This window comes from Nocardia ninae NBRC 108245 (genome assembly GCF_007990755.1).
In the GTDB taxonomy this organism is placed as follows: Bacteria; Actinomycetota; Actinomycetes; order Mycobacteriales; family Mycobacteriaceae; genus Nocardia; species Nocardia ninae.
The window spans coordinates 1-56032 of record NZ_BJXA01000023.1 but is presented as its reverse complement, the minus strand read 5'-3'; the positions used below and the strand labels follow the sequence as shown (position 1 = coordinate 56032).

Here is a 56032-nt window from a genome sequence, read left to right as displayed (position 1 = left end):
TCACTGAACTTTCCGCAGCTGCCATCGGTGCGATCATCGAGGCGATCACCGCGCATTCCCGCGCGGGCGGCACCGGGTGGGTCCAGATCAACACACTCGACGGCGCCGTCCGCGACATCGGCCCCGACGAGACCGCCTTCCCGTGGCGCGAGCATGCCGCGCTGGTGGAATGGGGCAATTACCAACAGATCCCGCACGAGAAGGCCGCGGGGTGGATCGCCGAGGCGCACCAGCTCGTCGCTCCATTTTCCGTAGGGGGCTACGCCAACTACCTCGAACACGGCGATCCGATGGAGCGGTACTACGCGCACAACTATCCACGGCTCGCGGAGCTTCGCCGAAAGGTGGACCCGCAGAACCGGATACACACGGCACTGGTCAGCTGACATGCAGCTGTACTGGAGATACACTCCACGCCGATCGGTGTGGTTCCGCGGGTGAGCGACAAAAGGCCCCGCTCAGGCGCGTAGTCGACCGCTAGGCGGAAGGCGCGGGGCGGACCAGAATCGCTCGGGCGTAAAGGAGTTGGAAGCCGATCCGTTGGACGTTCTGTTGCGACTTCGAGCCGGGGAGGGTGCTGACCACGGCGAGGTCGCAGCCTGCCGCAGCGGCGGTGGCGAGGCGGGTCGACAGGAGCGTGGCTTGCACACCACGACGCCGGAAGGCGGGCAGCGTTGCCGCGCCACAGAGTTGGGCGACACCTTCGGCGAGGCGCAGACTGGCGCCACCGACGGGCACGCCGTCGATGCGCGCGAGCGAACCGGTGAAACCGTCGGCGGCGGACATGTCGCGCATGGCGTCGTCGAGGATCTCGCGCGGAAAGTCCTCGTTCGAAGCGACACCCTGGGTGTCGGGAGTGGCGAAGCCGTCGATCATGACATCCAGCCAAGTCTCGAAGTCTTCGGTGCCGACCGCCGAAACCTCCACTCCGTCAGCTGGATTCGACTGCCTGTCCGGCTCGAGGCGCAAGCCGAGCACGTTCTCGAAGCCGGTCAGCAGGTAACCGCGGCGGGTCAGGCGCTCCACGACGCTCGGATCGGCGAGAGTCGACACCTCGAACTGCACCGGTGCGTCCCGCTCGGCGTAGGCCTGCTCCACCGCGTCCAGCGTGCTGTCGTCGAAGTCGTCGCCCATGCCGACGCCGACGACCTTGTCGAGGGGCGAGGCCGCGCCTGCCCACACCGCGAGCCCGCTGCCGATCGGCAGCAGCAGCACGTTTTGCTGCGGGTTGCGCCGCGCGGCGGCACGGGCGCCCTCGGCCATCAAGGACCGATCGGCGCGCTCGACGCGTGCTGCCAGGTCCGTTCCCGCGAAGAGGCTCAGTTCAGTCGACATGGCTGCATTCCTACCAGGGGGAACGAGCCTGGCGACACTGCTTTTGCCTCAACCAGCGCCACTATGCGCAGGCGATGACGCTGCGGTTTTGTCCGCGATGCTGCCGAGCGGGAGCACCGACACGAGCATGCCGACGCCCGCCAGCGGGATGAGATCCAGGGTGATCATCGGCGACAAGGTGCTGATCGCCATCAGCACCGGGCTCCACCACCGCAGTCGCCCGGCCCGGACGAGCAGGATGGTCAGCACGATCAGGCCGACGAAGAACAGCGGCGGCCCCACGAGGTAGAACGCCGGACGCACACCGGGAATGTCCGAGAACGCATTGCTCAGCCGGGACATTTCCGCCTTGTCCGCAGCCTGAGCCGCGAACACGACGTCCGCGACGAACTGAACAATCGTCGTCGCCAAGCCGATCAAGGCGACGGCTATCGCACTGTTGCGCAAGGCATTAGACGCGAGAAGCCGCCCCATACCCAGCACCACCGGCACGAACAGCACCATGCCGATCAGCCCGACGATATGCGCGACCTGCCAATCGAGCCCCGGACCGTACCTGCCGTCCGCCCGGCCGAAGAGCCGGATCACGCCGTATCCGGAGAAGAACAGTGGTGCGGCAAACAGCAGCACGCCAGGGGATTTCACGATCCAAGCTTGGCAGGGCCGGGCCGTGCGGGGCCTCCGGGAAAACCCTGGTTCCCGAATCACGGTGTCGCCGCGAGCATTCCAGGCTACGGCTGCGGTATCGGGGCGGACTCCGGGAAGGTGGCCGGGAGAGCGGTCAGCGCTCGATGGAACGGACCCGGACGCCAGGTCAGGTCTGTGGCCGGTACCGCGAGACGGACTTCGGGTAGCGCGTCGAGCAGCTGGTCGATGGCGTCCTGGGCGATCAGGTAGGCCAGCGAGCTGGCGGGGCAGACGTGCGGCCCGGTGCCGAACGCGAGATGAGAGCGGTTGCCCGCGTACTGGTTCGCGCTGATCGCCGGGTCGGTGTTGCAGGCGGCCATGCTGATCACCACCGGCTGGTGCGCGGGCAACCAGACGTCGTCGATGAGGATCGGCTGCCTCGGGAAGCTGATGCAGAAGTTCGCCATCGGCGGATCGTTGAACAGCACCTCGTCGAGCGCGTCGCGGGTGGACAGACTGCCGCCTAGCACGCTGCCGCCGAAGCGCTCGTCGGTCAGGATCAACAGCAGAGTGTTGACGATCAGGTTCTGCTGTGGCTCGATGCCCGCGCCGTAGAGCGTGGCCAACTGATGCACCATTTCGGTGTCGGTGAGCCCGGCGGGGTGTTGCAGCATGCGGGTAGTGATGTCGTCGCCCGGCTCGGCCCGCTTGAGCTTGGTCAGTTCCAGCAGCGCGCCGATGAGCATCTTGTTGCCCTGTTCGGCCTCGACCCCCTCGAAGATCGCCGCCATGCCGGTCGCGGCCTGCTGGGCGATCTCGGCCGGACAACCGAGCATCGCGTTCAGCACGGCGAAGGCGAGCGGAAAAGCATACTGGCGGACCAGATCCGCCGACCCGTCCGCGCAGAACGCATTGATCAGCGGTATCGCGATCTCGGCCACCGTGTCGTGCAGGCGGTACTGATCGACCTTGTCGAGGCCCGCGATATTGGTTTGCCGATAGCGGGCGTGCTCGGCGCCCGCATTGCGTAATGCGTTGGGCCGCCACTGCATCATCGGCAGCACCGGGCAATCGGTCGGCACGCTGCGCTGCCAGGTACGCGGGTCAGCCGGAAAATGGTCGGGATCATTGAAGATCCGCACTGCCGTGTAATAACCGATCACCAGCGTCGCGGGCACCCCCGCCGCCAATTCCACCGGCACCAGTGACCCGTAATCCGCCCGCATCTTCCGATATGCGCCGTGCGGATCCGCCGCGAACTCCGGTGCGTACAACGACACCCGCGGCCCGTCGGTATCGGTCGGCGAACCGGGCGAGACGGGCACGGCCCGGTTGTGCGCGGTGGGTGGGGGCTGCGTCATCGCAAAAAACTCCAGGCGGTCGAACTACGAACTCCGTGAGCCTATGCAGCCGTGGGAGCGCATGTGCCGAAATCCGCCGGGTCGAACTCGAAAACGTTTTCGCGCCACTCCGCCAACATGTTTGCCACTCATTCGCCTCAATGGTTCCATGAAGCGGCGAGACCTGGTGACGGGATTGGCAGTCGATTTGCCGAGTAGCTCAATTGTGCTGGCGAAAGGAGCCGTCCCGCGATGCGTGCGCGCGATTCAGGTCGATACTGCCGAGGAATCGGTTTCACCGTGGCGCTCACGATCGCGGGAATGGTCGCCGCCACTCCCGCTTTCGCCGAGGTCATCGAGGACGGGAGTATCGCACCGACGGGGGCGAACGACTGGGCTTGCGTGCCGAAGGCGACCCACCCGGAGCCGGTGGTCCTCGTGCACGGCACATGGGGTAATCAGAACTCCTGGGACACGCTGGCCCCACAGTTGAAAGCCCTTGGCGTGTGCGTGTTTTCGCTCAATTACGGACATGCCCCGTTCAGCGTTCGCGGTGCCGCGCCCGGCGTTTTCGGCACCGCCGATATTCGCACTTCGGCCAAGGAACTCGGGGGATTCATCGATCGGGTGCGCGCGGTCACCGGTGCGGCGAAAGTCGATATCGTCGCGCATTCGCAAGGCGGTCCACTGACCCGGCAGTACCTACGGTTCGAAGGCGGGGCGTCTCGCGGTGACCCGGCGCGCAACAAGGTCGATGACCTGGTCACCATTGCCGCCACCCATCACGGCACCACGGCCGACGGGCTCGGCCACCTCCTACCCTCGGGCAGCGCAGCCGGTATCGCGGACGCGCTGATCGCCAGGGTGCTCGGTACCGCCGCGGCGCAACAGTTGACGGGCAGCGAATTCATCCGCACGCTCAATGCCGCGGGCGACACCGAACCCGGCGTGCAGTACACGGCCATCGCGAGCCGCGTGGATCGCGTGGTCACCCCGCCGGAAGCGACTTTCCTGCGCGCCGGCCGGAATGCGACCGTCGAGAATTTCTGGGTGCAGGACGTGTGCCCCACCGATACTTTCCATCACGGCATCCTCCCCGACTCCCCCGCCGTCGCGTTTCTCGTGCACCGAGCCCTCGGCCTGCCTTACGCCGACGACCCCTGTCCCGCGCCCGACACAGACGGGCCGAATCAGGCGGTTCGCCCTGTTGGAAATGGCGGCTCGATGCGATGAGCGGAGGGTGACGCACCCCACGAGAAACCAGGAAACGAAAGGCCCACGCCCACCCCGAGTGCGGGCCTTTTGTTGTTCTGCGAGAGCCGATTACACGCAGTACTCGCACGTGCCGTTGGCGGGAAGCTGGATGAAGCATTGCGCACACACCGCCGCGCGCGTCGGCTGCGGCTTGGTCTCCACCTGCGCGGTGCTGCTCGGCGCACGGCGGCCCGCCACCTTCGGCGTGAGCGGCGGGACTGCCATGTCGGCAGGCATCGCGGCGCCGTAGAACTGGTAGCACTGCCAGCGCGCGTAGGCGGCGTGCAGTTCCATATCATCCGGAATCGGCAGCCCGGCCAGCTCTAGTACGTACTTGTAGGTGTCGCCGACCGTGTGGTTCTGCCGCACGCAGAGCGCGGTGAGCGGCGGCTCCCCCGCGCCGTGGCAGCGGCGGGCGATCTTGCGCAGAATCGCGTCCATCCAGGTGCGGGTCGGCGCACCGGTATGCACGCCGGACACCTCCTGCACCCGCTCGGCCAACTCCGCGACGGTGATGAAATGCCCGTACCCGGTGGCGATCTCGGCCAGTTCCGCGTGTGCGGCCAGCGCCCAAGCCACTGTCGCCTCACGCAACGACACCGCGGCGCCGTCACCCGCCCGCCATGCTCCCGCCGTTGTGGGTACCGAATTCCTGATCACCCGATCAAGTTAACGCGTGGGGCCGGGAAAAGACGAATGCCCGAGCGGATCGGCGCCACTGAACCAGCGTGGTCGCCGAGTGCCGCGTGGGGCAGGCAGGCTCCCGCACTCTTGACTATAAATACGGCCGACCGTACTTTTGGTTTGTGACTACCGAGACCGGGGCGGAGCAGTACTCGTGGCTCAACGACATCGTCTGTGTCGGCTCGGGGTATCTGATCGAGGGTGGCGTTGCTTATCAAGTCTCCCAGGTGCTTTGACGCAAGAATGGCGAATGCGCAGCGTGCGCATTCGCCGTTCTCATTCGACTATCGGTGACTCAGTACACGGCGAAGGTTGTTTCGCTGGGGGTGTGCGGGAAATTGGTGTTGATCGTGAACGTCACCTGGCCGCGGCCCGTCACCAACCGAAGGTTGCCGTTTTGCGGGGCGATCCAGAAGAACGGCGTGCCATTACCGCCGCCGAGGAATACCGATCCCGAGCCACTCGCTCCGGTATCCAGGTTTCGCCAGTCGACCACCGCGGTGACCGAACACCACGGCGCCGGAATACCGAATACCTTCAGCCAGCCCTTCAATTGCAGGTCGACCGTTCCCGGCACATCGCCGTCCGGATATACATTTCCCGTGGCCCATACATCGCCCGCGCAGCCGATTCCGTCGGCGCCGGTGGATGTCATCGGCAAGTTGACTCCCACATAATTCGATGCGGAGGCGGGGGCACTCGCGCCGATGAGCGCCGCGACAGCGACGACGGCAACGGCCGATAGCTTGCCGAGTTGTTTGAATGGCATTCCTGCAACCTTCCAACGATGGTGGTGTGCTCGCGCATAGTGCACTGCGCGTTTCGCGAGATCGGCACGGGGAGCGTGCGTAACGCTACGTAAGCAACTACGTGGATATCGAAATTCGTCCTCGGCCGTTACTCGGCGCGGGCGGGACCGCGGCCCGAGCGGGAGCCCAGGGAGGTTCGGGCGAGGCCTTCGGGTCGGGGCCGGTGCGGGTTCGAGGGCTGTCGGCGCTGAGGGCTGAGGGTGTCGAGCCAACCGTGGGCCCCCACTCGAGACCGCCCCCGACGGACGCCGCGTGTTCGAACCGCTACCGGCATATGCACAGACGCACAAATCTCGATTATGCGCATAACTTATCAAAATACTGATGCCTGTTTACTAAATCCAGGCTTAAGTCTATTTATAGAATGGCTAACTCTTCCGTCTGTCGCCAATCGCTTAACCTACACTTTCGGCTGGGAAGTGGGAATGCGAGCAGGTAAGTGAGACCGATCCGTTATCGACACGGTCGAGCGCCTGCCGAGCACTGCTGAGCGCCGACCGGCGACTCAGAAGTCGCGTCGCCTTTTTCCGATACGTAGCTACGACACCTAGTTTCGCGTGTCGAAAATACGCGACCCCACATTCCCGGCCGGCCGTTTCGGCCTATCGATCGATGACACGACCGACGAAGAAAGTTGCCTTACATTGAGATCGATTGATCCACGCCTCCGCAGAGGTTGGATATTCCCCGGTGCAGTCGCCACACTCGTCATCGCCACCGTCGCCGGCCTGGCGATGACCATCGGTCCGGTCAGCGCGCAACCGGCCACCGATGGTCCGGACGGCCTGGACGACGCGATCAGCGACACCCTCGTCACTCAGCAGGTGGAAGACGCCACCGAGAAGCCACCCGTCGTCGACCGTATGCGCAGCGACGGTGAATGGGTCTTCGGCGCCGCGACCGTCCCTCAGGACAGCGAGAGCGAGGACCCGCCGAAATCGACGCTGTATGTGGCAAAACACGAGCACGGAGACTGGGAAGTCGCCCTGGAGGGCACCCCCGAATTCGGCCACATGGTCAGTGCCGCACCGGAATCCGTCGTGAGTGGCGGCGAGAAGGCAACCTTGACCGCCGCCGCCACCGCCCAACCACGTTCGGCGAATTCCGCACTCTCACTGCCGTGGAAGCAGGGCCAGAGCTGGTACATGGGCGGTGGGCCGCACGGCATCAGCGGCAGCAGCCGACCGTACAACTCGCTGGACTTCAACGGTGGCGACGGTCGCGTGACCGCTCCGGCGTCCGGTCGCATCTACAAAACGTGCGTCCGCAACGGCAGCGCCGAGGTGAAAATCGTTCATAACAACGGCTTTACCACCTCCTATTACCACATGACCGACATCATCGGCGCCGCCGACGGCACCGAGATCACCGCGGGCACCTACCTCGGTCGCACCGGCACCCAGCTGCCGTGCGGCGGTTTCGCCAGCGGTGCCCACGTGCACATGTCGCTGTACAAGGGTTCGCAACCGGTGCCCGTCAACGGAGTCACCCTCGGCGGCTGGACATTCCGGGAAGGTCCCGACGCCTACGGTGGGTACGCCGAGCACGAAGGTGAGCGGGTGCGCGCCGGCGGCAGGTTGGTCAACTACGGCGGCGGTGACAACTCGAATCCGCCGACCCCGCCGAAGCCGACCGATCCCAAACCGACCACACCGCCGAAGCCGACCGAACCCAAGCCACCGAAGCCGACCGATCCTAAGCCGACGACACCGCCCAAGCCCACGACACCGCCCAAGCCGAGCGAGCCCAAGCCACCGAAGCCCGACCCCACCCTGGCCAAGGGTGTGGTGCGCCCCCATCCCGATCGAAACCGCAAGGTCAACCTGCGTTCCGGCCCCGGCACCCAGCATTCGGTCGTCGGCGGGGTCCGCGACGGTGAGGTCCTGACCATCGCCTGCACCGCCCGCGGTGGCCGGCTCAACGGCAAATGGGGCAGCACCGACCTCTGGAACAAACTCGACAACGGCAAATGGATCAGTGACGGCTTCCTCGAAACCGGAAGCAATGGACCGGTAGCACCCGCCTGCCAAGAGTCCGGACCTCCCGCGCCCAGCTACCCGCATACCGGGACGGATGGCGAAGCGGAAGACAACGAAGCGCCGGAAGACAGTGCGCCCGAGGACGAATGGTCCGACAGTGATTGGCCGGAGGACGAATGGTCCGACGGCGGATGGTGGCTCGACGATTGGTGGTCCGACGGCGAATGATGCCGCTCCGCCGCGGTGGCGGCACTCCTCCACCGCGGCGGCCCCAACCATTGTGATCTACGACATCGCTTGCTAGGCTACGTTCCAGCAACTCTGGTAATCCAAATTTTAGGATGTGAGCCTTCATGCGAAACCTCGCCATCCGGGCCCTACCCGGCCTGGGAGCCCTGCTCGCCGTCACCGCCTTCGCAACCCCGGCCGAAGCCGCCCCGCCCGCCAATGCGCAGCAAGCGCGGGACGCCTGCGTCGAATACCTCCTGCAAACCATCCGTGCCATGCCAGAAGGCACCTACCTCGAAGCGCATTCCGACAGCCAGTCGGCACCGGGTCATGTATCGCCCACCGGAACCGGCAGTGCCTTCTTCCCCCACCCCGAGTACTACTCCCTCAGCTATCGATTGCCGAGCGACGCCCCATACACCACATTGGCCGACACCGAGTCCGCCTGGCAGGACCTCGGCTGGCCGCCGGCCCGCAAACCGCCATACCCGAACGGCGCCATCGCAACTCAGGCCCATCCGGCCGACGGATACACACTCGACACCATCGTCGGCGTCGGCCCCGCAGGCTCCGCCGTCACCATGTCATGTTTCACCACACAGACATTCCCCGGCGGCGGACCCAGCCCCGCGCCGGCTCCAGCGAGCCTGGTCCAATAGCTGCCGTCCGAGCCTGAACGAGGCAGGCGGCCAAGTGGACGTGGCTATTTCAGTCGGTGGACTGATCACCATTAATTCCCCGCTCGGTCCCCATTTGTCGAGGCCGGCGTAGACGCGCACCTTCGAGTCGAATCCGCAGCGGCGCCGCGTTGGACCGTCAGCGTGCTGCTGCGCTCTCGCGCCTATTCGCCTTCTTGATGGCTTCGACGAGTTCGTCCTTGGTCATGGTCGAACGTCCTGCGATGTCGAGCCTGCGCGCCACGTCCTGGAGATGCTTCTTACTCGCGTTCGCGTCGACGCCCTCTGCGGTCTCCCCGCTGGCGTTCGGCCCGCCGCTTTCGGCGCGCGCATCGGAGGGTCCCTTTTGGTCCTTGAGTTCCCAGTGATCACCTACCTTCTCGTAGCTGTGCTTGAGTGCGGCGTAGGCAACTCGATGAGCACGCTCTTCGTCGCCGTACTCCTTGATCGCGGAGTCGTAGGTCTCGGCAAAGGTGCGCTGCGCTTTGGCCTCGGACTTGACGAGAGTGCTCGGCAGCTCACTCTTGATCGGCTTACCCGACTTCGTGGTTTTCGGCATACTCACTCTCCTCCGGTAGCCCCTGGCATCGCGTACCCGCACCGATCGGGAACAAACTGAACACCGGCACCCTGCCGATCTGCGGACAACGAGTTCGAGGGCATGCGCACCGACCGCGACATCGTCGTGAAGGTAATCGCTCAGCGCAAGCATCCGACCGGGGTGAAGGCCGGCAAATCCCCGAGTCCATCGTCCACACGTCGAGCCCAGTGCATCTTCGCGAGCCGCCGCGTGGGACTGTCGGGATCCGGGGATAGCGGGCATGTGCCGGACTTCAGCGCTGCGAGTTAACACAGCTCCCAGTAACCCGGGCTGGTTTCCTTGATCGTGCTCTTGCTGTAGATAGTCCAGAGGCCGAGTTTCTGCTTCGAGCCGTTGGCATAGGCATAGCCACCCGATTGATAGGCACGGCCTGCGGTGGTGTGTGCGTAGTTGGTATCGGTCACGCAGGTGGGTGCGGGGGCGGTGGTGGTCGGGGGAATCGTCGTGGTCGTCACGGGCGGCGGCGTGGTCGGGGTCGATCCGCTCGAAAGCTTGCGGACCATGGCCGATATGGCGTCCAGCTGTTTACCGCCGTGCCAGGCATATGCCGCGTCACCGCCGTATCCCCACCAGTTCCAGCAACCGTTCGGATTGGTGGTCCCCGCAGTGCTGAGCGGAATCGCCTGCGGGTAAAGAACAATCATATTGTTGGTGTCGGCGTACTCGTTGAGATAGGCGTACTTCATGAAGGCGTCGCCGAACGACTGATAGCTGTAGCCCTGTTTACAGCCGTGCAAGGCAACCATCAGGCGACACGAAGCGCCTTGGGAACATGACGGAGGGACGTAAGTGAAACCCTTTGCGTCCATGCTTATCGCATTCGCATTGCCGCCGGGCGCGAACGCGTTCTGATCGAATTGGACAAGCTTTCCGCTGAGCGTCCCGGCCGGGCGGTGCACGGTCCCCAGCAGGGCGGCGAGCAGCTCACCCACCGGGTCGTCACCGCAGTCGTTGATGAACGGGGACGCCGTGCTGGCACAGGCGACCGGTCCCAGCGGGCTGACCCAGGCATGCCCGGCCGCACTGTCCTTCCGATAGGTGACGTTCGCGCCAAAACCCGAGTAATAGGTCGCGAGATCGTCATTCACGGCTTGGTGGACGGTCGTGTCGTTCGTGCCGTGGTAGAGATATACCGCGTCACCGGCCAGGTTGGCGACGGCGTCGAGCTTGCCGGACGCCGCCAGGGTTCTGGTCTCCTCCGCCAATTGCGCGGGCGACTTGCGTGTTCCATTCTGCATGCAACCGGTCTGGGCTCTGACCGCGTAGTCGAAATCCCCCGCGCATCGGTACGGGCCCGCAGTGAATATTCCCGCCCCGGAGAAGACATCGGAGTAGGCGACGTGTAGCTGATTCGCCAGGTACCCGCCGGACGAAACGCCCGAAACGTAAGTGGCGCTGATGTTATAACCGCGCAAGGTCTCCGGCGTGGGGCTGGGGACTGCGGCGGTCACCGAACTCATGGTGGCGGCCACCAGTCCGGCGGTGGCGGCCAGTGCCGCCGCCAATTCTTTGATTTCCATTGCGTTTCCTCATCATCGGGGAAATTGCGGCCTGCGACTCAGCCGCTCAGTTCGCACGTTTCCGCCGGATCACCGGAAACCGGACGCGGTATCGTCGCATTCGGTGGCGGCAATTGCCCTGTGCCGGCCCAGGTTTCGAGGGCGGTGAAGGCGCTCCGGAAGCACGGCAGCATGGGCCGCACCAGATCCGGATGCTGTTCGTACAGGCCATCGGCGTGATTGCCGCCCTCGATCCGGTAATACCGGTGCAGCGCAGCACGACCCTGACCACTGATCTGCTCGGCATAGAGGTCCGATTCCTTGCCGATCGGCAGCAGTGCGTCGAGGGTGCCGTGAATCGTGATGAGGGGTCGCTGAATTCGTCCGGTGAGTGATACTCGGCCCATGGAGTCCCGGGCCGCGGCCGGACGGTCGGCAAAGACGTAGTCGGCCTCGGCACCCGTATAGCCAGGATCGATTTCCTGCCGGTAGCCCCGTTGGATGGGCCCCCAGTACGACCTGTCGTGATACTCCCACAACGGCTCCGACTCGGCGGGGAACCCCGCGGCGACAATACCGTCGATGGCGGCCGGATTCGCACGGTAATCCTGGTAAGCGCGTGATACGGGCGGCAGATAACTCAGCGGGTTCGGACCATTCGCCTGCCAGGTGGGCCCCTCCCAGTCCACGCCACCGTCGTAGAGCCACGGCCGATTCTCCAACTGCCAGCGAACGAGGTAGCCACCGTTGGAGATTCCGGCCAGCAGGGTGCGGGTGGCCGGGCGGGCGTAGCGCTGGGCGACGACGGCCTGCGCCGCGACCGTCAACTGAGTGACCCGGTTGTGCCATTCGACCATCGCATCGCCGGGAGCGTCGCCGTCCCGATAGAACTCCGGCCCGGTGTTGCCTTTGTCGATCGCGGCATAGGCGTAGCCCTGGGCGAGCACCCAGTCGGAGATGATGAAGTCGTTGGCGTACTGGCGGCGATTTCCCGGCGTACCCGCGACCACCAGGCCACCGTTCCAGCGTTCCGGCAGGCGAATGACGAACTGGCTGTCGTGATTCCAGCCGTGGTTGGTGTTCGTGGCCGAGTTGTCGGGGAAGTATCCGTCGATCTGCATTCCCGGCACACCGGTCGGATTACGGGCGCCCGGAGGATGCAGGCCCGCCCAATCCGCAGCGACCGTGTGGCCCGAAGCGACGGTGCCTGCCGTGGTCAAGTCTGCGAGGCAGGCGGCGTCCTGCCGCTGCGCACCCACCACGAGCGGAGCCACACACGCCATGGACCGCACGACGGGATGCTCGGCATTCACCGCTTCGCGCGTGTGCACGCCAACGGCGACAAGGGATCCGGCGAGCGCAACGACAGCCGTTGCGGTGGCGGAGAGACGGCGAAACAGCGGCATGTTGTTCCTTTTCGAGCGGCGATGTCAGAAAGTCTGTTCGCCGGTCGGCCGCTTCGACAGGTGCGCGTCACCCACTTTTCCGCCGCTGAACATGGCGGAGGTCGCCACCCACGTGCGCGAGGACCATCCGAATACGGGCAGTGGTGTGCGGCGCAATGTATGGGCGACATAAACATTCGGCGCGGCAAACGTGTCGGCCGCCCACATCGTCAGGCCGCTGGACCACACATAGTGTTTTCGGCAGCACATCTCGAGGTGTGGAGGCACCATGGGTGGTCCACGGCGACCGGGGCGCCGGCCGTGACCTACCGACAGCCCCGACCGGCAGGCGATGGCGACCGGAAACCAACGCCCGGACAAGACTGCCGATGTCGCCCCGAGCGAAGGCGCTACACCATGACGGCCGTGACGTGCGAGATCTTCCTGGAAATGCTCGAGCGGGAAGCCCCTGCCGTCGAATTCGAAGCGCCACTGCTGGAAGCACGCGCCGCCGGTGCTTCCGCCGCTGAACTGGCCGAGCTGGACAGCGCTAAACGCGCCGCGCTACGAGTCCGCGCGCTGCTGGAGCGCCGGGCTCGCCGGGAGGCCGAATTGGCCGCACTGTTCGACACTGCCGGAGATCTCGCCGGACTACGCGACGTGGACGCGGTCCTGCAAGCCATCGTGCACCGCGCGCGGCGGCTGCTGCACGCCGATGTCGCCTATTTGACACTGCCAGATCCACAGCGCGGCGACACCTTCATGCGGGTGACCGACGGGTCCGGCTCACAGGCCTTCCGATCCACCAGGCTGGCGATGGGCGACGGCCTGGGCGGACTGGTCGCTCAGACCGGAATGCCGTACAGCACCGCGGATTACTTTGCCGACCAACGGTTCCGCCACACCGCGGCGATCGACAGTGCCGTGCGGGAGGAGGGGCTCGTCGCCATCCTCGGCGTGCCGATGAAGCTCGGCGACCAGGTCATCGGTGTCCTGTTCGCCTCGCATCGCGACTTCCGGCCCTACGCTCCCGAAGAGATAGCGCTGCTGGTCTCCCTCGCCGCGCACGCGACGATCGCCGTGGATTCGGCGCGGCTGCTCACCGAAACACGTACCGCCCTAGCCGAACTCAGTGCGGCCAGCGCGGCCATGCACGCGCACTACAACACCGTCGAACGCGCCGCACAGGCACACGACAGAATGACCGACCTGGTCGTTCGAGGCGGCGGCGTAGCGGACGTCGCGACCGTGGCCGCCGACATTCTCGGCGGCGCGCTGCTGGTACTCGACGCCGACGGACGCAGACTCACCGAGATCGGCGCACCGAGCGCCCATGAACAACTCGGCGACGAACAGGCCGTCGGCGAAATCGCCGCTACCGCAGCAGAACTCGGTCGAGCCGTAGTCGCGAAGGAGCTGTGGGCCGCACCGGGCGGCGCAGGCAGTAGGCCGTTGTGCACGCTCGTCCTGCATCATCCCGGCGAACTGTCGCCGGCCGATCAGCGCATCCTGGAGCGCGCCGCGCTCGTCACCGCACTGTTGTTGCTGTTCCAGCGCAGCATCGCCGAAGCCGAAGGACGAGTGCGCGGCGAACTCCTCGACGACCTGCTGGACGGTCGTGTCATCGACGACAAGGCATTGCACAGCCGGGCCACCCTGCTCGGCATAGATCTGACACAGCCCCAGATGCTCGTCGTCGCCGAACACGGCGGCCACCACCGTGCCGCGGCTTGGACAACCCACTACGTAATGTCCCGCCACGGTTTGGCGGTAACTCGCGGCCGGCACACCATCGTGCTCCTCCCCGGCAACGACGCCTCCGCAACAGCACACTGCGTCGCCAAGGAACTCCTTGCGGCACTGGGGATTTCAGCAACCGTCGCCGGCTCCGGACCAGTCGACCTACCGGACCGAGTGCCCACCGCCTACCGCGAGGCCCGCCAGTGCATCCAGCTGATGAACGCACTCGGCAAACACGGATCATCCGCCAGCGCAGCGGATCTCGGATTCATCGGCTTACTCATCAACAGCGGCGACAACGTACTGGCCTTCCTGAACACCACACTCGGCCCCGTCATCGATTACGACCTCCGCCGCGGCGCCCCCCTGATCGACACCCTGGAAACCTATTTCGCCACCAGCTGCAGCCTCAGCAACAGCGCCAAACTCCTCCACATCCACGTCAACACGGTCACCCAACGCCTCGACCGCATCACCGCCCTCCTCGGCGAAGGTTGGCAACACCCCGACCGCGCCCTCGAAATCCAACTCGCCCTGCGCCTACACCGCCTCCGCGAATCCGCCGCCTTCCCATCATGAGGACGGGATGAAGTGCGCATTCGAGTGCGGCTCGGCTGATGTGCGACCGGCCCGGTCGCCGAGGTCAGCGCGATAGAAACCCTGTGCGCTGCCCTTGTGCGGTGCACCGGCAGCCGCCGACAACGACACCGCACTGACACCTACCGGGCTCCGCCAGCGCCCAAGAGCTCATCCAGTTCACCGATGATCCGGTCGAAATCTTTTACCGCACGCTCACAGAATTCTCTATCTTGCCGCTCCAGGAAATCCGAGGCTTGCGCTTCGGTCGCGAAGCGGTGATGTTCTTTCTCGGCCATGACTCGCTCCGGAACCAACACCCAGTTCCGCCGCGTGGTGTCGAACAGCCAGTCGATATCACGATGATCAGAATCGATGATTTTACGCAGCTGTTCTGCGAACTCAACCGGCCGAGGTTCCGCAAAACGCCAGACCACCAGCGGCGGAACGGACGAGCCGTCATCGCGAGTACCGCCCGCGTGCCGGTACCATTCGAGATCCCCGTAGGGCTGGAGTCGGGCAATGAAATCACGCGAGTTCATTATCCCACCGGCCCGCACTCACGGGAGATCCAAGCTGGAGGCGTTCAGTGCGGAGGCCGTTGCTTTCATCGCGAGCCTGGTACGTCTCGGCAGTAACCCCCGGTTTTTCGGCCATACCTGCCAAGGCGGCGATGATCTGACCGCCGCCGTCTCGCACATCGGCCCAGCCATCACCGAACTCGTTCGGCGAAGTCACCTGTCCACGTGCCACCCGCCAATGTGGCGACGTCCTTTGCCGCGGAATCCAACACCGTGCGCAGCGCTTCGGCCAGCTCATAGACGAACTTGCTGACATCACGCACCTTTTCGGGAGCTACGGAAACGCTCTGTCCAGCTGCTGGAATCCCCCCATCGCTCATGTTCGGAGGCTACCGAACACGACCAACCACAGCAACGGCATCCTCACACCGTATCTACCTCCACGGACTGATGTTCTCAAGTGCACCACCGCCGACTCCCACGCTCTATCGCCGAACTCAGCACTTCGGGCTCGACGGCGTAGTCGACACGTCGAAAAGAGGCTGAGCTGCTGACCAATCGGGGTTGACGACTGACGATCGAACGGTACTGACGAGCCGCTTTACGATGGCGACGTGGGATTGGATGCGTTCGTGCGCTGTCGATGCTGGCAGGACGGCCGAACTACTATCGCGCCGGTCCCGGTAGACCTGATCGTAGAAGACGGCGCGGGATACCTGACGCTCTCGCTGCCCTACGAAGGGCATGAAGACCAGCACCACAGTGTCGATGGCTGGATCCGCAACGGCGCATGTCCGCACGAACATATGGAATTCGCATCCGAACGGATCTCGAACTGGTCCGGCTACAGGCTCTTTGAGTCAGCCTTGGAGGCAGCGGGAGTAGCCGACTTCCCGATCCTGTCCAACGAACTTCCCGACCGCAACGGTGGACAGCTGTCACCAATGTCAGCCTCAGCTGCGCTCGTCGAAATCACCGAATTCCGCGCCCAACCCACCGTCGGCACCGAAACCACCCTCATCGACGCATCAACTGGTGAAACGCTGATAACCGCGGTACCGGCATACAGAGGAGTTTTCAGCTGGGATGGCCGGACGAAACACAACTTCGCACTCGATGCCGCAGCCGGCCTCACAATCGTCGACACCGCCGCAGATCCCGAATCGGAGATCTTTCGGGCACGCAACTTCAGCCAGAAACAGTCGTGGCGGGGCGGATACTGGTTCACCGACCTCGACACCGGACAACGGACAAAGGTTCCGGTGCACGGTCCGATCAACCCGACGAACTCTCCGGGCTATCCGCGACGGATGCGCGTGCAGAGCACGCCGGTCGGCCCAGATCGGTTCGAGTACATACTCATTCCGTTGACACGAGTGCTCCAAGCCGCAGTCGACACCGGTAACCCAGTGGTGTGGTGCTGACCCGGAGCTCCGCACGATCTCGGGATTGGCGAAATACCGCGATTCACCCACCTCAGCGACCATTCGCTGATGCTGCTACGTGGTATGGGTCAGCCGAACGGTGAACTCCATCCTCGCCGCCACCTACGGCACCAGCGCACCTGCGGCCGACATCATCGCCGCCGCCCGGCACATGGCGAAGCGCCGACTGCCGAGGTCGATGAATAGTTCTGCGGCGCAATCGAATCCCGTCACATGGAGGTGTCGGTGACCGAAGCAGAATGGTCGGCTGGATCTACGCCTGCGATGCGCACTGGTGTGCCGGTGAGCGAAATCAACTGCGGGAGTTGAAGACCCAGTCAACTGCGGCGTGCAGGGTCTCGTTTTCGGTCTTCAGCAGAGAGTCCTCAGCGGGCAATGCCCGCTCCAGCGAGAGCCCATTGAGGACGGTCATCAGGAACCTTGCCCGCCTGGTGATATCGCCGTCGGCGAGCGCACCTTCGTTCACGAGGACCGTCAGCCAGTATTCGACGCGGCGCTGCCCCTCCCGGTCCATGGCGAGATATGCCGCGCGCAGCGTGTCGGTCGGTTCGGGAGCGATGAACGTGTTGAACAAGCTGCTGAACGCCTGTCGCGCTTGCTCGCCGACATCGGCAGGCGCGAGCACTTGCCGCAGACACTCGATCAGCCGATCCCGCGCCGGCACCGATTGATCGTGGATGATCCCGTGGTCGGAGACGGCGACGTCGTAGAGGATGGCGAGCACCGCGTCTTGCAGCGCGCGCTGCGTCGGGAAGTGATAGCGGAGCGAGCCGGCGCTCACCCCCGCCTTCGCCGCGACCGCGCGCACGCTCAGCGTCGCACCTGGATTCTCCCCGATCATCCCGAGAGCAGCCGCAAGGATCTTGTCCCGTGAGCTGGCGCCTCTCTGGTTCTGATTCACCACCGAACCACTTTCTCACACGCTACTGATACACCGTACTAACACACCGTGTTACCGTATTGGCGGCAAAAGTAACACAGTGTGTTAAAACGAGCTCGCCCGCCTGTCGGGGAGGGAGACGACGTGTACCAGGAGTGGCAGAGAAGCAGGGCCGCGAAGCGGCTGAAGGGCGGGAACGGACGGGCCATGCAGCCCTTCCGCTGGTGGCAGCTACCGGGCCGGGCGCTGTTCTATCTCCCGCTGTCCGGCGGTGGTTTGGACACCGTGTACGCCGTTGATGTCCGGCACTGGCAGAACCAGAGCTCCGGCGGTGTCAAGGCGGACCTGTTTCTCGATGGCCGCCATCATGCCGAATCCAAGCTGCCCGCTGCCTTCCCCGTCGCCGGCGGCCGGATCGAGGTGGCGATGAGCCGCTTCGGTCTCAAGCGCTGCCATTACGTCACCGTCGATGGTTCGGAGCATCAGCTCATCCCGGATCGCAAATCCGCCGAAGGGCGCCGTGCCCACCTCGACCGCAGGTACCCGCTGCTGAGTCGGTCGATCGGCTTGCTGTCGGTGGTCATGCTCCTTGTCGGTGTGGCACTGCTCGTCAATCAGCTCGCCGAACCGATCTCACGGATCCCGCCGATCGCCGAGCGCATCGGCGTGATCGAGACACCGATCGACTTGCCGGGCTGGGCCATCGTCGGGCTCGGGTTCGGGGCCGTGCTGGCCAGCGTCGAACGGAGCCTCCGGATGCGCTACCACTGGCTGCTCGACGCCGCCGGGAACTGAGATCGAGCGTCCGCACCGTTGTCGCGGACGCACACCATCGACATAACAACGACTTTCAGAATTCAGGAGAGTACGTGCGAACACTGGGCATGATCCGAGGCGCGGCGACGGCCGCGATGGCGGTCGCGGTGGTGCTGACCGCGGGTTGCACGACCGCGACGCCGGAGGGCGGCGCGGTCGCCGATGATCCGAAGCTGGACCGCTTCATGGCGCAGAAGCTCGAGTTCGGGCCCTGCGATGACCCGCGCATCGGACTGCCCGCGGCGGCGGTTGCCATGAGCGAGTGCGCGAAGCTCGAAGTTCCGCTCGATTACCAGGAACCCGAGGGCAAGACGATCGAGCTCGGTCTGCTGCGTGTGCGGTCGACCGGCACCGATCGGATCGGATCGCTGCTGGTGAACCCAGGCGGGCCGGGCTATCCGGCGATGAGCTACGCCGCCGCGTTCGCGGCGATCTGGACTGGAACCCCTGTCCGCGATCGGTTCGACATCGTCGGATTCGACCCCCGCGGCGTCGGCATCTCCGAACCCGTAATCGATTGCTACACCGACATACAGCGAGAGAACGACGCGCCCGTCTCGGCGATCGCCGCTGCCGGGATCCCCTGGACGGCCGAGGGCGCGCGCGAGCTGGTCGAGCAGTGCGCGCAGGGCTCGGGCGGCACGGAGATGCTCGCGCACCTCGGGACGCGGGATGTCGCACGCGACATGGACGTGCTGCGTGCCGCGCTCGGCGACAAGAAGCTGTCCTATGCGGGATCGAGCTACGGCACCCGGCTCGGTGCCGTCTACGCCGAGATTTTCCCGGAAAACGTACGTGCCCTCATCAACGACAGCGCGATGGACCCGACCAAGAACACCCGGGAGCGGAATCTGCAGCAAGCGGAAGGGATGCAGCGCACGTTCGAGAAGATCGCCGCGTTCTGCGCGACACAACCGGACTGCCCACTCGGCGACGATCCAGCGCAGGCCACGACCGTGGCACAGCATCTCCTCCGGCCACTCCTCGACAACCCCATCCGCATGGCCGATGGCCGCGAGCTGACCCACTACAAGGCTGTCGAGGGCTTCGTCAGCGCCCTCTACCTCGAAACCTCTTGGCCCCGCCTCATTTCCGGTTTCGCACAACTCGCGCAGGGCCGAGGCGACGAACTGCTCGCCCTGCGCGACGTATTCGCCGGCCGCACCGCGACCGGCGAATACCCGAACACCTTCGAAGCGACCTTGGCGATCAACTGCGACGACGAGGAGCGGCTCACCCCCGACCAGGCCACCGATCTCATCAAGGCCATGAACGCTACGACACCGGTCCTCGACCCGGGCATCGACATCCAGACACACCACGGCTGCGAGGCGTGGCCGGGAAAGTCGACCCTCGGCTTCCCCTACGCCACCAACATCAAAGGACTGCCACAAACCCTCGTCATAGCAGTCACCGGCGACCCCCTCACCCCCTACGACGGCAGCGCCAACCTCGCCAACGCGTTAGGTGCGCGACTGCTCACCGTGGACGGCGAACAACACGGCGCACTCCTTGCCCGCAACCCATGCATCAGTGGCCTGGCAGCCGACTACCTGATCGATCTCCATCTGCCAGCAGAAAACCCGCGCTGCTCACTCTGAACGAGCAACACGAATCATCCCGCGACGCACCACCTCTCAACCGCACTCGTAGTGTCGCGAGAACCGAATACACGGAATCGGCTACTCGGAGGAGTTGAGTGCGCCCCACAGGCCGGCAAATCGAACTCGCCTTCCGAGGGCGGGAGCGAACGTCCTCGGGCAGACGAACCCGAGAAGGGGGTCCAGGGGGCGAACGGCCTCGGGTAAGCGAACCCGAGGAGGGGGGTCCGGGGGGCGAAGCCCCGCCGGGCGGGGCGTGGGGGCTGCGCCCCCACAAGACAGACGAAATGAGCCCCACACGCGCATTCCGCGTGCAGGGCTCACCCAGCGAATGGAGTGGAGCTAAGGGGAATCGAACCCCTGACCTTCTCGATGCGAACGAGACGCGCTACCAACTGCGCTATAGCCCCGTGCGGCTCCGGGGAACCGCGCTCAGTCACTCTAGCAAAGGTTGTTGCGAGACTCCGAATCGGGCGGTTTACCTGGGATTATGCGGAGTCACGCTGGTGTCATTCGCCGGCGGCGCGGCGCATGTCGCCGCCGCCGGTGCGGTCGCGGAGGGCGCGGGCGGTGGCGGGGTCGAAGGGGTCGAGGTGGTCGAACATGGGGTCTTCGTCGTCGGTTTCGAGGAGTGCGGAGCGGCGGCGCAGGGCGCGGGCGGTGTCGCGGTCCATGGCGGCGCGGGCGGCTTGGGGTTTGCCGGGGGCCCGCGCGGTGTTCGCCGAGTTGTTCGGCGCGGCTGAGGCGGGCGGCGCGGCGGCGGCGGATGTCTTCTTCGATGCGTACCTGCTTGCGCAGGTAGGTGAGGTAGCCGATGAGGACGAAGGAGGATAGGCCGCTGCCCCACCAGAAGTGCGGGCTGACCGCGACGGCGAGTCCGCCGCATAGCAGTCCGGCCAGGACGAGGCCGAGGACGGCGCGCTGGCGGAAGGTGTAGCGGGCGGCGCGGGCGATGGCGTCGGCTTCGGGGTCGTAGCCGCCGCGGCCGCGCCGGGTGGGCACGTAATCGAGGTCGTCGGAGTCGGTTTCGTAGTCGCGGCGGGCGCGGTCGTCGGCTTCGTCGTCGAGGTAGTCGTCGTCATGGGTGACGCGGGCGGGCACGGTGGAGCGCGCGGGGGGTATCCGGGCCGCGGCCGGTTCGGTGCGCTCTTCGCCCACTACGTCATCATCGGCCGCGTCGTCGTGCGGCGCAGCCGGTTCGTCCAGGTCGGCGGATTCGGTGTCGGCAGTGACGGTTTCGATGTCGGCTGCCTCGGCGTCCGCGTCGGCCTGCTCGAGTTCGGCGTCGCTCAGCTCAGCGTCGTCCAGCTCAGGGTCGGCGAGTTCGGTGTCGTCCAGCTCGGTGTCGGCGAGCTCGGCGTCAGCGATGTCGGGGTCGGGGTGGGGCACCGCGCCTTCGGTGATCGCGGGCAGGTCACCTTCGGTGACGGGTTCGTCGGCCGGTGTTGTCATCCGGTCCTCCGCATCATCGCTGTGGGGATGCTTTCTCTGTACGCGGCGTGGCCGCCAATTGGGGTCGGTTTCGTGGCCTGCGGCGGGTCCACTCTTGGTGCGCCGCTTGGAATCTCCGCGGACGAGCACCCGGGTGGCGAGTGCGGCGTCGGTGGTCCGCCGAATCCTCGGGTGCCGGTCGGCGAGGATGGGGAAAAGGACGAAGACCCAGAGCACTACCAGGCCGATCCACAGAATCGAATTCGGCATTGCCGTCAGCACCTCCGTCCCGGCCTGGTGTGGTCCGTTCGGCCGGCGAGCGGTGCGCAGCACGCCCCGCGTCCGCCCGGCTTCCATCCGTCGCTGCGGCGTGGTCACCGGTCGCCTCGCAGGCTCCCTGCCGGGGGTGCAGGACGCACCTCCGACGTCCGTAGGTTAATTCCGTGACGCGTCGAGATCCGGCAGGCGCGCCGTGCACATACGCCACACCTGTCACAAAGCCACCAATTCTTCCGCGCGTCGGATGCGCCGGGCGTGTCCGTATTGCACGATTCTCAGGGCAGAACGGCCCGGCCCTCGCGGACGAGCCGGTCGACCACTGTGCCCATGACCTCTTCTACGGTGATGCCGACCAGCAGGTGATCGCGCCAGGCGCCGTCCACGTCGAGGTAGCGGCGCAGCAGCCCTTCCTCCCGGAAACCGACATTGCGCAGGACCGCTTGACTGGCCAGGTTTTCCGGCCGCACCGTCGCCTCGACCCGGTGCAGGCCGACCTGCCCGAAGCAGTGGTCGAGACCGAGCGCCAGCGCTGCTGTCGCCACACCCTGGCCGCTGAGATCCTTGGCCACCCAGTATCCAATCCAGCCGGAACGCAGCGCGCCGCGCACGATATTGCCGACGGTCAACTGCCCGCTGAACGCACCGTCCACCTCGATCACCAAGGGAATCATCGCCCCACGCCGCGCTTCGGCCTTCAGGCTCGACCACAGCGACGGCCAGTTGGACGCGTGGTTGCGCGCCTCCCAGGCGCCGCGACCGGTGGGCTCCCACGGCTCCAGATGGGCCCTGTCCCGCAATCGGATTCGGCTCCACGCGGCGGCGTCGCGCAGCCGCACCGGGCGCAGCGTCACCTGTCCGGCCCCGACGCGCACCGGACCGAGCCGCGCGGGCCAGCCCGGATGCTGCGTGACCCGGAACACGTTCATCGCCTCCACGCCTCAGCCGCGCTGGGCGAGGAAAGCGACCCTGACCTCGTCACCGGTGCGGATCTCGGTGTCGTCGGGGTCTATCACGATCAAACTGTTCGCCTCGGCGAGCGTGGCGAGCAGGTGTGACGAGGCGCCCGCGCCGCCGCCGAGCGGTTGCACGAGGTAGTCGCCGGTGGCCTCGTCGCGCATGAGTTGCGCGCGTAGATAACCCTTGCGACCGGCCATCGAACTGATCGGGGTGATGGTCCTGGCCATGATGATCCGCCGCATGGGATGCCTGCGCCCCAAGGCGATTCGGATCAGCGGCCGGACCATCACCTCGAAAACGACCAGCGCGCCGACCGGATTGGACGGCAGCAGGAAGGTGGGCACCTCGTCGCGGCCGAGCCTGCCGAAGCCCTGCACCGAACCGGGATGCATGGCGACCCGGGCTATTTCGAGTTCGCCGAGCCCTTCCAGCGCCTCGCGCACCTGATCCGAGGCCCAGCCGCCCACCGCGCCCGCGATGACGACGACCTCGGAGCGCACCAGCTGCCCCTCGACCACGTCGCGCAGCCGGCGCGGATCCGTGCTCACGATGCCGACCCGGTTGACGTCCGCGCCCGCGTCCCTCGCCGCGGCGGCGAGGGCATAGGAGTTCACGTCGTAGACCTGGCCGGGGCCGGGTGTGCGATCGATATCGATGAGCTCACCGCCGACCGAGATCACCGACAACCGCGGCCGCGGATGCACGAGCACCTTGTCCTGTCCGACGGCCGCTAGTAGTCCCACCTGGGCCGCGCCGATGATGGTGCCCGCGCGCACCGCGACATCGCCGGGCTGCACATCGTCGCCGATGCGCCGCACGTAGTCGCCGGAGCGAACCGGTTCGTAGATCTTGATCTTGGCGCGGCCGCCGTCGGTGAAGTCCAAGGGCAGCACGGCATCCGCGAGCGTCGGCAGCGGTGCACCGGTGTCGACGCGGACGGTTTGGCGCGGCTGCAGCCGGATCGGCTGACGCGATCCGGCGATCACCTCGCCGACCACCGGCAGCGTGAGATCGACCAGTTCGTCGTCCTCGTTGCGAATGTCGGTGCCCGCGGCGGCCACGTCGACGCTGCGCACCGCGTAGCCGTCGATCGCCGCCTGATCGAATCCGGGCAGCGGTCGTTCGGTGACGACGTCCTCGGCACACAGCAGGCCCTGGGCCTCGGAAATCGCGACCCGGACCGGCCGAGGCGCGACCGCCGCGGCGGTCACCTTGATCTGCTGATCCTCAACCGAGCGCATCCAGCCCTTCCTGATCTCTTCGCACACCACCGATCGCACCGCGCGAAATCGCTTCGGCACAACCAATCAGCGCACGCGACGGTGAACCATCATTCGTACCCGACGGTCCACTGTCGACGAAACCCACGCTCAGTCGTAGGTGGTCAGCTGCGGATCCCAGTCGGGACCGAGCCGATGCTCCAGCCACTCCCGAAGGGCGGGGCCGTATTCGTCACGTTCCAAAGCGAAATCGACCGCAGCACGAAGATAGCCGCCCGGGTTGCCCAAATCGTGGCGCGACCCACGGTGCACCACGACATGAACCGGATGATCCTCGGCGATGAGCAGCGCGATGGCGTCGGTGAGTTGCAATTCGCCGCCCGCGCCCGGCTCGATCCGGCGCAGCGCGTCGAAGATGGCGCGGTCCAACAGGTATCGACCGGCGGCGGCGAAGGTGGACGGCGCGTCGGCCAGCGCGGGCTTCTCCACCATGCCCTTGACGCGCAGCACATTCGGATTCACCGCGTCCGGCACGGTCGCCACATCGAACACGCCGTACGCGCTGACCTCGTCCTTGGGCACGTCGATGGCGCAGAGCACGGTGCCGCCACGCTTGCGGCGCACCCGGCACATCACGTCCAGCACGCCGGAGGGCAGCACCAGGTCGTCGGGGAGCAGCACGGCGATGGCGTCTTCGTCGTCGTCGAGGGCGGCCTCGGCCTGGGCGACCGCGTGGCCGAGGCCGAGCGGTTCCTCCTGCACCACCGAGGTCACATCGAGGAGTCCCGGTGCCTTGCGCACCTTTTCGAGAAGCTGGAATTTGCCGCGCTCGGCGAGGGTGCTCTCCAGCACCAGGTCTTCCACGAAGTGCGCGACCACACCGTCCTTGCCCGGCGAGGTGACGATCACCAAACGCTCGGCACCGGACTCGGCGGCCTCGGCGGCGACCAGTTCGATGCCGGGGGTGTCGACCACCGGGAGGAGTTCCTTCGGCACCGTTTTGGTCGCGGGCAGGAACCGCGTTCCCAGCCCGGCGGCGGGCACTACGGCCGTGCGGAAGCACGAAGCCAGCGTGGCATCGCCGGATTGTCCGGCCTTTGCTGTCATGCGCATACCCTATCCATCGTCACAGCCCCTGACTCGACGTCGAGCCGACCGGTATTCCGGTCAGCCTATGGTGATCGACATGGAGATGCCCGGTGAGCGCGAAAAACATGCATGGCGCACCGAAATTCTTGCTCGACGGGCGGCGATGCCTGCTGAGGAGCACGCTGCGGAGGTCGCGGCCCTGGTCACCGCGGTCGAGCGGCTCGACGTGGGCGAATGGGTCTGCGCGTACGTGCCGGTGCGTGGCGAACCGGGATCGACCGAGATGCTCGACACGTTGCGTGCGGCGGGAGCGCGGGTGCTGGTCCCGGTCACCGGCCCGCCGGGACCCTTGAACTGGGCGGAGTACACCGGCCTGGCCAGCCTGCGGCGAGCCAGGTTCGGCCTGCTCGAGCCGACCGGCGAGGTACTACCGACCGACGCGATCGGCCGTGCGGAACTGATCCTGGTCCCGGCGCTCGCGGTGGACCGGCGCGGTGCCCGGCTGGGGCGCGGGGCAGGTTACTACGACCGGACGCTGGCCGCGGCGGCACCGCAGGCGCGTCTGGTCGCGGTCGTTCGGGACGACGAGCTGGTCGACCGGCTCCCCGAGCAGCCACACGACGTGCGAATGGGCTGGGCGCTGACCCCGCGGGGCGGGCTGCACCGGCTTGTCGAAGATCACGCCGCGGAATGAAAGGTAGATTGGCAACGTTGGCACTGTCGGCTGTAGAGTGCCAGATGACGAAACCCGCGGAGGATGCTGTGCCAACTTACTCGTATGCGTGCACCCAGTGTGACAACCGCTTCGACATCGTTCAGTCCTTTTCCGACGATGCGCTGAGCGTGTGCCCGGAGTGCTCCGGAAAGCTGCGCAAGCTGTTCAATTCCGTCGGCATCGTGTTCAAGGGCAGCGGCTTCTACCGCACCGACAGCCGCAGCGGCGCGTCCACCGCGAGCGAGCCGGCCAAGTCCGACAGCGGTTCCAACGGCTCGAAGGACTCGAGCTCGTCGAGTTCCACCAGCTCGGATTCCAGCTCGTCCAACGGCAGCAGCGCGACCACCAGCACCGCTGTGGCCAGCTGATTCGTCGAGTTATCCCCAGCCACTCAGTTATCCACAGCTAGCCCTTTTCCCGGCCTGGCGGGTGCGCGCACAGTCATAGGCTTTCGCCATGACTCGATCACCCGCCGAGCTCGGTCGTCAGCGCTTCGGAGTGTGGCGTCGACCGCCCTGGGCCGACAGCTTGCTCGCCCGCCGGCTCGGCGCCGCAGTCCTGATAGTGCTGGCGATAGCCTTGTTCCTGCGCGGTGATCCCGGCGCGGAACGAACTTCCGTCGTGGTCGCCGGACGCGATCTCGCACCAGGCCATGTGCTCGCCGCGAGCGATCTCCAGTCGAGTCCCCGCGAAGCCGCCGCCCTGCCCGCCGGTGTCGTGCGCAATCCCTCCGACGTAATCGGCGCCACCTTGACCGGGGCGATGCGCGCCGGCGAGATATTCACCGACATCCGCGTCGTCGGCCCGCGCCTGGCCGCCGCCGCGACCGGCGCGCGGGACGCGCGGATCGTGCCGATCCGGTTGGCCGACAACGCCGTCGCCGAAATCCTGCGCGCCGGTGACCGAGTCGACGTGGTCGGCGGCGAAGAGCAAGGCGCGCGCCCGGCCCGCACCCTGGCGACCGATGCCGCAGTCGTGCTGGTGTCCAGCCCCGGTGACGGACGGGCCGCGAAGGAACGCGTGGTGTTGGTCGCGATGGACTCCGAACACGCGACGGTGGTCGCGGCGGCGTCCTTGCATACCGCGCTCACCGTTGTCTTCCATTGAGTTGTCCACACATTTGCCATCAAGGTCAACTAGCATCGGCGATACCACAGGCGTCGACCGCCGAGCACGACTTTGTCAGCTCCACACGTAGAGGAGATATCGGCAATGCTCAAGGGTTTCAAGGATTTTCTGTTCCGCGGAAACGTTGTCGACCTGGCGGTGGCGGTGGTCATCGGCACCGCGTTCGTCGCGATCGTCACCGCGTTCACCAATGGCATCGTCAACCCGATCCTGGCCGTCTTCGGCGGCAGCGACGAACTGGGGCTCGGTTTCCAGCTCGTTGCCGACAAACCCGCGACCTTCGTCCAGGTCGGTCCGATCATCACCGCTGCAATCAATTTCGCGATCATCGCCGCGGTGCTGTATTTCGTGCTCGTGCTGCCCGCCATGCACGTGAAAAGGAAGTTCAGCCCGGAAGCCGTCGAACTCAGCGACGCGGAGGTGCTCATCCAGATCCGCGATCTGCTCGCCGAAGGCCAACGCAGCGCGGGCGGTAAACACGAATCCTGAATTGCTTGCGCGGCAACGAGAAACGGGCCCGTCGCGCAACGACAGACCCGTTTATCTTGTGCGAGTAGCTATTCGACGTCAGCCGAGGATGAACGGCTTACCCCACAACGTCATCCAGGTGACGACGGAGTCGGTTTCCACGCTGAGACTGACGAACGCCCGCGCCTGCGCATAGCCGTCACAACCGGACAGGTCGATAACCTCGTCGGACCAGCTCACCGCTCCGATGCTGCCTTCGAACTGATTACGGGTCGGGTACGCCACACTGCCGAAGTACTCGTCCTGCTCCAGATCCAGCACATAGAACGACTTCGCCTGACCGCGCTCGAGCACCAGCTTGGCACCGGTGGCCACCCCGGCGTCGGAATCGATGGCGTCCCCGGCCCACTCCAGATCACCGGTGACACCACCGCCGGCGATATCCACCTCGCAGCCGACGGTGTACCCCGGAAAAATGGAACCGGCTGTGCCACCCGGCGTTCCGGCCAACTCGACCTGCGCCTTCCCCGCCACCCGCGCGGTGCGGTGCCCCGGCACGGCGCCCATGGTCGGCGTGATCGCGACCGACTCGTCGACCAGCGCGAGCCGCACCTCGGTGCCGTCGGCCAGCGTCTTGGTGGTCTCGCCACCGGGCAGCGGAATGAAGATCTCCGCGGTGGCCGCGCCGGTCGAGAACAGGCCCAACGCGACAGTGGCGGCGACCCCGAGCCCGACGCGGGACGTCAGTTTCTTACGGTTGATCATGGTTGTCGACCCCTAGCGGAACGAATTCTCAGGCAGCGAGCAGAGCTGTGCCGACGCGGCCGCCTTCGGGGTGGGCAGTGCGGTCGGCGGCAGACAGCAACAGCAAGCGGACCCGTCGCGGTAGCGACGGGTCCGCTCGAGTTGTGCGAGTTGAGTGTTCGGCGTCAGCCGAGGCTGAAGGGCTGGCCCCACAGCGTCACGTACGACATGACGTTGTCGGTCTCGACCTTGACCTTGACGAACGCGCGAGCCTGCGCGTAGCCGCCGCAGCCGGACAGGCCGATGGTGGAGTCGGCCCAGGTGACCGAGCCGTTGGTGCCCTTGAACGTGATCTGGCTGGAGTGATCTTCGTTGCCGAAGTCGTCGGCCACTTCACGATCGAGCAGGTAGAAGGCCTTCGCCTGGCCGGGGCCGAGGCTCAGGTTGCCGCCACCGTTGACGCCGACGTCACCGTCGCTACCGTCCCACTTGCCACTGGCCTCGACGCCGGCCGAAGCGCCGCCGCCGTCGATGTTGACCTGGCAGCCGACCACGTAGCCCGGACGGATCTTGCCGCCCGTGGCGCCGTCACCGGACACCTCGACCCGCGCCGAACCGGACACCCACGCGTTGCGGTGCACCGGGGTCGAGCCCAGGGACGGGTTGATGTTGGCGGATTCGTTGACCAGACGGACCGTCACCACGGTGCCGTCGGACAGCGTCTTGGTGATCTCGCCACCCGGCAGCGGCACGAAGGTGTCCGCGTTCGCGGCACCGGTGGAGAACAGGCCCACGGCGATGGTTGCGGCGGCACAGACACCGGCTGCCCGCGCCACGTTCTTACGGTTGATCATGTGTAATTCCCTCAGGGGTTGAGTTCGTTTCAGCGAGAAGAGTTTTCGACAGTCGACAGTCGTCAGCCAATGCTGAACGGCATCCCGTAGAGGGTGGTCTTCGAGTAGTGGTCACCGATGATCTCGACCACGGTGTAGGAGCGGGCCTGGGCGTAGCCCGCGCAGCCCTGGATCTCCATCTCGACGTCCTGGTACTCCACGGAGTAGGAACCCGGCTTGGTGATGTCCTTCAGTTCGATCTGCACGAACTTCACGTCGCCCGGACCGAGGTTGATGCCGAACGAACCACCGAGGCCACCGCTGGTGAGATTGGCGTTGGCCGAAAGGCCGAGGCTGATCGCGTCATCGGCGATGCTGACCTGACATCCGATGATGTAGCCGGTGTTCAGCTGCGACGTACCGTGCGTCGAGGAGTTGTTGGTGCCGGGGTTGTTGGTCGCGCCGTTCCAGGGGCCGACCTTGCCTTCCGGGGTTTCGGTGACATCCGCCGACGCGTTGCCGGAAACCCAGACAACGCGGCCCGCGCCGTTGGCCGCGAGCGACGGCGACACGACGGCATGCTCTCCGGTCCGGGTAATGGTCACACCCGGGCCACTCTTCTGGCCGTCCGGCAACGGCACAAAAACATCGGCGCTGGCGGCGCCGGTCGAAAGCAGGCCCATGGCCACGGCAGCGGCAGCGCCGACGCCCGCTACGCGGGCTCCGCGGCGCAGACCGTTGGTGCGGTTCTCGCTCATACTTCCCCTCATCAGGTTAAAACAGTCAACCTCGACCATCGAGGTTGGACAGGTGGTCCTCGCAGGCCCAGCTCAGTTTGTCGCGCCTTTGTTGCCAGTGTGTAACCGACAATTTAGTTCGGCGCGACGCTCCGGCTGGCGACCGGAACCGAGCCAGGTTCCGCCGGGTCGACACGTACGTGCCGCACCCGGGCCCAGGAAGTCCAGTGTGGGTGGCTCGTGCGAACATTAAACGCTAGGTAACGGCGCTGCAACGCAAGCTTTCGTAAAGATCAATGTGATGTAAATCACATTCGTTAACATGCAAACATCGTTTGGCGTGCATTTATTAGTGGCGGAGACAGTCGAGACCGACCGGCCGGTGCTGATGAAGTCACTAAAGCGCCAAGCGCTGAATACGGGACAGAGCCGTACATATATCGGCCGAATAACGGCGATGTGAAACAATCACAAGTAAATTACGGCGAGCCAACTTCTCGATACGTAGCTACTACGTAGATTTGGGCAATCAACCGTGGTGCGGCGGCTTCTGCGCACGCAGCCAATCATCGGACGAGGACTCGTTGCCGGAGTCGTCTCCGCGTTCGTCGCTCGTGGTGTCTGGGAGGGTGTCGCCGAAAATTTCGGCGAGACGCGCCGCATCCCTCGCCCGGCGAGCGGCCGGGCGAGGGATGTCGTCGGAAGAACCGGAGCCCGAAATTATTCGACCAATCCGGACAGTTCGCCGATCACCTTGCTGGCAAGCGGGCCGAGCGTCGCCATTCCGTCGCGCACGGCGGCCCGGGTGCCGGGCAGGTTGACCACCAGGGTGCTGCCGGAAATGCCGGCCACACCGCGCGAGAGGCCCGCGTCGAGCGAACCGGCCACCCGGCCGGACGCACGCAGCGCCTCGCTGATGCCGGTCAACTCGCGATCGAGCACCTGCGAGGTGGCCTCGGGCGTCACGTCACGCGGGGACATGCCGGTGCCGCCGACCGAGATGACCAGGTCGACACCGCCGATCACCGCGGTGTTCAGCGCGTTGCGGATCTCGACCTCGTCGGCCTGCACCGACACCGACGCGTCGACGAGGAAGCCTGCCTCGGTGAGCAGCTCAGTGACCAGCGGGCCGAGCGAGTCAACACCTCCATGCGCCGTTCGATCATCGACGACCACCACCAGAGCACGCCCCGCCACCGGAGCATCGATTTCCATGGTGCTCACCGTAGCGCTTGTGCGGATAACCTCTGCGGCCGTGTCGAGCAGCGGTGTCCAGCCACCCTGCAGCACCCGCATCATCGCCCGCCGTCCGCGGGCGCACCGGTGAGGGTCACCTCGACGGTCTTGGAGTTGCTGCCTCGTTCATCGGTATAGGTGACTTTCACCTTGTCTCCTGGTTGGTGCGAGCGAACCGCGGCGACGAGCGCGTCGCCGGTGTTGATGCTGCGATCGTTGAGTTTGGTGATGATCACGCCTGCGGGGATGCCCGCCTTCGCGGCCGGGCCGTCCGGGGTGGACTCCAGCACCCGTGCGCCGTTGATCGAGTCCTGCGCCTGGATCTTGACGCCGATCTGCGCGTAGGTGGCGTGGCCGGTCTTGATGAGCTCGTCGGCCACCCGGCGGGCCTGGTCGACCGGGATGGCGAACCCGAGTCCGATCGAGCCGCTCTGCTGCCCGACGCCGGGCTCGCCTGCGCCGAGGCTGGCGATCGCGGTGTTGATGCCGATGAGCTTGCCGTTGCCGTCGACCAGCGCACCGCCGGAGTTACCGGGGTTGATCGCGGCATCGGTCTGGATGGCGTCGATCACCGGGTTCACCCCGGCCGGATTCTGCGGGCCCTCGCCTTGCGTCGACACCGGGCGGTTCAGCGCGGAGACGATGCCGGTGGTCACGGTGCCCGCCAGGCCGAGCGGCGAGCCGATCGCCACGACCGACTGGCCGACCTGAAGGTTCTCCGAGGTGCCGAGCTCGATCGGGGTCAAGCCGGTCTTGCCCTGGACCTTGATGACGGCGAGGTCGGAGACCGGATCGGCGCCGACGATGGTTGCGGGCGCGGAGCTGCCGTCGGAGAACAGCACCTCCATCTTGGCGTTGGGTCCGCCGCCCGCGGCCACGTGGTTGTTGGTCAGGATCAGGCCGTCGGAGGACAGCACCACACCGGAGCCCTCGCCCTCGGCGCGGCTGCTGGCCACCTTGATCATCACCACGCTGGGCAGCACCTTCTGCGCGACCGCCTGGGTCGAGCCCGCCGGGGCGTTGGAGACGTTGTTGACATTGGGTTTCGGCTGATCGAGCGCGTTGCTGATCGTCGAGCGGCCGTCGTCGGAGTGGGTGGCCAGCGCACCGACCGCGCCGCCGACGCCACCGCTGACCAAGGCCAGGGCGACCGCGCCAAGCACCAGGCCGGTCCGGAACGGACGCTTGGCGGGCTGCGCATGCGCCCCGAACGGCGCGCCCTGCTGATCGAACGGCGCGCCCTGCGCCGTCTGCTGATCGAACGGCTGCCCGCCGTACTCCGGGCCGGGAAACGGCTGAGTGTGCTGATGCGGTGGATACTGGCCCATCGACTGCTGCGCCTGGTACGGCGACGGCGGTGCCTCGTACGGCCCGTACCCGGACCCGTGCGGCGAGTAGGCGGCGTCTGGCCCGTACGGCGCGCCGCCGGGGCTTGCCGGTGCGGCCGGGATCTGATCGGTCGGGTTGGGCTGATCCGGTGCGGTGTGCGCCGGCTCGTCCCGCCGGTCCTTCGAATCCTCGGTCATGGACTCCTCGTTTCTCCTCAGCGTCTGCCGACCAGCTTGACGGCGACTACTGAGAGCGGACTGAGACCGTGCTTTCAATTGTCCGAGACTGTGTACCCTCTTCGCGGCCGCGCAGGCCGCTTCCCCCGCCACACAATACGGGTCCGGCGCACGCTTCGCGCGCCGTCGAATTCACCGGATCCCAGTACCTGGAACACCTGTTATACGGATCTCGTACTCCTCCGAGCCCGGCTTTGCCGAGCGCGCGTTTTCAGGCCTCCACCGGCCGACCGGCTTCACCGGGCAGGACGATCCGGATTCGCGCGCCGCCCCGGCTGGAGGTCTCGATGCCGATCGTGCCGCCGTGTTTCGTCACGACCTGCTTGACGATCGCCAGGCCGAGCCCCGAACCGGGCATGGAGCGCGAGGCGGTGGTCCGGTAGAAGCGCTCGAACACCAGCTCACGTTCGCCCGGCGGAATACCGGGGCCTGCATCGTCCACGGTCAATTCGAGCAAGCCGCGCCCGGTTTCGCGCATCTCGACGTAGACCTGCGCGCCCGCCGGACTCCACTTCGCGGCGTTGTCGAGCACGTTGAGAATCGCGCGTTCGAGGCCTGCCTCGTGGCCGTAGACGAACCAGGGCTGGAACGCCGAGACGAACTCCACCGAGCCACGGCGCCGCCGGGCCCGTTCCAGCGCCCGCTCGGCTACCTCGCCGAGATCGACTCGCTCGTACACGGTTTCGGGTGCGTCCTCGCGCGCCAGATCGACCAGGTCGCCGACCAGGTTCGACAACTCCTCGATCTGCGCCATCACATCCGAGCGCAGCTCGGCCATGTCCTCGTCCGGAATGCGCGGGGCGCCGGGGCGACTCGACGCCATCAGCAGCTCGGTGTTCGTGCGCAGCGACGTGAGCGGGGTGCGCAGTTCGTGCCCGGCGTCGGCGACCAACCGCCGCTGCCGATCCCGTGATTCGGCCAGCGCGCGCAGCATGGCGTTGAAACTCTCGGTGAGCCTGGCGAGTTCGTCGTCGCCGGTCACCGGGATGGGCGTCAGGTCGTCGGTGCGGGCGATCCGCTCGGTGGCGGCGGTCAGCCGTCCGATCGGGCGCAGGCCGGTGCGGCCGACGGCCGTTCCCGCCGCGGCGGCCAGCACGACGCCGCAGCCACCGACGACGAACAGCAACCACGCGAGACGATCGAGCACGTTGCGGGTCGGCTCCAGCCGCTGCGAAATCACCAGGGTCGCGCCCTCGTTCGTGCGTACCGCGAGCACGCGCTGATTGGCGACGGTGCGCAACGACGAGCTCGCCTGGCCGTGGAACACCGCCCACTCCGGCGGGCCGACCGGTGGAATAGTCGCCTGCGGTACCGAATACGGGCCGATGTCGGGATAGATCAGCACGATGCCGGTGTCGGGGTAGAACGCGGTCGCCAGCGCCAGATTCTGCAGGTTGAAGCCGTACGGATCGATGGCGGTCACCGCGTTCGCTCGGCTGCGCAACTCGGTATCCACGTTCGCGTACAGGGCGCGCGCGACCAGCGCGTACGCCGCGATCGAGGTCACCGCGACCGCGATCGCCACCACCGAGGCGGCGAGCAGCGTCACCCGCCAGCGCAGCGAGACGGAGCGGGTGAGCGGGATCGGCGGACGCATCTCCGCCGGATCGGGCGGACGCTGTCCGAGCCCGGCGACCACCGGCCGCTTGGGAACAGTTCGTGCCATGACCTTCCCCCTACGGGGGCGTCTCCCGCAGCACGTAACCGACACCGCGCACGGTGTGGATGAGGCGCGTCTCGCCCTCGGCCTCGGTCTTGCGGCGCAAATAGCCGATGTAGACCTCGAGCGCGTTGCCGGAGGTCGGGAAGTCGTAACCCCAGACCTCCTCCAGGATGCGACTGCGGGTCAGCACCCGGCGCGGATTGGCCATCAGCATTTCCAGGAGGGAGAACTCGGTGCGGGTGAGGCTGATCCCGCGCTCGCCGCGGGAAACCTCGCGGGTCACCGGATCCAGCGACAAATCCGCGAAGGTCATTGCCTCGGAAACCTCGCCGGGATCGGCGGTCGTGCGGCGCAGCAGCGCGCGCAAACGCGCGAGCAATTCTTCCAACGCGAACGGTTTCGGCAAATAATCGTCGGCGCCGGCATCGAGTCCGGCAACTCGCTCGGAGACCGAATCCCGTGCCGTCAAAACCAAAATCGGAAGATCGTCACCGGTGCTGCGCAAGCGCCTACAGACCTCGAGGCCGTCCATCCGGGGCATCATCACGTCGAGCACCAAGGCGTCGGGCCGCTGGCTCGTCGCCTTGTCGAGCGCGTCGACACCGTCCACGGCCAGGTCGACGGAGTAGCCGTTGAAGGTCAGTGACCGGCGCAGCGACTCCCGAACGGCGCGATCGTCGTCGACTACCAGAATGCGCATGCGACCAGTTTGACCGTATCGACTGAGAGGCGACTGAGAGGGGAGGCTCGACACGCCGCGCCGGGCTCGGCCCGGCACACGGACACCAGCAGCCGGTCAGCTATCAGCGATCGCACGCCGTATAGATCAATCGTCCAGGAAGTATGTAGACTCACTAACTCAAACAGCGCGAAACCTGTTCCGCGTAGCCATATTCGGCCATCGGCAGACCCAGTCCCTACGGATTGCCGACGGCCAGTCAGCACGGTATGTTCCGTGCGGTAAAAAGAAGACCTTGAGTTGGTTCTCGGCGGGTTGATCCAGACTGCTCCTAGACAGCCACCATTCGGGGACCATGCGCGGAGTGGAGGCGACGGAAGCGGAATGGAAGCTGCACCGCGTTCCTGGCAATTCAGCCTGTCCAACATGTCGGTCACGCGCAAGGTCGGCATCGTCCTGCTGCTGCCGGTGCTGCTCGCCTCCGCCTTCGCCGGACTGCGCATCAAGGACGAGCTCGGGGTGATCTCGAAGCTCGACGCGGCTACCGAGCAGGCCCGCATCCTGCGCCCGATGCTCGAATTCGGCGAAGCCACCGAACAACTCGCGATCGCCGCGGTCAACGCCAGGCCCGAGGACCCGATCGACTCGGTCGCCGCCAAGTTCGATCAGGCGGCCATCGATCTGGAAACCGCGCTGCGGACGAAGAAATCCGACGACGGCACCACCAAGGAACTACCCGCGGCCATCGCGGTGGCCCGCACCATGCGCAACGGCCTGCGCACCTCCTCCCCCGCGACCATCGGCGGACAGGTCGACGAGGTCGGCACCCGGATCATCACGGCGATCTCGGTGTCCTCGTCGATCGAGGAGATCGTCATCCAGCGCTACTTCCTGCAGCTGGGCTTGATCGCCAACGCCTCCCGCCTGCTCACCCAGGAACAGATCATGTCGGCGACCGCGGGCGGCGGTAACCCGGCCGCGCTCGCGGGCATGCTGACCACGCTCGGCGCCGAGATGATGCTGACGTACTCCTATCCGCAGATGAGTCCGTCGTCCGCGACCAACGCGCAGGTGCTCACCGACGCGGTGCAGACCCGCATCGGCGCGCTCAGCCAGAACCCGAACAGCCTCGGCAACAACCCGGTGATCACCGATTCGTTGCGCACCAGCTCCGACGCCTATCGCCAGGCCACCACGGCGCTGCTCGGCACCATCGACTCGAAGCTGGCCGACCGAACCATCGAGCTGCGCAGCGCGGTGCTGCGCGACGTCGCGATCGTGATCACCACGCTGCTCGCCGGTCTGGCCCTGGCCCTCGCGGTGGCCCGCTCGCTGGTCGTGCCGATTCGCCGCCTGCGCCACGACGCGTTGCAGGTCGCGCACGTCGATCTGCCGAACGAGATCGAGGTGGTGCGCACCGGCGGCGCGACGCCGAAGATCACGCCGGTCGACATCCGCACCACCGAGGAGATCGGCCAACTGGCCCGCGCGGTCGACGATATCCACCAAGCCTCGCTGCACCTGGCCGCCGAGCAGGCGCGCCTGCGGGTGCAGATCGGCAGCATGTTCGAAACCCTGTCGCGGCGTAGCCAATCGCTGGTCGAGCAGCAGCTGGCGCTGATCGAGGACCTCGAGCACGACGAGGACAACACCGAACGGCTGCAGAGCCTGTTCCGCCTCGACCACCTGGCCACCCGGATGCGCCGCAACGGCGACAACCTGCTCGTGCTGGCCGGTACCGCGCTGCGCCGTGGTCAGCTGCACCCGGTCCAGCTCTCCGACATGCTGTGGAGCGCGGTCTCCCAGGTCGAGGACTATCAGCGCGTCGAGATCGGCGCCGTTCCCGACGGCATCGTGGCCGGCGAACCCGCCATCGACATCGAGCATCTGCTCGCCGAACTGATCGACAACGCGCTGCGCTACTCGCCGCCGACCACACCGGTCACGCTGTCGGTCTCGCGCGCCGTCGACGGTGGCTATCTGATCGAGATCATCGACCGCGGCCTCGGCATGTCTACCGAGGATCTGCGCGCCATCAACGACCGGCTGAGCTCCGGTGGTGAGGTCACCGTCGAAACCGCCCGCCGAATGGGACTTTTCGTGGTGGGCAGGCTGGCGAAGCGGCACACCATTACCGCGAGCCTGCGGCGCACCTCCACCACAGCGCAGCAGCCCGGCGTCACCGCGAGCGTGCACCTGCCCGGTGCGCTGGTCGCGCCGCCGCTGGACGCCACCGACCCGACCGGCAAGCCGCTGGAGCTGACCGGCGACTACGACCTGCCCGCGCAGCCGCGCACCCTGGTGCCGGTGCCGAGCCTGCCGCAGCACACCTCGCCGCGGTTCGAGGTGAGCAGCTCCGGTCTGCCGCAGCGCAGGCCTGCCATTCGGGTCGCCGAGCCGCCCGGCCAGCCCGCCGTCTCGGTGTCGACGCGGACCAATACCCCCGACACCGATTCCGACGCACAACCGCCGACGCAGCCGTGGTCGATCAACACCCCGACCGATGATCGCTCCCCCTTCGGCCCGCCGACGGTGGGCGTGAGCGCGCCGATCCGGGCGGCCGACGCCGAACCGGAGCGGCCGGCCGGTCTGTGGGCCGAGCCGGAACCCGAGTCGCCCCAGCGCGAATCGTCCGAGCGCGAATCGTCCCAGCGCGAGCCGGAACCGGAACTGACGGTGCCGCAGCAGCGGGTGCCGCGGGAGCCGCAGCAGCGCGAGTCCGAACAGCACAAGGCGGGGCCGAGCGCCGAGCGGGAGCCGACCCGCACCGCACGCTCGGGCCTGCCCATGCGACGCCCGGCCGCGGTACCGGAACCCGCGCCCAAGCCGACGCCTGCCCCCGCACCCGAGCGCACCCCCGAGCCCGCGACGGTCACTTCCTCGCGGTTGCAGCCGGTGGCAGGCGCCTCGCCGACCCCGATCTACCAGCGCATGGTGTCGGAGTGGCTGGTCGAGCCCGCGACGTCGCAGGCCGCCGAGAGCACCTGGACCTCGCCCGCCGACGTCGGCTGGACCGCGGCCGAAGAGGCGACACACCCGACACCTACCGGCCGCACCAGCGGTGGACTTCCTATCCGAACGCCGGGCGCGCAGCTCGTCCCCGGCGGTCTGGCCCAGGCAGACGAATCGGGAGCCCGTGATCCCGAGGAGATTCGGAACAACCTGACCAGGCATCTCAGTGGGGTCCGCAGTGGGCGGGCCAATGCGCAGTACGACGACGGAGGGCTTGCATGACCAACGCGAACAGCACCACGGATGAGAACCTGAACTGGCTGGTCGCCAGATTCACCCGGGACGTACCCGGCGTGTCCCACGCGGTGCTGGTGTCGGCCGATGGCCTGCTGCAGGCGACCAGCCCACACCTGCCGTCGGACCGGGCCGAGCAGCTCGCGGCCGTCACCGCGGGTCTGGCCAGCTTGTCGATGGGCGCGGCGTCGCTGTTCGACGGCGGCAAGGTGATGCAGTCGATCGTCGAGATGCAGCGCGGTTACCTGCTGGTGATGAGCGTGGGCAACGGCTCGCACCTGGCCGTGCTCGCCAACAAGTCGCACGATATCGGGCGGATCGGCTACGAGATGGCGCTGCTGGTCGACCGCGTCGGCACGGTGGTCACCGCCACCGCGCGTACCGCGGTTTGAGCAGGAGATGTCCAATCCCTACGGACCTGGACCCCGACCGACCACGCGCGTCCGACCCTATGCCCTGACCTCCGGGCGAACCGAGCCCGCGGTCGACCTGCCGCTGGAAGCGGTCATCGAGACCCTGTCCTACACTGCGCATCTCGACTGGCCCACCGGTGATGTCCGCACGGATATCCTTCGGCTCGGGACACACCGGCTTTCCGTCGCCGAGATCGCCGCTCACTTGGATCGTCCGCTCGGCATGATCCGGGTGATGATCGGTGACCTCGTGGTAGACGGCATTGTGCGTCTGCATTCGACACTGACTGACGAGGCGAGTTTCGACGAGCGCCGTTCTTTGATGGAGAGGACTTTGCGTGGACTCCGTGCCCTATAAGAAGATCGGGCCCGACACCAACCCCGGCCAGGCCGACGGGGACAATCGGACCGCGTCCACGAAGATCGTGGTGGCGGGTGGTTTCGGGGTAGGTAAGACAACATTTGTCGGCGCGGTGTCCGAGATCGTTCCGTTGCGCACCGAGGCCATGGTGACCCGGTTCTCCGACGGCATCGACGACCTCGCCGATACGCCGGAGAAGGAAACCACCACGGTGGCCATGGATTTCGGCCGGATCATCCTGCCGGGCAACCTGGCGCTGTACCTGTTCGGCACGCCCGGCCAGCGGCGCTTCTGGTTCATGTGGGACGACCTGATCCGCGGTGCGATCGGCGCCGTGGTGCTGATCGATACCCGCAGGCTGGAGGACAGCTTCGCGGCGGTCGACTTCTTCGAGGCGCGTCAGCTGCCGTTCCTGGTCGCGGTCAACCGTTTTCCGAACGCACCCCGCTTCCCGATCGCCGAACTGCGCGAGGCGCTCGCGGTGCGCGAGAGTGTGCCGATCGTGGATATCGACGCGCGCAACGCCAACGAGGTGCGCCAGTCGCTGGCTGCGGTGACCGAGTACGCCATCCAACGCCTCGCCGCGCAGGAGCGGGAGCAGGAACAGGCGGTGCTGTGAGCGAGGCGGAGTCGTGAGGGAGCGTCAGCGAGCGAACCAGAGGCACAGGCCCTTGGGCACGACGGAGCCGAGCGTCAGCGAGGTGCAGTCGTGACCTACTTCAGCATGGGTTACTGGATCATCGGTCTGTCCGTTGCGGTTTCCGTGGTCGGTGCGCTGGTCGGCTTCAGCTGCATCCAGCATTCGACCCGCTCGGTGACCTCGAAGTTCCGGGTGGTGTGGCAGGCGTCCGCGGCGATCTCGATCGGCGGGGTCGGGGTCTGGCTACCGGTGTTCGTCTCGATGCTCGGTGTCACGGTGCCGGGCAGCCTGGTCCGCTACGACGTGTGGAGTGTCGCCGCGGGAGCGGTGATCTCGGTGCTCGCGGTGTGGGCCGCGCTGGCCATCATGGGCCGGACGTTGAACGTCGCGCGCCTGATCGGCGCCGCGGCGATCATGGGCGGTGGTTTCGGCCTGACGCACTTCCTGGCCTTGGACTCCATGCACATTCAGGGTTCGACCACGCTGGCTCCGCTGCTGTTCGCCGGCGCGGTGGCGATCGCGGTCGCGGTGTCGGCAGCCACCCTGTGGTTCACCCAGCCGAGGCGGCCGTTGTCGCTGCTGATCGGCGCGGCGGTGGTGTTCGCGGCCGGGATCACCGGCATGCACTACACCGATCTGCTCGGGCTGGAGGTCGATCTCGCGACGACCAGCGCGACGCCGCCCGGTGAGGATCTGTTCGGTTTCTTCGTGCCCGCGTTCGTGGTCGGCATGCTGTCGCTGGCCGTCCCGATCAGTGCGATCCTGATCGCGCCGGACCGGCGTACGTCGATTCCCGTGCGGGCGCCCGCGCCGAGTTCCGCGTTCTGAGCTGATTCGGGTGGCCAGGGTTCGGCAATGCCGCCGAATTCCCTGTCGACCCGATTTACAGTGAGAGATATGCGTTTCGGTCTCGACTACGCCGGGGGTCGGCCGGGGGGTGCGGCGATCCGCGCGGCGGGTTTCGACTTCGTGGTCCGGTATCTGTCCGACGGTGGTCCCACTCTGCCAGGCAAGTTGCTGACCCCGGCCGAGGCGGATGATCTACGCGCACACGGTGTGTCGATCGCGTCGAACTGGGAGACCACCGCGGCCAGGATGCTGGACGGCTACGGTGCCGGGGTCGTCGATGCGCGGGCGGGCTTGGCGCAGGTGCTGCGCTGCGGTGGCAGGCAGGATCGCCCCATCTACTTTTCCGCCGATTTCGACGCGACGCCGCAGGATCAGCAGCGGATCAATGCCTATCTCGACGGCGCCGCGACCGTGCTCGGTCGCGCGAATGTCGGTATCTACGGCGGGTATTGGTCGGTGAGCCGCGCGCTGGATTCGGGCAGCGCCACCTGGGCTTGGCAGACCGATGCCTGGTCTGGCGGCAATGTGGAGACACGGCGCAATATTCATCAGACATTGCGCCAGCCGGTCGTCGGTGGCGTGGTCTGCGACCTGAACGTAGCCGAGACAACCGATTTCGGTCAGTGGGATTTTGCCGAGGAGGCGGACGTGACGCCGGAGCAAGAAGCAGTGCTGCGCGATATCCAGATCCAGTTGCGCGGGCCGGGCCTGTCGGGCTGGCCGCAGCTGGGCACCGACGAGCAGGGCCGTAATCGCACGCTGGTGGACGGCGTGGCGGCCGCGTTGGCCCGGATCAGCGAGCTGGAGGACGAGGTCGGTGAATTGCGCACCGAGATCAGCGAATTGGAGGCGACCACCGCCGATCTGACCGAGCAGGTGGAACGATCGTGCGGCCGGCGGTGGCCGTGGCCGCTGTCGTTGGTCGAGGGGCCCGCGAACTTGGTGGGTGAGCAGTTGGCGCGATTGGAGTCGATGTTGCCCGATCTGCCCGGTTTGCCGGGGCAGGGTGGGGGTACGCAGCACACATCCAGTAGTGATGAGCTGGATTCGCGGGCGAAGCGATGAGTCGGCTCGTGCGGGCTGTTGTTCCGCAGGGGCGGAGCGGCGGTGCCGCGGCCGGAATGTTGGCGATGAGCGGGTTCTCTCGGAAACCGGGAGAACCCGCCCTCGTGCACGAGGGTACCGGGGCCAGGACACGACCGCATCACTTCCGGGAGACTTTTCCGCTGCCCAAAAACCAACCATCAGTACGTATTTCGCCTGGTAGCTACCGGGTCGCAATCTGATCGTGCACGAGGTTGCAACGTAGCTCCGAACAGGCCGTTAGCTGTCGGATTGCCATTTGTTCAGGGTACCTAACGAAAGTCGGCCATCAACCCGGCGCGACGGCCGGATCGGCCGTTCGACCCCGGCCCGGCGCGTTCGTCACCCGCAACAGCACCGTCCGAGTTATCGTCGGCTGGCACATGGCGTTCACTGAGCGCCGCACATCCAGGTTCGTTCGAAGGAGTTCGCATGGCCGTCAACGTGGTGCTCGACAAGGCTCTCGACAAGGCGTACGAGAACAAGTCGCTGAACGAAATCCTCTCCGCTCCGCCCTCGGCCCTCGCCGGTCTCACCGAAGCGCACGACAAGCAGCTGCTGGAGGCGCTCAAGATCAAGACGATCGCCGACCTGGCCAACAACAAGTACTTCCGGCTCGCCGCGACCCTCGCGGACCTCGCCGACAAGGAAGGCTGAATTATCGGCCACGCCTTCGGCGCGGCGTGTTCGCGGCCCCTTTGTGGCTCGCGTCTCAGCGACCGCTGCTCGCGACTACGTCGCATGCGCATCGGCCACTGAGACACGAGCCGGGCCGCGAACGGCACTCGAAAGCCTCGCGCGTGGTGGTCATCTGGAGCCGAATCTCTGGCGCTTGATGACCACCACGGCAGCGGGCCTCAGATCCGGTCTAGATCGATGAGCCCGCGTCGCACCGCCGCGACCAGTCGGCGCGGCACCCTGTGCACCACGCCGGCGACGGTCACCGGCACCAGATCCGGCGGCGTCGCCTTCCACTGCGCGCGCCTGCTGCGGGTATTGGACCGCGACATCTTCCGCTTCGGAACCGCCATCTCAGCCCTCCCCGCGTCGCGCGCGCTTGCCGTACTTGCGCTCGAACTTCTCCACCCGGCCCTGGCTGTCCAGCACGCGGTGCGCGCCGGTCCAGAATGGGTGCGAGTCCGAGGTCACGTCGACCATCAGCAGCGGATAGGTGTTGCCGTCCGACCACTGCACGGTGCGCGTGCTGGTCGCGGTCGACCGGGTGAGGAACTGCTTGCCGGTGCCCGCGTCCTCGAACACCACCGGGTGGTAGTCCGGATGGATTCCTGATTTCATTTCGCCTCTCCTCTCGGGCTTTTCACGTCTTCGATGGGCAGCGTCGACTCGGTGCTCTCGCACGGATCGGCGTGCCAGGCGCCGAACGGGTCCTCCCACAGCGCGACTCGTTCGGGCGCGCGTTCGACCAGGCGCAGCTCGTCGTCCTCCACCAGCGCCCAGTGCAGCGCCTCGCGGATCTCGTTGGGGTCGGCGTCGTGCACCAGGATCACCAGCGAGATGTCCCGGTCGCCGAATTGGTCGTCCCAGCGCAGCGCGGCCATCGCCCGCCGGTCCGGATCCGCCTGCGCGAGTTCGGCTTCCGACATCGCCGCCAGCCAGCGGCCCGCGCTGCCGACGCGCAGGCCGCCGCCCGCGGACTCCAGCCAGGCCACCTCGTCGGGCTGGGTGGCCAGCCACATACGGCCGCGAGCGGTCACCACACCGTCGAACAGCACGTCGAGCGCCTCGTGCAGGCGGCCGGGGTGGAACGGCCTGCTTGCCGCGAATTCCAGCAGGGCCACACCGTAATCGCTGGTGAGCGGCGGCTGGCCGCGCAGCAGCGGAGCATGCGCGTCGAATACCCGGCCGCGGCGCGAGTGCGCGGGAATGCGCGACAGCAGCTCCTCGATCCGGGCCGCGGTGATCGTCTGCGGATCGTCCACCCAGGCCACCGGCGCGTCGGGGACCAGCCTGGCCAGCACCGCACCGAGCTTGCCGCGCTCGACCTCGGCGCCCGGCGTCGCAGGCCCCAATGCGACTACCGCGTCGGCGAATTCGACCTGACCGACGGCCAGCTGCGCCACCGTCCGCTCGTCGTCGGCACGGGCGAGGCCGCGCTCGGCGAGCGTGTCCTCGCCCGTGGCGTCGGCCAGCCACGCGCTCGCGTCCAGGAACGTCAGCACCGCGTCTATGCGTACGTCCCGTCCGGCCGGCCCGTCGACCCGGCCCAGAATGCCTTCCACCACAACGTGTTCGATGGCGTGACAGACCGCCTCGGCCTCGAAGGCCGGATCCAGCGCCAGCACGATGCGCTCGACCGAGTCCCGCGCGGCCAGCGTGCGCAGCAGCGGCAGCAGGTCGATCCGCAGGGTGCAGGAGACACAGCCGTGCGCGAGTTCGAGCACGTCGGACGTCTCGTAGGTCGCGCTGCGCACCGTGCGGTGCACGATGCCCTCGTTCAGTTGTTTCAGGTCGTGATGGACGACCACGGTGCCGGGCGCTTCCTGGCACAGCGCGGTCGCCGCGTACTCGGCGCCCGCCGCGGCGGGCCCGGCGAATCCCGCGAGCACCACGACCGGTGTTCGCCGGTCGGTCTCCGATGGGACCACGGACAGCACCCCTTTCGATAACGATTTTCATTTGCGTCAGGGCAACGGTACATTGTCGATCAATCGTTGTCGAAAATGATTGTCATCTACCGGAGGGAGCCCGTATGTCGGCCCACTGCCAGGTCACCGGGCGTAAGCCCGGGTTCGGCAAGTCCGTCTCGCACTCACACAGGCGGACCAACCGCCGCTGGAACCCCAACATCCAGCGCAAGACCTACTTCCTGCCCAGCGAGGGCAGGCGCGTCACGCTGACCGTCTCGGCCAAGGGCATCAAGACCATCGACCGGGACGGGATCGAGGCCGTGGTGGCCAGGATCCGGGCCCGCGGCGACAAGATCTGACGAGGAGAAACCGATGGCGTCCAAATCGACCGAACTCAGGCCGATCGTCAAGCTGAAGTCCACCGCGGGCACCGGCTACACGTATGTGACCAGGAAGAACCGCCGCAACGATCCGGACCGGATGGTGCTGCGCAAGTACGACCCCGTCGTGCGCAAGCACGTCGATTTCCGCGAGGAGCGGTGAACAGAATGCCGCACAACGTCTTTCCGGAGGAGCGCTGAGATGGCGAAGAAGTCGAAGATCGCCCGCAACGAGCAGCGGGCCGTCGTCGTCGCGCGCTACGCCGAGCGCCGGGCCGAGCTGAAGGAGCTCATCCGCAAGCCGGCCACGTCCGACGCCGACCGGGCCGAAGCCCTCGCTGAGCTGCAACGACAGCCGCGGGACGCCAGTCCGGTACGATTGCGCAATCGGGACGCCGCTGACGGACGACCGCGCGGTCACCTCCGGAAGTTCGGATTGTCCCGTGTGCGTGTGCGCGAGATGGCCCACCGGGGCGAGTTGCCCGGTGTGCGCAAATCGAGCTGGTAGACAACCACCGTTCTCGTACGAAGGATCCGTATATGGCAGTCAAGCGAGCACCGTCGAAGAAGGTTCGCGCCGAACAGGCCCGCCGTCCGAAGAAGAACCCGCTCATTGCCGCAGGCATCGAGAAGGTCGACTACAAGGACGTCAACCTGCTGCGGACGTTCATCTCCGACCGCGGCAAGATTCGCAGCCGCCGGGTCACCGGGCTCACCCCACAGCAGCAGCGGCAGGTCGCCGTCGCGGTGAAGAACGCCCGCGAAATGGCGTTGCTGCCCTTCACCAGTCGGTAGGCACACCGCCGCACGAAAAAGTGGGACCCCGATCGCTCGGGGTCCCACTTTTGTCTTGCGCCGCAACGAGTTACGGGATGGTCAGCACCTGGCCCGGGTTGATCGCGTCCGGGTTGTCGATGCCGCTGGCGTTCGCGATCTCCTGGTAACGGTTGCCGTCACCGTAGAAGCGCTCGGCGATCGCCCACAGGGTGTCACCCGGCTCGACCGTGTAGGTCTGCGCGGCGGGGGCCGCGGGCGGCGGCGGAACCTCTTCGGCGGCAGGGGCCTCGGCGACCGGCTCCGGCTCGGGCGCCTGCAACGGGTTGTCGGTCTTGGTGTCGGAGGCCCACAGCGCGCTGCCGTCCTTGCCGTACAGCACCACATTGCGGTCGGCCTGCACGACCAGCCGGTCCGCGTCCTTGCCATTGGTCTCGGTGGACCAGGCCGAACCCTCGCCCTTGTACAGCACGAAGTTGCCGTCGTCCTGCAGGGTCGCGCGCTCGACACCCTGGTTGTGAGTCAGGGTGGACCACACCACATTTCCGCCCGGCTCGGCCAGCACGAGGTTGCCGTCGTCCTGCAACGTAAGGGTGTAAGCACCACCCTGCAGGGACTGCCCCAGTCCGAGTTCTTCGCCTACGCGCAGTGTGTCGCCCACGGTACTTCCTTTCGAAGATTCTGAAGAGCATCCGACAATCGACGCGCGCCGCAAACACAGGCGGGCATCTAGGCCGAAGATACTGCTCTGACGCGGGTTACGTAGGGATTACGCGCACGGTTCGCCGAAAGTTCACTGTGGGGTGTGTCCTATTGCCGTGTCATGTTCCGTGTGAGATGGCGGCGGCCGCGCCCACTAGTGTTGTGGCATGACTCGGATGTCGGGCGGGCGCGCCGCCGCAGCTGTTGCCGTTGTGCTCGGGTGCCTCGCCGCGGCGGGGTGTGGCGGTTCGGATGACGCTGCGCCACAACCGAAAACAAGCACGACGACGAGTGCCGCGCCGAGCACCCCCACCCAGGACACCGGCGGCAACAGCGGCCGCCCGTTCACGGCCGACCCGGCCATCGTGAACGCGCGCCCGATCGCGTTCGACTCCTGGACGCGGCTGGCAGACGACCGGATCGCGGTCAACTTCCAGACCGGCACGCCGGAATGCTACGGCGTGGACGCCACTGTGCGCGAGACTGATTCGACGGTCACCGTCGAGCTGCGCTCCGGCACCCGGGCCGACGCGGTCGGCCGGATGTGCACCATGAACGCGGTGTTCGGCACGCTCGAGCTGTCGCTGAAGGCACCTTTGGGCAACCGGCAAGTCCTGAGCGCGGTCTAAGCGGCGGGCGCGCTACGACGCGGGTTCGCCCACGGCATCGGCCAAGGCCGCGAACTCGGGATAGCTGATCGCTTGCGGTGGACCCCAGGTCTGCTGTGCCGTCACCCGCAGCGGCATCGTGATGGCGGCCGCGATCTCGTCCGGTGTCTGCGCCGTCGGGTCGTCACACCAGACGAACAGACCCGAGCCGAGATTGCGGGTGTTCTGTGCCGGTGTCAGGCGGGTGCCGTCCACGAACAGAGTGGGGTCCCACAACTGGTAAGCGATGGGCGGTGGCACGTTGCCCACCGCCGTCGGCCCGCCGGTCACGTAGTAGGTCGGCGTGAACGCGGCATTCCTGATCTCGTGGCCCGCGGTGATGAGATCGGCTGGGCTGCGGGCACTGCCGAAGTACGGCAGGGGCAGCTGCGGGATGCCCGCCCGGCTCCAGTAGTCGACGACGATGTCGGCGCCGATGGCCAGGGTGCCCGCGCCGGTGTGCAATCCGTCATTCCATACGCGCGGCCGCTTGCCGTGCGCACGGACGATATCCGCGCCCCAGTTGATCAGGCCGAGGAACGCGTCCACCGGCTGTGCCTGCGGACCGTAGGTGGTGCGTGCGTACGCGCCGAGCTGCGGGTATTCGTCGTAACTCGCGACGCGGGCACCGTCGAGCAGGAACTCGTCCGCGCCGAGATGCCAGTAGCGGCCGGGGAACAGCGGCAGGAACTCCTCGAGGATGTCGCGCATCAGGTCGTAGGCGCGCGGATTCGCGATGTCGATGGCCGCGTCGGAGATTCGCCCGTTCGCGCTGCGCAGCTTCAGGTCGGGGTGCGCGGCCAGGATGCCGTTCATGTGGCCGGGGAAGTCGACCTCCGGCACGATCTCGACCTGATATCTTGCCGCGTACTCGATCAGGTCGCGGATGTCCTGCTTCGAATAGTGCTGCGCGGCAGTGATTTCAGGGTGCCGTTCGCTTTCCAGGCGGAAGCCGTAGGTGTCCGAGAGATGCAGGTGCAGCAGGTTCAGCTTGAGGTAGCCCATGCGGCGGATCTGCGCGCGTAGCAGGTCGATCGGCATGAACTCGCGGCCGACGTCCAGCATCAGGCTGCGTTCGCGGTACTGCGGCCAATCCGTCACGGTGCCGCCAGGCAGCTCGTTGCGCTGCCGCAGCAGTTGCAGGGTCGAGCTGGTTGCGTAAAACGCGCCGGCGAGGTCGGCTCCGCGTAGGTCGAGGGTTTCGCCGATCGAAATGCGGTAAGCCTCAGGGGTTTCCGGTGCACCCGGTACCGGCCCGACGCTCAGTACGATGTCACCGGCGCTACCAGTTGAACCTGCCTGCGCGACAACACTATTGCCCGTGAACGATTGCAACCCGGCGGCGAACTCCGTTGCGGTGTCGCGCAAACCATCGTGCGTGTAGACCACCCGCGTTTGCGGGCCGAGGGAGAACGCTCCCCTGCCGGGCTCCCAAGCCTTCAGCGTGGGCAGCGTCTGCGGCGGTCCCGCCTCCGCCCCGGCCGAATGCTGACCACTGAGCGTCATCGCCACCGCAGCGACCATCGCGACCACCCTGGCAGCCACCGCACGAATCGACATGCGGTCACTGTACGAAACCAAGCGCGAACAGCACGCTCATCCGCGATCCGGCACCGCTGGCCGCCACGTCGACAACCGCTCCGTCGTCCAGCCGACCGGCACCCGACGCCCCGGCCACACTGCCATCACCGCCGCCATGTAGGCCCCCGAACGCCGAACGCCACGTCGGTGAACCGACGTGGCGTTCGAAGTCGCTCAGCTCAGTGCGCGAAGTGGCGAGACCCCGTCAGGTACAGCGTCACTCCGGCCTCCCGGGCCAGGTCGATGGTTTCCTGATCACGGACCGAGCCGCCGGGCTGCACGATCGCGCGGACACCGGCCTGCACGAGCTGCTGCGGGCCGTCCGGGAACGGGAAGAACGCGTCGGAGGCCGCGACCGAGCCCTTGGCGCGGTCACCGGCGCGCTGCACGGCCAGCTGCACCGCGTCCACCCGGTTGACCTGACCCATGCCGACGCCGACCGAGGCGCCGTCGTGCGCGAGCAGGATCGCGTTGGACTTCACGGCACGGCAAGCGCGCCAAGCGAATTCGAGATCGGCGAGGGTTTCGGCGTCGGCTGCCTCGCCCGCGGCCAGCGTCCAGTTGGCCGGGTCGTCGCCCGCGGCGTCGAGGATGTCGCGCTGCTGCAACAGTGCGCCGCCGCTGATCGGGCGCAGCTCGGCGCCCGCGCGCCGCGGCGGCTCGGCGATCAGGATGCGCACATTCTTCTTGCGCTGCAACACTTCCACCGCACCGTCGGCGTAGGCCGGGGCCACGATCACCTCGGTGAAGATCTCCGCGACCTGCTCGGCCATCTCCACGGTGACCGTCCGGTTGGCCGCGATCACGCCGCCGAACGCGCTCACCGGGTCGCAGGCGTGCGCCTTGCGGTGCGCCTCGGCGATGTCGGCGCCGATCGCGATGCCACAAGGGTTGGCGTGCTTGATGATTGCGACCGTCGGCGCGGTGTGGTCATAGGCGGCCCGCCAGGCCGCATCGGCATCGGTGTAGTTGTTGTACGACATCTCCTTGCCGTGCAACTGCTGGGCCTGCGCGAGGCCGAGGCCACCGTCGTTGTTGGTGTACAGCGCCGCCGCCTGGTGCGGGTTCTCGCCGTAGCGCAGCACCGCGGCGCGCTCCCAGGTGCCACCGAGCCAGGCCGGGAACAGCTCGTCGGCCGCCTGCTCGCGCTCGGTCGCCCCGGGCACCAGCGTGTTCGTCAGCCAGCTCGCGACCGCGACGTCATAGCTCGCGGTGTGCTGAAAAGCCTTGGCCGCCAACGCGGTCCGCTCCGCCAGCGTGAAGCCGCCGGACTTCACCGCGCCGAGCACCTCGTCGTAGTCACCGCTGTCGACGACCACCGCCACCGAGGGGTGGTTCTTCGCCGCGGCGCGCACCATCGACGGACCGCCGATGTCGATCTGCTCGACGCACTCGTCCGGGCTCGCGCCGCTGGCCACGGTCTCGGTGAACGGGTACAGGTTCACCACCACCAGTTGGAACGCCTCGACGCCGAGCTCGACCAGCTGCTCGACGTGCTCCGGCTTGCGGGTGTCGGCGAGGATGCCCGCATGCACCCTGGGGTGCAGCGTCTTCACCCGGCCGTCGAGGGTCTCCGGGAAGCCGGTGAGCTCCTCGACCTTGGTCACCGGGATGCCCGCGTCGGCGATCTTGCCCGCGGTCGAGCCGGTGGACACCAGCTCGATGCCCGCGGCGTGCAGGCCGGTCGCCAGCTCGATGAGGCCCGTCTTGTCGTAGACGCTCACCAGCGCCCTTTTGATCGCCTTACGCTCACTCACCGGAGAACTCGCTCATTCGGGATAACTGCCTTTCGTCCGTCGGAAACAATGCCCCGCGTCGCGACGGCGGCGACGACCTGCGCCAGCAACCGCCTTTCGACAACCTTGATGCGCTCGTGCAAACTCGCCTCGTCGTCCTCGGGTAGCACCGGCACCGCCTCCTGCGCGAGGATCGGCCCGGTGTCGACGCCCGCGTCGACCAGGTGCACGGTCGAGCCGGTGACCCGCACCCCGTATGCAAGCGCGTCGCGCACCCCGTGCGCGCCGGGGAACGCGGGCAGCAGCGCGGGGTGGGTGTTGATGATCCGGCCGCCGAACCGGCCGAGAAAGGTCGGGCCGAGGATCTTCATGAACCCGGCGGAGACCACCAGGTCGGGTGCGTAACTCGCGACCGCGTCGGTCAGCGCGACATCCCATACGCCACGATCGGGAAAGTCCTTCAGCGCCACCTTGAAGTGCGGTACACCCGCGGCGTCGGCGTGTTCGGTGGCCGCGCACCCGCGGTCGACGCCGACCGCGACGATCTTCGCCGGAAAGTCCGCGGCGGCGGCCGCATCGAGCAGTGCGCGCAACAGCGAACCGGCGCCCGAGGCGAGCACGACCACGGTCGCCGGGGCCGCGGCGGGTGTCCACGCGGCGAGCGGCGACGGGCTGGGGTCGGCAGCCGGCGGGGCCGGCGGGGTGGGTGAGCTCAGGGCTCTACTCCTGCGAGTCGATCCGGATGGCGGACGGAAGAGCTCCGCCGCGATAGAGCCTAACGACCCTCGACCCGGCCACTTTCCGGCAGGTCCGCCTCGACCACCTCGGCATCGACGATGTCCGGTGTGGTATTCGCACCGGGCGCACGCACGGCGTCGATGGCGGTTTGTTCCTCGACGAGTTCGCCGTCCAGTTCGACTTCCAGGTCCGCGCCGTCGTAGTCGGCGTAGTCGTCCTCGAAGTAGTCGCGGTGGTCGGTGTACTCGTCGTCGGGGTAGTAATCGTCGTCCGCGTAATTGTCGTCGGCGTAGTAGTCGTCGTCTTCGTCGTACGGGTCGGCGTAGTCGTCGGGTGCGGTCCCGACCGGGACGAGGAACCAACGCGCGAACGCCAGCCCGACGTAACCCGGAATGGCCAGCCACGCGAAGGTGACCACGGCGAAGACGGGCACATCGAGCCCGATCCGGCCGAAGGTGCCGAGCTCACCGCCCGCGACGACGCCGAGCAGCAGCAAGCCGACGGTGGCCAGCGCCGCCGAGCACAGGGTCGCCCAGGGCGCGTCGATCCGGTCGGTGGAGCTCCGGGCGAGGTCGAGCCCGCCGAGCACGCCGACCGCGGCGGGGATCAGCAGTAGCACCGGCCACCAGCCCGCGGCCGGTCCGGTCGGCACCGCCGCCATCAACGGCACGGCCGGAATCGGGCCGCCGGCAACGGAGAACACGCCGAACGAGGCGGCACCGATCTGCGCGCTGGAGCCGACGAGCACGCCGACCGCCTGCACCACCAGATTCGGCAGGTAGGCCAGCGAGAGCAGGGTCAGCCCGAGCACCCCGGCGACATTGCCCGCCCCTTGATAGGTGTCCCCGACTCGCGGAATGTGCACCAGGAACGAGAGAACGACCAGCGCCGCGGCGCAGCCGAGCAGCCGGAGCATCGCCCGGCCCGCGCCGTACAGACCGGAGATCGCCCACTCGGGCAGGCGAAGCAGGACGAACAGCTCACGCCGGTTCCTGGTCGCGATACCGCCCACCGCGGCAATCAGATACAACCCGAATACCCAGGCGAACGCGGCGAGGGTGTTCGGCGGTTGCAGCGCGACGACACCGGACGCATCCTCGGCGACCGCGAGACAGATGGCGGTGATCAGCAGTGGTCCGCCCAGTGCCGCGCCGACTATCCAGCCCAGATCGGCCCGCGTGCAGTCGGGTTCGACGGCGCGGGCGCATTCCCGCCCCGCCAGCCAGAGCACCAGCGCGGTCGGCAACAGCGGCAGCAGGCCGAGCGAGGTCTTGCCGATCACCAGCGGAACCTGGTGCACACCAAGCCATCCCGCGGCGATCGCGCCCGAGGTACCGGCGAGGTTGCTGCCCGAGGTCAGCAGCGTGGCGAGGACGAGCACGATGATGGCGGCGAGCGCGTAGGTCGTCGGACGCCCGGCGACCAGGACGAGCACCCTGGCGCGCTCCGGGGTCAGCGACAGAAACCCGGTCTCGTCGGGCTCGGGCGGCTCGGGCACCTGGCGCGCGCCGCCGGTCCGGCGGACGAGGGAGTTTCTGGACGAATTCACGAGGCCGCCTCGGGACCGCTCGGCTCCGTCGTGCGCTCAGGCGCGCTGCATCCCTGATTCACTCGCTGACGCTCACTCATGACAATTCAGCGTGGCAGCTCCCCCGGCACGAGCGGGTCAGGCGCGCCGGATGGCCCGCGCCGGGGAACTGCTGCTACTTGTTGTCGTCGGACGGGCGGAAGGCCTGGGTGGCGTCGGCCGACGGATCGCCGCCCTGCTCGCCGCCGAACGGCTGGCCCGGCTGCTGCTGCGCGCTCTGCTGGCCCGGCTGCGCGTAGTTCGACGAACCGTACGGCGACTGCTGGGCAGGCTGCTGCGCGGAGCCGAAGTGCTGGGTGGCGTTCTCGTCCGGGCGCGGCTGCTGCGCCTGGCTCGGCGCACCGTACGGCGAACCCTGCTGCGGCCCACCGAAAGCCGTGGTCGGCGGCTGCTGGCCGTATCCGGGCTGACCGTAGGCCTGGCCCTGCTGACCGTAGGTGGGCTGGCTCGGCTGGCTCTGGCCGTACGGCGAAGCCTGCTGCCCCGCACCGTAACCGGGCTGCTGGCCGTAGGGCGACTGCTGGCCGTAGGGCTGCCCCGGCTGGCCCGGCTGGCCCTGGCCGTAGCCGGGCTGGTTCTGCCCGAACGCGGAGAACGAGGACTGTTGCTGCTGGCCGTAGCCGCTCTGGTTGAAGCCCGGCTGGCTGGCCGGCCGCGGCGCGGGCGCCTTGACGATGCCCGACTCGAACAGCACCGCGCCGACCGCGAGCGCGGCCTGCACGAAGGCGAGCACGAGCAGAGCGAACGCGCCCCACTTCAGCTCGATGCCGTCGGAGAGGGTGAACGAGTGCAGCGCCAGCGCGAGGAAGCCCGCGACGGAGGCCGCAGCGGCCGCACCCGTCCAGCTCTGCTTGGGCAGCACCGACAGCGCGGCGAGCAGGCCGCCGAGCAGCAGCAGGCCGAGCAGGGCCGCGCCACCCGCCTCGAACAGGCTCGCGGTCTCACTGTTCGCCACCCGGGCGCCGCCGAAATCGACAGCTTTGGTGCCGACGTAGGGCAGGAAACCGAGCAGGAAGTTCAGCACGCCGAGCGCTGCGACACCGACCACCAGGAAGAACGGCAGCCCCTTGGCCTCGGCACCGGACGCGGTCTCGGCGGAAGTGGCGCCGGTCGCCGTCGAACCGGAGCTGGGTGGGGTGGAGGGCGCGGGTGTGTTGTACCCGGAGCCCCCGGACGGGTATGACATGTCGTCGTCTCCTAGGTCGAGTCATACGTGGTCTTCAACTGCTGGATCTGCACCTGACGCTACTGCACTCGCCCGCCCGGGTCACCCTCAACAGACCGGGCGGACGACCTGATCCGCCCGGTTCGGCCAGGTCGCGGGCCGTTTGCCAACCGCTAGCACTGCTCTCCGCCCCGTTCAGCACGGCTTCATCCACGTCTCAGCGGTACAGCCGGTGTGCAACAGCCGGTCCGTGTAGCGCTGCCAGCCGAAGCCCGCGGCGGCGCACTCGGCACGGACGTCGGCGAGCAGCGCCCGCGCGCCCGCGGCGTCGCCCTCCGCGAACAGCAGCGCGACCGAGACGGCGCGGGCGGCCAGCAGTGGCACGCCGCCGGGTGCGGCCGCGAAGAACTCGTCGAGCAGGGTTGCGGCCGCGCCGGTTTCGCCCTTGGCCAGCAGCACGTCGGCCAGATCGACGCGGGCCAGGCCGGTCGCGTCCGCCTCGTGCGCGAGGGCGGCGCGGCAGTACGACTCGGCCGCGTCGAGATTGCCCGCTGCGAATGCGGCGGCGGCGCGGGTCAGGTCGTTCAGCGGCAGGATCTGCCGGTCGTCCAATCGGCGGGCGTAGCGGTCGGATTCCTCGGCGGTGGCCAGTGCCTCGTCCAGTCGCCCGAGACCGAGCAGCGCCTTGGCCCGGTTGCTCAGGCCACGGGAGAGTCCGTGCTCGTCCTGGTGCGCCGCGTCGACCTCGCTGGATCGGGTGTAGGCGGCGAGCGCCTCGGCGGGCTGTCCCGAATACAGCAGCGCCGTGCCGAGCGCGTCGGCGAACGAGGCACCCTGGGTGTCGCGGACGGCAAGCCGCTCCCCCTCGCGCAGCCGGGCGACGGCCTCCGGCAGCCTGCACCGTTCGATATCGACGATGCCCTGGTAATAGCGGACGGTTTGAGCGAGTTCGGCATCGTAGAGTGGCGCGGCCAGCTCACCCGCCTTGGCCAGCTGTACCGCAGCGGCCTCCAGGTCGCCGGTCATCAACGTATGAAAACCGTAGTGGCTCAAGGCCTGTGCCAGCTCGTATGGGGTGACCTCGGCCGACTCGGTGAGCGCGGCGTAGTGGCGCTGCGCCTCGTGGAACCAGGCCCTGGTCAGCCAAGGCACATGCATCTCCACCGCGAGCCGCAAACCATCTGTGGCCCTCGGCGTTACGGGCGCGCGCTCCAACGCGGCCAGGATGTTCGGCCATTCCGCGAATACCGCGGCGACCGACTCGGCGGCGGCGAATCCGTCGGGTGCTCCGATCGTGCGCACCAGATTCAGGCACCAACGCAGGTGTCCGGCGCGCAGCTGCTCGACCTCCTGCGCCTCCGTCAGCCTGGCCAGCGCGTAGTCGCGGACGGTCTCCAAGAGCAGAAAACGTCTTGCCGCGCCGTCCGTCTGGACGGTGACGAGGTTCCTATTCACCAGATCCACCATGGCCGGTGCGATATCGCCTTGCTCGAGATCGCCGGCCGGCACCACCGCCTCGGCGGCCTCCAGGGTGCAGCCGCCCGCGAAGACGCCGAGCCTGCGCAAGACCTTCTGCTCCCGGTCGTCGAGCAGCTCGTAGCTCCAGTCCAGCGCCACCCGCAGGCTGGTGTGCCGACCGCCCGCGACGCCGCGTACGCCGCCGACGAGCAGCCGGACCCGATCGTCGATCCGTTGGGCCAGTTGGGAAATCGTCAGTGTCCTGGTGAGACCGGCGGCCAGCTCGATGCCGAGCGGCAGCCAGTCCACCGCCGCGCAGATGGCTACCAGGCTGTCCCGCTCCGCCGCCGTCACCAGCCCGTGCAGTCCGGCGCGCTCGATGAACAGCGCCACGGCGACGCTGCGATCCAGCGGGCCCAACGGATATACCGACTCACCGGGTACCGCCAACGACCGCTGCGAGGTCACCAGAATGCTGAAACCTGTTGCTGCCATGACTAATTCGGTCACTGATTCGAGTACGTGCTCCGCATTGTCGAGCACCAGTAGCGCGCCGGCCCCGGCGAGCGCATCGATGATCCCCGGCAGCGGGGCGTTCGGATCGATCGACCCGTCGGCGGCCAGCTCGCCTGCCGCCAATGCCGCTGCCACCGCGGGCAACACATCGTCAGCGCGGTCGAGCGGTGCCAGCTCGACCAGGACGACCGGTCGGCCGGACCGATCGATCGAGCGCGCGAGTTCGGCGGCGAGGCGGGACTTTCCGCTGCCCGCGACACCGACCACGGTTGTCAGGCCGGGCTGCGCGAGACGCGTTGTAAGCGTGGCGAATTCACGACCACGACCCACAAAGCTCGTCATCGGCGCCACCGGTACCGACGCGGCGAGGCTACGCCGCCGCGGTTCCGGCGCGGACTCGCTGGTGCCGACGGCCGTACTGCCCGGTGCGGAAGCCACCTGATCGGCCGAGGACAACTCACCACTCGACACGGCCGCCGACGCACGCAACGCCGGATCATGTTCCAGGATGCGGAGTTCCAGCGCACCCGTATCCGGCGAAGGGTCGACACCCAGCTCCTCGGACAACGCCCGCCGCAGCCGCGCCAGCCGGTCCAGCGCGTCGGCCTGCCGCCCCGTCCGATACAACGCCAGCGCCAACAGACACGACAGCGGTTCGTGCAGCGGATGCCGGGCGACCAGACCGGTCAGCTCGGTCACCACCTCGCCTGCCGCACCGAGTTCCAGGTTCGCCTCCAACCCCGCGACAGTCAGCGAAAGCCGCCAATCATCGAGCCGCTCCCCTTCGGCCGCCGCGAACGGCACCGTGCGCAGATCGGCCAGCGCG

Annotated in this window: 57 protein-coding genes and 1 tRNA gene (1 of these 58 cut by a window edge); 25 read left to right on the top strand and 33 right to left on the bottom strand. The window is 67.2% G+C overall.

Going from position 1 to position 56032, the window contains the following annotated elements:
- Positions 1-386, top strand: the final stretch of a protein-coding gene (locus NN4_RS18685) for an FAD-binding oxidoreductase (RefSeq protein ID WP_147132741.1). Its footprint begins 967 nt before the window's first position; 386 of the gene's 1353 nt are visible here — the last part of the coding sequence; its start codon lies off the left edge, out of view; its stop codon occupies positions 384-386.
- 91 nt (positions 387-477) lie between these two features.
- Here NN4_RS18685 and NN4_RS18680 read toward each other — a convergent pair whose 3' ends face one another.
- The 3 genes from NN4_RS18680 to NN4_RS18670 form a co-directional block, all read right to left on the bottom strand.
- Positions 478-1335, bottom strand: coding sequence for a GNAT family N-acetyltransferase (locus tag NN4_RS18680; protein WP_147132739.1), 858 nt, complete (start codon positions 1333-1335; stop codon positions 478-480).
- A gap of 48 nt (positions 1336-1383) precedes the next feature.
- Positions 1384-1980: a hypothetical protein gene (locus tag NN4_RS18675; protein WP_147132736.1), complete on the bottom strand. Its 597-nt coding sequence runs from the start codon at positions 1978-1980 to the stop codon at positions 1384-1386.
- 86 nt (positions 1981-2066) lie between these two features.
- Positions 2067-3323, bottom strand: coding sequence for a cytochrome P450 (locus tag NN4_RS18670; protein ID WP_147132733.1), 1257 nt, complete (start codon positions 3321-3323; stop codon positions 2067-2069).
- Positions 3324-3602: 279 nt separating this feature from the next.
- Here NN4_RS18670 and NN4_RS18665 point away from each other — a divergent pair, with 279 nt between their 5' ends.
- Positions 3603-4535, top strand: coding sequence for an esterase/lipase family protein (locus tag NN4_RS18665; RefSeq protein ID WP_186818501.1), 933 nt, complete (start codon positions 3603-3605; stop codon positions 4533-4535).
- Between the two features lie 90 nt (positions 4536-4625).
- Here the strand turns inward: NN4_RS18665 and NN4_RS18660 are convergent, their stop codons facing one another.
- Complete coding sequence (locus NN4_RS18660; RefSeq protein ID WP_240772409.1) at positions 4626-5216, bottom strand: hypothetical protein; 591 nt, start codon at positions 5214-5216, stop codon at positions 4626-4628.
- Positions 5217-5284: 68 nt separating this feature from the next.
- On the opposite strand from NN4_RS18660, the gene NN4_RS45765 reads away from it, so the two are divergent.
- The gene (locus NN4_RS45765; protein WP_147132727.1) at positions 5285-5476 is read left to right on the top strand and encodes a DUF3237 family protein; all 192 of its coding nucleotides are present in this window, start codon (positions 5285-5287) and stop codon (positions 5474-5476) included.
- 59 nt (positions 5477-5535) lie between these two features.
- Here the strand turns inward: NN4_RS45765 and NN4_RS18650 are convergent, their stop codons facing one another.
- Positions 5536-6009, bottom strand: a complete 474-nt coding sequence (locus NN4_RS18650) for a hypothetical protein (RefSeq protein WP_186818500.1) — start codon at positions 6007-6009, stop codon at positions 5536-5538.
- Between the two features lie 684 nt (positions 6010-6693).
- On the opposite strand from NN4_RS18650, the gene NN4_RS18645 reads away from it, so the two are divergent.
- Together NN4_RS18645 and NN4_RS18640 are read left to right on the top strand one after the other, a co-directional pair.
- Entirely contained in the window at positions 6694-8256 is a 1563-nt protein-coding gene (locus tag NN4_RS18645; RefSeq protein ID WP_147132721.1) for a peptidoglycan DD-metalloendopeptidase family protein, read from the top strand.
- Positions 8257-8381: 125 nt separating this feature from the next.
- The gene (locus NN4_RS18640) at positions 8382-8915 is read left to right on the top strand and encodes a hypothetical protein (RefSeq protein WP_147132718.1); all 534 of its coding nucleotides are present in this window, start codon (positions 8382-8384) and stop codon (positions 8913-8915) included.
- Between the two features lie 157 nt (positions 8916-9072).
- Here NN4_RS18640 and NN4_RS18635 read toward each other — a convergent pair whose 3' ends face one another.
- The 3 genes from NN4_RS18635 to NN4_RS18625 form a co-directional block, all read right to left on the bottom strand.
- Positions 9073-9492, bottom strand: coding sequence for a ChaB family protein (locus tag NN4_RS18635; RefSeq protein WP_147132716.1), 420 nt, complete (start codon positions 9490-9492; stop codon positions 9073-9075).
- A 287-nt stretch (positions 9493-9779) separates the two neighbouring features.
- On the bottom strand, positions 9780-11054 hold the full coding sequence (locus NN4_RS18630) for an extracellular catalytic domain type 2 short-chain-length polyhydroxyalkanoate depolymerase (RefSeq protein WP_147132712.1): 1275 nt from the start codon (positions 11052-11054) through the stop codon (positions 9780-9782).
- Between the two features lie 38 nt (positions 11055-11092).
- Positions 11093-12439, bottom strand: coding sequence for an alpha/beta hydrolase family protein (locus NN4_RS18625; protein ID WP_147132709.1), 1347 nt, complete (start codon positions 12437-12439; stop codon positions 11093-11095).
- Between the two features lie 396 nt (positions 12440-12835).
- Here NN4_RS18625 and NN4_RS18620 point away from each other — a divergent pair, with 396 nt between their 5' ends.
- Complete coding sequence (locus tag NN4_RS18620; RefSeq protein ID WP_147132706.1) at positions 12836-14737, top strand: helix-turn-helix domain-containing protein; 1902 nt, start codon at positions 12836-12838, stop codon at positions 14735-14737.
- A 140-nt stretch (positions 14738-14877) separates the two neighbouring features.
- On the opposite strand, the gene NN4_RS18615 is transcribed toward NN4_RS18620, so the two are convergent.
- Complete coding sequence (locus NN4_RS18615) at positions 14878-15276, bottom strand: hypothetical protein (RefSeq protein WP_147132703.1); 399 nt, start codon at positions 15274-15276, stop codon at positions 14878-14880.
- Between the two features lie 170 nt (positions 15277-15446).
- Complete coding sequence (locus NN4_RS46170) at positions 15447-15635, bottom strand: hypothetical protein (protein ID WP_246180943.1); 189 nt, start codon at positions 15633-15635, stop codon at positions 15447-15449.
- 234 nt (positions 15636-15869) lie between these two features.
- On the opposite strand from NN4_RS46170, the gene NN4_RS18605 reads away from it, so the two are divergent.
- A complete protein-coding gene (locus NN4_RS18605; protein WP_147132700.1) occupies positions 15870-16679 on the top strand; it encodes a hypothetical protein in 810 nt (269 codons plus the stop codon).
- A 313-nt stretch (positions 16680-16992) separates the two neighbouring features.
- Here the strand turns inward: NN4_RS18605 and NN4_RS18600 are convergent, their stop codons facing one another.
- Positions 16993-17601, bottom strand: a complete 609-nt coding sequence (locus NN4_RS18600; protein WP_281289373.1) for a TetR/AcrR family transcriptional regulator — start codon at positions 17599-17601, stop codon at positions 16993-16995.
- Positions 17602-17787: 186 nt separating this feature from the next.
- Here NN4_RS18600 and NN4_RS18595 point away from each other — a divergent pair, with 186 nt between their 5' ends.
- A complete protein-coding gene (locus NN4_RS18595; RefSeq protein WP_246180941.1) occupies positions 17788-18375 on the top strand; it encodes a hypothetical protein in 588 nt (195 codons plus the stop codon).
- Positions 18376-18449: 74 nt separating this feature from the next.
- Positions 18450-19997 (top strand): alpha/beta hydrolase, encoded by a 1548-nt coding sequence (locus NN4_RS18590; RefSeq protein ID WP_222595101.1) that lies wholly within the window; start codon positions 18450-18452, stop codon positions 19995-19997.
- A gap of 337 nt (positions 19998-20334) precedes the next feature.
- Here NN4_RS18590 and NN4_RS18585 read toward each other — a convergent pair.
- The 5 genes from NN4_RS18585 to NN4_RS18565 all read right to left on the bottom strand — a co-directional run bounded on the left by NN4_RS18585 (position 20335) and on the right by NN4_RS18565 (position 24991).
- A tRNA-Ala gene (locus tag NN4_RS18585) sits at positions 20335-20407 on the bottom strand.
- Positions 20408-20495: 88 nt separating this feature from the next.
- Complete coding sequence (gene sepX, locus NN4_RS18580; protein ID WP_186818499.1) at positions 20496-21698, bottom strand: divisome protein SepX/GlpR; 1203 nt, start codon at positions 21696-21698, stop codon at positions 20496-20498.
- 284 nt (positions 21699-21982) lie between these two features.
- Entirely contained in the window at positions 21983-22633 is a 651-nt protein-coding gene (locus tag NN4_RS18575) for a GNAT family N-acetyltransferase (protein ID WP_107660951.1), read from the bottom strand.
- 12 nt (positions 22634-22645) lie between these two features.
- A complete protein-coding gene (gene glp / locus NN4_RS18570; RefSeq protein WP_107660952.1) occupies positions 22646-23905 on the bottom strand; it encodes a molybdotransferase-like divisome protein Glp in 1260 nt (419 codons plus the stop codon).
- A gap of 129 nt (positions 23906-24034) precedes the next feature.
- A complete protein-coding gene (locus NN4_RS18565) occupies positions 24035-24991 on the bottom strand; it encodes a UTP--glucose-1-phosphate uridylyltransferase (protein ID WP_107660953.1) in 957 nt (318 codons plus the stop codon).
- A 79-nt stretch (positions 24992-25070) separates the two neighbouring features.
- On the opposite strand from NN4_RS18565, the gene NN4_RS18560 reads away from it, so the two are divergent.
- From NN4_RS18560 to mscL, 4 genes are all read left to right on the top strand, one after another.
- Positions 25071-25667 carry a 5-formyltetrahydrofolate cyclo-ligase gene (locus tag NN4_RS18560; protein WP_246180940.1) on the top strand — a complete coding sequence of 199 codons (597 nt, stop codon included), beginning with the start codon at positions 25071-25073 and terminating at the stop codon, positions 25665-25667.
- Between the two features lie 68 nt (positions 25668-25735).
- Entirely contained in the window at positions 25736-26056 is a 321-nt protein-coding gene (locus tag NN4_RS18555) for an FmdB family zinc ribbon protein (protein WP_135237612.1), read from the top strand.
- Positions 26057-26144: 88 nt separating this feature from the next.
- On the top strand, positions 26145-26795 hold the full coding sequence (locus tag NN4_RS18550; protein ID WP_147132686.1) for an SAF domain-containing protein: 651 nt from the start codon (positions 26145-26147) through the stop codon (positions 26793-26795).
- Positions 26796-26900: 105 nt separating this feature from the next.
- Positions 26901-27305 (top strand): large conductance mechanosensitive channel protein MscL, encoded by a 405-nt coding sequence (gene mscL / locus NN4_RS18545; RefSeq protein ID WP_107659346.1) that lies wholly within the window; start codon positions 26901-26903, stop codon positions 27303-27305.
- A gap of 78 nt (positions 27306-27383) precedes the next feature.
- Here mscL and NN4_RS18540 read toward each other — a convergent pair whose 3' ends face one another.
- The 7 genes from NN4_RS18540 to NN4_RS18510 all read right to left on the bottom strand — a co-directional run bounded on the left by NN4_RS18540 (position 27384) and on the right by NN4_RS18510 (position 34762).
- The gene (locus tag NN4_RS18540) at positions 27384-28049 is read right to left on the bottom strand and encodes an MspA family porin (protein WP_147132683.1); all 666 of its coding nucleotides are present in this window, start codon (positions 28047-28049) and stop codon (positions 27384-27386) included.
- A 164-nt stretch (positions 28050-28213) separates the two neighbouring features.
- A complete protein-coding gene (locus NN4_RS18535) occupies positions 28214-28882 on the bottom strand; it encodes an MspA family porin (protein ID WP_107659348.1) in 669 nt (222 codons plus the stop codon).
- A gap of 62 nt (positions 28883-28944) precedes the next feature.
- On the bottom strand, positions 28945-29619 hold the full coding sequence (locus NN4_RS18530; protein ID WP_135237613.1) for an MspA family porin: 675 nt from the start codon (positions 29617-29619) through the stop codon (positions 28945-28947).
- Positions 29620-30318: 699 nt separating this feature from the next.
- Positions 30319-30813, bottom strand: a complete 495-nt coding sequence (locus NN4_RS18525; protein ID WP_040739017.1) for a MogA/MoaB family molybdenum cofactor biosynthesis protein — start codon at positions 30811-30813, stop codon at positions 30319-30321.
- An 80-nt stretch (positions 30814-30893) separates the two neighbouring features.
- The gene (locus NN4_RS18520) at positions 30894-32360 is read right to left on the bottom strand and encodes a S1C family serine protease (protein WP_147132681.1); all 1467 of its coding nucleotides are present in this window, start codon (positions 32358-32360) and stop codon (positions 30894-30896) included.
- Between the two features lie 250 nt (positions 32361-32610).
- The gene (locus tag NN4_RS18515; protein WP_147132678.1) at positions 32611-34065 is read right to left on the bottom strand and encodes a HAMP domain-containing sensor histidine kinase; all 1455 of its coding nucleotides are present in this window, start codon (positions 34063-34065) and stop codon (positions 32611-32613) included.
- 10 nt (positions 34066-34075) lie between these two features.
- Entirely contained in the window at positions 34076-34762 is a 687-nt protein-coding gene (locus tag NN4_RS18510) for a response regulator transcription factor (protein WP_135233448.1), read from the bottom strand.
- Between the two features lie 363 nt (positions 34763-35125).
- Between NN4_RS18510 and NN4_RS18505 the strand changes: the two genes are divergently transcribed.
- The 7 genes from NN4_RS18505 (at position 35126) to NN4_RS18475 (ending at position 41990) form a co-directional block, all read left to right on the top strand.
- On the top strand, positions 35126-37975 hold the full coding sequence (locus NN4_RS18505) for a sensor histidine kinase (protein WP_147132676.1): 2850 nt from the start codon (positions 35126-35128) through the stop codon (positions 37973-37975).
- Positions 37972-38379: a roadblock/LC7 domain-containing protein gene (locus NN4_RS18500; protein ID WP_107659354.1), complete on the top strand. Its 408-nt coding sequence runs from the start codon at positions 37972-37974 to the stop codon at positions 38377-38379. Before NN4_RS18505 ends, NN4_RS18500 begins: the two co-directional genes overlap by 4 nt.
- Before the next feature lie 7 nt (positions 38380-38386).
- On the top strand, positions 38387-38758 hold the full coding sequence (locus tag NN4_RS18495; protein WP_107659355.1) for a DUF742 domain-containing protein: 372 nt from the start codon (positions 38387-38389) through the stop codon (positions 38756-38758).
- Positions 38748-39380: a GTP-binding protein gene (locus NN4_RS18490; protein ID WP_370465408.1), complete on the top strand. Its 633-nt coding sequence runs from the start codon at positions 38748-38750 to the stop codon at positions 39378-39380. The genes NN4_RS18495 and NN4_RS18490 overlap by 11 nt, the downstream gene beginning before the upstream one ends.
- Before the next feature lie 90 nt (positions 39381-39470).
- Complete coding sequence (locus NN4_RS18485) at positions 39471-40229, top strand: MHYT domain-containing protein (RefSeq protein WP_147132674.1); 759 nt, start codon at positions 39471-39473, stop codon at positions 40227-40229.
- A 69-nt stretch (positions 40230-40298) separates the two neighbouring features.
- Entirely contained in the window at positions 40299-41315 is a 1017-nt protein-coding gene (locus tag NN4_RS18480; protein WP_186818498.1) for a glycoside hydrolase domain-containing protein, read from the top strand.
- Between the two features lie 450 nt (positions 41316-41765).
- The gene (locus tag NN4_RS18475) at positions 41766-41990 is read left to right on the top strand and encodes a hypothetical protein (protein WP_107659358.1); all 225 of its coding nucleotides are present in this window, start codon (positions 41766-41768) and stop codon (positions 41988-41990) included.
- A gap of 200 nt (positions 41991-42190) precedes the next feature.
- Here NN4_RS18475 and rpmF read toward each other — a convergent pair whose 3' ends face one another.
- From rpmF to mrf, 3 genes are read right to left on the bottom strand one after another with little or no spacing between them, the layout of a single operon-like run.
- Positions 42191-42364: a 50S ribosomal protein L32 gene (rpmF, locus tag NN4_RS18470; RefSeq protein WP_147132668.1), complete on the bottom strand. Its 174-nt coding sequence runs from the start codon at positions 42362-42364 to the stop codon at positions 42191-42193.
- A 1-nt stretch (position 42365) separates the two neighbouring features.
- A complete protein-coding gene (locus NN4_RS18465; RefSeq protein ID WP_107659360.1) occupies positions 42366-42629 on the bottom strand; it encodes a type B 50S ribosomal protein L31 in 264 nt (87 codons plus the stop codon).
- A complete protein-coding gene (mrf, locus tag NN4_RS18460) occupies positions 42626-43948 on the bottom strand; it encodes a ribosome hibernation factor-recruiting GTPase MRF (protein WP_147132665.1) in 1323 nt (440 codons plus the stop codon). The genes NN4_RS18465 and mrf overlap by 4 nt, the downstream gene beginning before the upstream one ends.
- 95 nt (positions 43949-44043) lie before the next feature.
- On the opposite strand from mrf, the gene rpmB reads away from it, so the two are divergent.
- The 4 genes from rpmB to rpsR are packed head-to-tail and all read left to right on the top strand — an operon-like array spanning position 44044 to position 45096.
- Positions 44044-44280, top strand: a complete 237-nt coding sequence (gene rpmB, locus NN4_RS18455; protein WP_107659362.1) for a 50S ribosomal protein L28 — start codon at positions 44044-44046, stop codon at positions 44278-44280.
- A gap of 13 nt (positions 44281-44293) precedes the next feature.
- Complete coding sequence (rpmG, locus tag NN4_RS18450) at positions 44294-44464, top strand: 50S ribosomal protein L33 (protein ID WP_011211511.1); 171 nt, start codon at positions 44294-44296, stop codon at positions 44462-44464.
- Between the two features lie 39 nt (positions 44465-44503).
- The gene (rpsN, locus tag NN4_RS18445) at positions 44504-44809 is read left to right on the top strand and encodes a 30S ribosomal protein S14 (RefSeq protein ID WP_147132662.1); all 306 of its coding nucleotides are present in this window, start codon (positions 44504-44506) and stop codon (positions 44807-44809) included.
- Between the two features lie 32 nt (positions 44810-44841).
- Positions 44842-45096 carry a 30S ribosomal protein S18 gene (rpsR, locus tag NN4_RS18440; RefSeq protein ID WP_040738992.1) on the top strand — a complete coding sequence of 85 codons (255 nt, stop codon included), beginning with the start codon at positions 44842-44844 and terminating at the stop codon, positions 45094-45096.
- A gap of 70 nt (positions 45097-45166) precedes the next feature.
- Here the strand turns inward: rpsR and NN4_RS18435 are convergent, their stop codons facing one another.
- Complete coding sequence (locus NN4_RS18435; RefSeq protein ID WP_135233456.1) at positions 45167-45736, bottom strand: LysM peptidoglycan-binding domain-containing protein; 570 nt, start codon at positions 45734-45736, stop codon at positions 45167-45169.
- A gap of 208 nt (positions 45737-45944) precedes the next feature.
- Between NN4_RS18435 and NN4_RS18430 the strand changes: the two genes are divergently transcribed.
- Positions 45945-46406, top strand: a complete 462-nt coding sequence (locus NN4_RS18430) for a hypothetical protein (RefSeq protein WP_246180939.1) — start codon at positions 45945-45947, stop codon at positions 46404-46406.
- 12 nt (positions 46407-46418) lie between these two features.
- Here NN4_RS18430 and NN4_RS18425 read toward each other — a convergent pair whose 3' ends face one another.
- The 6 genes from NN4_RS18425 to NN4_RS18400 form a co-directional block, all read right to left on the bottom strand.
- Positions 46419-47984 (bottom strand): beta-N-acetylhexosaminidase, encoded by a 1566-nt coding sequence (locus NN4_RS18425; protein ID WP_147132659.1) that lies wholly within the window; start codon positions 47982-47984, stop codon positions 46419-46421.
- A 200-nt stretch (positions 47985-48184) separates the two neighbouring features.
- Complete coding sequence (gene purH, locus NN4_RS18420; protein WP_147132656.1) at positions 48185-49762, bottom strand: bifunctional phosphoribosylaminoimidazolecarboxamide formyltransferase/IMP cyclohydrolase; 1578 nt, start codon at positions 49760-49762, stop codon at positions 48185-48187.
- Entirely contained in the window at positions 49759-50457 is a 699-nt protein-coding gene (purN, locus tag NN4_RS18415) for a phosphoribosylglycinamide formyltransferase (protein WP_371865681.1), read from the bottom strand. The genes purH and purN overlap by 4 nt, the downstream gene beginning before the upstream one ends.
- Before the next feature lie 59 nt (positions 50458-50516).
- Positions 50517-52028: a cell division protein PerM gene (locus NN4_RS45025; protein WP_186818497.1), complete on the bottom strand. Its 1512-nt coding sequence runs from the start codon at positions 52026-52028 to the stop codon at positions 50517-50519.
- 154 nt (positions 52029-52182) lie between these two features.
- Positions 52183-53253 (bottom strand): DUF5336 domain-containing protein, encoded by a 1071-nt coding sequence (locus NN4_RS18405; RefSeq protein ID WP_147132649.1) that lies wholly within the window; start codon positions 53251-53253, stop codon positions 52183-52185.
- 174 nt (positions 53254-53427) lie between these two features.
- A partial coding sequence (locus NN4_RS18400; protein WP_147132645.1) for an ATP-binding protein occupies positions 53428-56032 on the bottom strand: 2605 nt, incomplete at its 5' end.

Bases quoted from the DNA above. Each gene is read 5' to 3' on its own strand.
- rpmG (WP_011211511.1), top strand. From the start codon at position 44,294: ATGGCGTCCAAATCGACCGAACTCAGGCCGATCGTCAAGCTGAAGTCC.
- glp (WP_107660952.1), bottom strand. From the start codon at position 23,905: ATGCGCTCGGTTGAGGATCAGCAGATCAAGGTGACCGCCGCGGCGGTC.
- NN4_RS18480 (WP_186818498.1), top strand. From the start codon at position 40,299: ATGCGTTTCGGTCTCGACTACGCCGGGGGTCGGCCGGGGGGTGCGGCG.
- NN4_RS18595 (WP_246180941.1), top strand. From the start codon at position 17,788: ATGCAGCCCTTCCGCTGGTGGCAGCTACCGGGCCGGGCGCTGTTCTAT.
- NN4_RS18510 (WP_135233448.1), bottom strand. From the start codon at position 34,762: ATGCGCATTCTGGTAGTCGACGACGATCGCGCCGTTCGGGAGTCGCTG.
- NN4_RS18635 (WP_147132716.1), bottom strand. From the start codon at position 9,492: ATGCCGAAAACCACGAAGTCGGGTAAGCCGATCAAGAGTGAGCTGCCG.
- NN4_RS18615 (WP_147132703.1), bottom strand. From the start codon at position 15,276: ATGAACTCGCGTGATTTCATTGCCCGACTCCAGCCCTACGGGGATCTC.
- NN4_RS18670 (WP_147132733.1), bottom strand. From the start codon at position 3,323: ATGACGCAGCCCCCACCCACCGCGCACAACCGGGCCGTGCCCGTCTCG.
- NN4_RS18530 (WP_135237613.1), bottom strand. From the start codon at position 29,619: ATGAGCGAGAACCGCACCAACGGTCTGCGCCGCGGAGCCCGCGTAGCG.
- NN4_RS18680 (WP_147132739.1), bottom strand. From the start codon at position 1,335: ATGTCGACTGAACTGAGCCTCTTCGCGGGAACGGACCTGGCAGCACGC.
- NN4_RS18575 (WP_107660951.1), bottom strand. From the start codon at position 22,633: ATGAACGTGTTCCGGGTCACGCAGCATCCGGGCTGGCCCGCGCGGCTC.
- NN4_RS18425 (WP_147132659.1), bottom strand. From the start codon at position 47,984: ATGTCGATTCGTGCGGTGGCTGCCAGGGTGGTCGCGATGGTCGCTGCG.
- NN4_RS18430 (WP_246180939.1), top strand. From the start codon at position 45,945: ATGACTCGGATGTCGGGCGGGCGCGCCGCCGCAGCTGTTGCCGTTGTG.
- NN4_RS18525 (WP_040739017.1), bottom strand. From the start codon at position 30,813: ATGGAAATCGATGCTCCGGTGGCGGGGCGTGCTCTGGTGGTGGTCGTC.
- rpmF (WP_147132668.1), bottom strand. From the start codon at position 42,364: ATGGCGGTTCCGAAGCGGAAGATGTCGCGGTCCAATACCCGCAGCAGG.
- NN4_RS18650 (WP_186818500.1), bottom strand. From the start codon at position 6,009: ATGCCATTCAAACAACTCGGCAAGCTATCGGCCGTTGCCGTCGTCGCT.
- NN4_RS18475 (WP_107659358.1), top strand. From the start codon at position 41,766: ATGGCCGTCAACGTGGTGCTCGACAAGGCTCTCGACAAGGCGTACGAG.
- NN4_RS18640 (WP_147132718.1), top strand. From the start codon at position 8,382: ATGCGAAACCTCGCCATCCGGGCCCTACCCGGCCTGGGAGCCCTGCTC.
- NN4_RS18630 (WP_147132712.1), bottom strand. From the start codon at position 11,054: ATGGAAATCAAAGAATTGGCGGCGGCACTGGCCGCCACCGCCGGACTG.
- NN4_RS18540 (WP_147132683.1), bottom strand. From the start codon at position 28,049: ATGATCAACCGTAAGAAACTGACGTCCCGCGTCGGGCTCGGGGTCGCC.
- NN4_RS18620 (WP_147132706.1), top strand. From the start codon at position 12,836: ATGACGGCCGTGACGTGCGAGATCTTCCTGGAAATGCTCGAGCGGGAA.
- NN4_RS18405 (WP_147132649.1), bottom strand. From the start codon at position 53,253: ATGTCATACCCGTCCGGGGGCTCCGGGTACAACACACCCGCGCCCTCC.
- NN4_RS18565 (WP_107660953.1), bottom strand. From the start codon at position 24,991: ATGACAGCAAAGGCCGGACAATCCGGCGATGCCACGCTGGCTTCGTGC.
- NN4_RS18495 (WP_107659355.1), top strand. From the start codon at position 38,387: ATGTCCAATCCCTACGGACCTGGACCCCGACCGACCACGCGCGTCCGA.
- NN4_RS18625 (WP_147132709.1), bottom strand. From the start codon at position 12,439: ATGCCGCTGTTTCGCCGTCTCTCCGCCACCGCAACGGCTGTCGTTGCG.
- NN4_RS18535 (WP_107659348.1), bottom strand. From the start codon at position 28,882: ATGATCAACCGTAAGAACGTGGCGCGGGCAGCCGGTGTCTGTGCCGCC.
- NN4_RS18465 (WP_107659360.1), bottom strand. From the start codon at position 42,629: ATGAAATCAGGAATCCATCCGGACTACCACCCGGTGGTGTTCGAGGAC.
- rpmB (WP_107659362.1), top strand. From the start codon at position 44,044: ATGTCGGCCCACTGCCAGGTCACCGGGCGTAAGCCCGGGTTCGGCAAG.
- NN4_RS46170 (WP_246180943.1), bottom strand. From the start codon at position 15,635: ATGAGCGATGGGGGGATTCCAGCAGCTGGACAGAGCGTTTCCGTAGCT.
- NN4_RS18520 (WP_147132681.1), bottom strand. From the start codon at position 32,360: ATGACCGAGGATTCGAAGGACCGGCGGGACGAGCCGGCGCACACCGCA.
- rpsR (WP_040738992.1), top strand. From the start codon at position 44,842: ATGGCAGTCAAGCGAGCACCGTCGAAGAAGGTTCGCGCCGAACAGGCC.
- NN4_RS18550 (WP_147132686.1), top strand. From the start codon at position 26,145: ATGACTCGATCACCCGCCGAGCTCGGTCGTCAGCGCTTCGGAGTGTGG.
- rpsN (WP_147132662.1), top strand. From the start codon at position 44,504: ATGGCGAAGAAGTCGAAGATCGCCCGCAACGAGCAGCGGGCCGTCGTC.
- mscL (WP_107659346.1), top strand. From the start codon at position 26,901: ATGCTCAAGGGTTTCAAGGATTTTCTGTTCCGCGGAAACGTTGTCGAC.
- NN4_RS18500 (WP_107659354.1), top strand. From the start codon at position 37,972: ATGACCAACGCGAACAGCACCACGGATGAGAACCTGAACTGGCTGGTC.
- NN4_RS18560 (WP_246180940.1), top strand. From the start codon at position 25,071: ATGGAGATGCCCGGTGAGCGCGAAAAACATGCATGGCGCACCGAAATT.
- NN4_RS18515 (WP_147132678.1), bottom strand. From the start codon at position 34,065: ATGGCACGAACTGTTCCCAAGCGGCCGGTGGTCGCCGGGCTCGGACAG.
- sepX (WP_186818499.1), bottom strand. From the start codon at position 21,698: ATGCCGAATTCGATTCTGTGGATCGGCCTGGTAGTGCTCTGGGTCTTC.
- NN4_RS18505 (WP_147132676.1), top strand. From the start codon at position 35,126: ATGGAAGCTGCACCGCGTTCCTGGCAATTCAGCCTGTCCAACATGTCG.